Source organism: Methylomonas lenta (genome assembly GCF_001644015.1).
In the GTDB taxonomy this organism is placed as follows: Bacteria; Pseudomonadota; Gammaproteobacteria; order Methylococcales; family Methylomonadaceae; genus Methylomonas; species Methylomonas lenta.
The window spans coordinates 1-57,671 of the sequence record NZ_LUUI01000105.1 but is presented as its reverse complement, the minus strand read 5'-3'; the positions used below and the strand labels follow the sequence as shown (position 1 = coordinate 57,671).

Here is a 57,671-nt window from a genome sequence, read left to right as displayed (position 1 = left end):
ACGGCACCTCAGGTGGAGATGATACTTTTGATTTACAACTGGATGCCATCAGCGGAGCGTTAGCGTATTTGTATGGAGGTCAAAGCCTGGCCTCATTAGTCATAAGCGAGGTCAGCTCAGCCTACAACACGCCCTTTAACAACAGCTTCAACAACAATTGGCAAGGTCAAGCCAAAGGCGTCATTGGCTTTTTAGTATCAACAGTGGCAGTACCGATTCCAGCCGCATTTTGGTTATGGATCGGTGCATTGGCGACGACGCTTTCCTTTGTAAGACGCGTTAAGAATCTTCAATAAGCGCAGAATACAAGTGTCTCCATGGGCTACTAACAAAATCACAGGGTTACCCTATTAGGCGTGTTTTTTTTTCGGGAGCTCAGAATGATGAAAAGTAATTTTTATTCACCAAAGAACACAACAAATAAATAACTCAGCAATGGCATCCTGCATGAAGCAATAGAATCTATCTATACGTTTTGTTCAGCCTGCCACTAAAGTGAACTCCATTTGCGGTTTGGCTTTGCAGCAAACTGCCGATTTCCAGATGAGTCGAACCTGCCCTGCTCAGTTAGCGTGGCTGTCCAAACCGTCTCTTAGGGCTAAATCACAATAGAGCTATACAGATTTGCATGCAGTAAAAATAAAAACCAGTTTTCAGGCTTATTTTAATTAGGCGGCTAAAAACTGAACGTGATTTTTTCTATGCATTTGAATGGCAGAACTTGGCTTGTCAGGTACCGGAAATAACCAGGACCCCAGCCCAAAAAGCTTCGGACATAAAAAAACCGACACATTGGTCGGCTTTTGAAAAAACTTGTGGTGCCCAGGGACAGAATCGAACTGTCGACACGAGGATTTTCAGTCCTCTGCTCTACCGACTGAGCTACCTGGGCTCGTCAAGAGCCGCGCATTAAACAGGGTTATTCGACTTTAGTCAAGTATAAAATAATTAAAGTAGTCATCCACGGCTGGACAGTGAAGTTTGATTATGCAATTCTCTGTTAAACGTTTATAAAACATGCTCAGCTTTCACCCAATCTAATTTGAATATCAATATGCAAGATTTTAATAATATTCGCGGCCTGATCATCGATATGGACGGCGTGCTCTGGCATGGCGATCAGCCGCAAGCAGGATTAGCTCTTTTTTTTCAGACTTTACGTACATTAAAAATACCTTTTGTTCTAGCAACTAATAACGCGAGCCTGACCGCTGAACAATATGTGGCTAAACTGACAAAGTTACATGTCAGTATTGATATAAAGGAAGTGTTAACTTCGGGTATGGCTACCGCACTGTTTCTGGCTGAGCGTTATGAGCCTAACACCACTAATGTCTATGTAATTGGTGCCGTGGGTGCTTGGCAACCATTATTGGATAAAGGTTTTAGGGTTACCAACCTGGAAAATGATAGTTCAGACTTGCCCGCACAGCTTGTGGTATGCGGCTTGGATAAGAAACTAAGCTGGGACAAATTGTGTGCTGCAGCAATCGCAATTCAAGCGGGTGCTGATTTTTATGCAACCAATGGCGATGTGACATTGCCAACCGAACGTGGTTTTCTGCCGGGTAATGGCGCAACACTGGCAGCTTTGACGGCGGCAACCGGGGTTAAACCACTCGTTATTGGCAAGCCTGAGCCTATTATTTATCAACAAGCTTTGGCTTTATTGGCTGTTGAGCCTGATGGAGTAATAGCCATTGGTGACAGGTTGAATACCGACATACTTGGAGCGGTGAATACCGGGATTCGCAGTGTATTACTACTTTCCGGTATTTCAAGCGCTAGCGAGATTGCTGATCTTGATTATGCCCCGACCTGGGTTATGCAGGATATTCAAGAACTGACTCAGGCTTTGTTGCATTAATTTTTGGAGTTCACTATGAAAAAGTTTATCGATAGTCCCGCCAGCTTGCTAGATACCAGTCTGCAAGGCTTTGCCAAAGCACATGCTGATATTGTGCAATTGAACACCCAGCCAAATTTTATTTATCGTAAACAGAGCAGACAAGGCAAAGTAGCACTGATTTCGGGCGGCGGCTCGGGGCATGAACCTTTGCATAGCGGGTTTGTGGGTGTCGGTATGCTGGATGCTGCCTGCCCTGGCCAAATTTTCACATCGCCGACGCCGGATCAAATGTTAATGGCGGCGCAAGCGGTTGATGGTGGGTCGGGTGTGCTATTTATCGTCAAAAATTACGCTGGCGACGTGATGAATTTTGAAATGGCTGCCGAAATGCTGGAAGGCCCAAATGCCACTGTACTTGTTAATGATGATGTATCGTTACCCAAAGATCATCCTATTGGTCGCCGAGGCGTGGCAGGTACCACGCTGGTGGAAAAAATCGTTGGAGCAGCTGCAGAAGCTGGCTACGATTTAGCGGCTTGCAAAACCCTTGGTGATAAGGTGGTTCAGGCCACGGCTTCCATGGGGGTAGCCTTAACAAGCTGTACGGTTCCGGCTCTAGGGCATCCAACATTCACCCTTGCTGATGATGAAATTGAAATGGGTGTCGGAATTCATGGTGAACGCGGCCGAGAAACCACCAAACTAGTGTCTGCTAGCGAGATCGTCGAACAATTGGCCACTCATATTCAAGATGAGCTGAATCCGCAATCCGGCCAAAAGGTGTTATTGCACGTCAACGGGTTTGGTGGCACTCCACTAGTGGAATTGCATTTGATTTACGAACTGGCTTGGCAATATTGGCAAAAACGCGGTTTGTTGATTGAACGCTGTTTGGTGGGTAATTTTACAACCTCATTGGATATGGCGGGTTGCTCGTTAACCCTAACCTTGTTGGATGAAGAAATGCTGCGCTTGTGGGACGCCCCAGTCAATACGGCAGCCTTGCGCTGGGGGATATGAGGCGATCAAGTTTTAAGGTCATTTTGATGCATCTTTAATCACGCTGGTAATTGCGGCAATCATCAATTGCGCTGTTTGTGCGCCGGCATCGATATGACCTTTGCTGCGCTCGCCCAAAAAGGATGCTCTGCCTTTAGTGGCCAACATATCTCGGGTTGCTTCGACACCGGCATCGGCAACCGTACAAACATGCTGCAAAATATCAGCCAAATGTTTACCTGCTTCAACGTCTTGCTTAAAGGCAATGGCTACCGGCACCCAGACGTCCAACATGGTTTTCTCGCCAACATCGGCTTTGCCGCGTTGTTTAACCGCCTCGACAGCCAGTACAAACGCTTCTGCAAAGCTTTCCAAGTTTTCAGGCTTATCTTTTGTCTGTTTGCTTAAGCTAATAAATAGTGTGGCGTATAAAGAACCCGATGCGCCACCAATGGCTGCCATGACCGTCATGCCAATTTTCTGCCAGGCTGCTGACCAATCCAGTTCTGCAATCTCGCTGCTGTGAGCCTGTAAGGCTTCTATTCCACGCTGCAAATTAAACACATGATCACCATCTCCAATCGCCTGGTCCAGCTCGGTAATGGCATCTGCGTGTTGATTAATTGTGCTGGAAATGGCTTTGATCAAGTCCGGGATTATTCTAGGCGTAATTGACATTTTAAGGCTCCATGAAAATAGTGATAATTTTTAGAGCATAGCGCCTGCTGCTTTATGTGTCCAGATAGCACTGTAATGTAATAATTTTTAAAGAGTGCTTGGTAAATATTCAGTTACTGCGGCAACTTGCCGCATCTAATCCTGTGGGTATATGAAAAATACGCGAATCTCCGATTAGCTAAATACGTTAAAATTAACGACTAGATAAAATCACCCCGGATTTAATCCACTAATTCAAAGCAAATGGAATCGAGATTTACATGACCAGTAAAAAAACAATTCTGAGAAATCTAGGTATAGCCATAGTAAGCGCCAGTTTGGTTGCTTGCGGTGGCGCAGAAGAACGTAAAGCTAAATACATGGAGGAAGGCAGTCAGTTATTTCAGGCCGGTGATTATGAAAAAGCTGAGCTTGCTTTTAAAAACGTATTACAGATAGATCCAAAAAACTGGGAAGGCCGTTATCAAATGGCTGAAACCTTGAGCAAGCAAGGCAAAATTGAGAAAGCCTTTAAAGAATACAATACCATTGTGCAGAATGATGAAAATCATGTCATGGCACGGGTCCGAGTCGGGCAATTGTTATTATTGAATCGCGCTGCAGATGATGCTGAAAAAATGGCACAAGAAGCATTAGCCAAGGAAGCGGACAATGTGGAAGCCCTGGTCTTGATGGCCGGGATTAATATGTCCAAAAACAATTCCGATGCTGCGATTGCTTCAGTTGAGAAAGCCTTACAAAAAAGCCCGGATGATGTATCGGCCAAGTTGATGATGTCATCTATCCTGGTTAAAAACAACAAAACGGAAGATGCCATTTCACTGTTGAAGCAGGCTGTAGATAAAAATTCTGACAGCGTGCCTTTGCGCACTATGTTGGTGGGTATTTATGCCAGAAACAAGCAACTTCCGGAAGCCGAAGCGCTTTTAGCATCCATCATCCAAATACAGCCACAAGAAGCGCAACACTACAAAAATCTGGCGTTGTTTCAAGTAGGTACCGATCAACTGGACAAAGCCGAAGCCACTTTACGTGAAGCCGTGCAAAAAATGCCTGATAGCGATGTGGCGAAGAGTAATCTGATTGATTTCTTAGTGGAAAAGCGCAGTTTGGAAGTCGCTATTGCCGAATTATTACCGATTATCGAACAGCAACCTGATGCCTATGCACTGAAATTTAAATTGGCCTCTTTGCAATTCGCCAATAAACAAGCGGACAAGGCTGAGGAAACTATCAAGCAAATAGTCGCAGAAGATAAATTAGGCCCAAACGGTATCTCTGCTCGTAATAAATTGGCTTCTTACTATGCAGCCAATAAACGCGGTGACGAAGCCAAGGTACTGATCACAGAGGTGCTGAAAGAAAATCCTCGAGACGGCGAGGCGCTGACCTTACGTGGTCAATTTGCTTTGGCTGAAAACAAAATACCCGATGCAATTGGTGACTTTCGTTCGGTTTTAGTCGATCAACCTAACAATACCAACGTATTAAAGCTGTTGGCTGCAACGCATTTACGCAACAATGAACCGGAACTTGCTAAAGAAAATATGGAAAAAGTAGTGGCGCTAGCTCCTACTGATGAAACAGCGCGACTGGATTTAGCCAGTTTGTTATTAAAAGCAGGCAAGGAAGATCAGGCCAGACAACAAATTGCTGAATTGATAAAAGCCAATCCAAAAAGCCAAAAAGGTCTTGAGAGCTTGTTCAAGCTGGAAGTTGCAAAGAAACAATGGGATAAAGCACAGCAGGTGGCCAAGCAAGTTCAGGATACCTTCCCAGAAGATGCAGCCGGTTTTTATATGTCAGCCTTGGGCTATCAAGCAGAAGGCAACTTAACTGCTGCTGCAGACGCCTTTAAGCAAGCACTGGCTAAAAAGCCCGATGCAATCGAGCCACTGACTGAGTTGGTCAAGACTTACATGGCGCAAAAACAGCCTGATAAAGCCATTGCAGAGTTACAGGAGGTACTAAAACGTCATCCTGATCATTTTATTGCTGACAATCTGTTGGGTGGCGTCTATCTAAGCCAGCAAAAATATGCTGAGGCTAACAAGGCCTTTAATAAAGCGTTGGACATCAAGCCGGATTGGTTTAGCCCTTATCGTAATTTGGCGCTGGCCGAGTTGGTACAAAAAAACAAAGCGGCAGCCATCAAAATCTACATCAAAGGTATTGAAAAAACCAACGGCGCGATGGAGTTAGTGGAAGATCTGGCTCGGCTTTACCACAGCGCAGGCGAGCATGATAAAGTCTTGGCTTTATATGAAGATTCTTACAAACGGTATCCAAAATCTGCCATCGCTGTAAATAATCTGGCCAGCTATTTGTCTGATTATGCTGATACCCCGGAAAATTTGGCACGTGCGGCGACCATAGCAGAGCCGCTGGAAAAATCCAAAAATACCAGTTTCCTGGATACTGTTGGATGGATAGCCTATAAACAAGATAAGCTAGAACTAGCCAACACAATGCTGACTAAAGCATTGGAAATTGATACTAATTCTCCTATCACCAACTACCACATTGGCATGCTTTATTTTAAACAGAAAGATTTTGCAAAAGCCGAGTTGCATTTGCAAAAGGCTTTGGATTCCAAAGTTAACTTTGATGGTATGCAACAGGCTAAAGAAACTCTGGAAAAAGCTAAACAGGGCGGCTAAATTTTTAACCAAGCATCGCCCAAATGTAAAAGGTTTCTCGCATTAGCGGGAAACCTTTTTAAGCATTAAAAATAGACAGCTTTGCGGAAACAATCAAACGATTAATTCGAGCTCCTCGCATCCATATTTACTTGCCATCAGAAGGCTCTATTTACTTTCTATACAGTTAGATGTTTAAACGAGGCCCAAAGGTTTGCAAATAAAAAAGCCGGCGTTAGCCGGCTTTTTTATTTGCTTCCAATAGATTTTACATATTATCCAAAATTGCTTTTTTAACTGCATCCAGTGTCGCATCGATTGTTACCGGATGAGCATCCTTACATTGGCTGATAGCAATATCCGGATCTTTAATGCCGTTACCGGTCAAGGTGCAAACAATACGACTCCCCTCAGGAATTTTACCGGCCCCAATATCCTGCAAAGCACCGGCCAATGATGCGGCTGAGGCTGGCTCACAGAAAATACCTTCGTACTGCGATAACATTTTTTGTGCAGCCAAAATTTGTTCATCGGTTTTCGAATCGAACCAACCGCCTGATTCTTTTTGCGCATTCCAGGCTAAATCCCACGATTGCGGGTGGCCGATACGAATGGCTGTAGCCACTGTTTCCGGGTGATCGATCATCTTGCCGGCCACGAACGGTGCAGCACCTGCAGCCTGATAGCCGCACATGATTGGGCGTTTACTGGCCACGGCTTTTAGGCCAGGCAGGTCTTGTGCATATTCGGTGTATCCCATCCAATAGGCTGAAATATTGCCGGCATTGCCGACCGGCAAACAATGATAATCCGGAGCGTCGCCCAATTCATCAACGATTTCGAACGCAGCAGTTTTCTGCCCTTGTAATCTGAACGGATTGATGGAGTTGACGATAGTCACCGGCGCATGGTCAGAAATTTGTTTGACAATATTCATGCCGGCATCAAAGTTACCGTTGATTTGGATGATTTGTGCGCCATACATCAGGGTTTGGGCTAATTTACCCAAGGCAATTTTGCCTTCTGGAATCAAAACAAAAGCTTTAATGCCGGCCCGAACGGCGTAAGCCGCCGCCGATGCAGAGGTATTACCGGTTGATGCGCAGATGATAGCTTGACTGCCCTCTTCCACCGCCTTGGTCACCGCCATGGTCATACCGCGATCTTTAAAAGAGCCGGTCGGGTTCAAACCTTCGAATTTAACGTAAATATCCACGTTTTTACCAATTAAACGTGGGATATTGAGTAATTGAATTAGCGGCGTTTTACCTTCTCCCAAACTAATCAGACGAGTGGTGCCCGAAACCGGCAGACGGTCGCGATATTGTTCAATTAAACCTGTGTAACGTTGTTGTATTGCCATTGTTTATCCTAAAGTTTCCAGACGAATGCGACTAACCTTTCCGCTTACGGTTGCCAAGGCTTCGATTTCAACAATCGCCGCATTCATTTCTTTTTCCAGCGTCAACTGCGTTAGCATGATGATAGGCACTGAAGATTCACCAACCATCGGTTCTTTTTGAATCAGCGCTTCGATACTAATCTGATGTGATGCCAGTATTCGAGAAACGTCCGCCAATACACCCGGCTTATCTTCGGCTGTCAGACGCAGATAATAGGCCGTATGTATGTTGTCTGCAGCTAAAACCGGGGTATCTATAAGGGCATCGGCTTGAAATGCCAGATGCGGCACGCGGTTTTCAGGGTCGCTAGTCATGGCACGCACCACGTCTACTAAGTCGGCAACCACGGCTGAAGCAGTCGGCTCAGCGCCTGCGCCGGCACCATAATACAGCGTCGGACCAACAGCGTCTCCACTGACCAGCACCGCATTCATGACACCATCGACATTGGCAATCAAGCGGCGTTTTGGAATCAAGGTAGGATGCACGCGTAATTCTATGCCTTGCTCGGTTTTACGTGCTATACCCAAATGTTTGATGCGATAGCCTAGTTCTTCGGCATAGCCGACATCGGCACGGGTAATTTGGCTAATACCCTCGGTGAACACTTTATCGAATTGCAAAGGAATACCAAAAGCAATCGAAGCCAGAATAGTCAACTTATGTGCAGCATCAATACCTTCGACATCGAAGGTTGGATCTGCTTCTGCGTATCCCAAAGCTTGCGCTTCGCTTAGCACATCGGAAAAATCGCGACCTTTATCGCGCATTTCAGTAAGAATGAAGTTGCCGGTGCCATTGATGATACCAGCCAGCCAATTGATGCGGTTGCCACTAAGACCCTCGCGAATTGCCTTGATGATAGGAATACCACCGGCGACGGCCGCTTCGAACATCACCATCACGCCTTTTTTGCTGGCTTCGGCAAAGATTTCGTTACCATGCAGAGCAATCAAGGCTTTATTGGCGGTTACTACGTGTTTACCATTGGCAATAGCGGTTAACACCAATTGCTTGGCCATATCGTAACCGCCGATCAGCTCCACGACTATATCGATCTCAGGATCGTTAACCACCTCAAAAGGATCGACTGTCAGAGCAATGCCCTGAGTATCGCAGATACGCTTTTGCGTCAGACTGCGTGCCGAGGCCCGGCTGACAACGATTTCCCGTCCAGCCCGACGAGCAATTTCTGCAGCATTTCTTTTTAGTACGTTGACCGTGCCGCCACCAACAGTCCCCAAACCCAAAACACCTACTTTTACCGGTATCAAACCTGACTCCTAGGGTTAAACCAAAAATGGCAGCATTATACTACGTTGTCTTTTTTCAGCATATTACGGATGCTGCGTAAGGCTTGACGGGTTCTATGCTCGTTTTCTATCAAGCTGAAACGAATATGATCGTCGCCGTACTGACCAAAACCAACGCCAGGTGAAACGGCCACCCTGGCATCGATGATCAATTTTTTGCAAAACTCGATGGAGCCCATCGCTTTGTAAGCTTCTGGAATCGGTACCCAGACAAACATGGTGGCCTTAGGCTTTTCCACATGCCAACCCATGGCATTCAAACCATCACAAAGTACGTCGCGACGCACACGATACATTTCGCAAATTTCTTTGACGCAGTCTTGTGGCCCCTCCAGCGCAGTAATCGCTGCCACTTGGATCGGGGTAAAGGTACCGTAATCCATATACGATTTAATCCGCGTCAAGGCTGCCACTAAAGTTGGGTTGCCGCACATAAAGCCGACCCGCCAACCCGGCATATTGTAGCTTTTTGACAGCGAGAAAAATTCGACGGCAATATCTTTGGCGCCGGCAACTTGCAAAATGGAAGGCGCCACATAGCCATCAAACACAATGTCGGCATAGGCAATATCATGCACGATCCAGATGTTATGTTGCTTGCAAATCGCCACCACTTTCTCAAAGAAATCCAGTTCCACACATTCGCTGGTTGGATTGCCCGGAAAGTTTAAAATCAGCATTTTTGGCTTGGGCCAGGATTCGGCAATTGCCTTGTTCAGTTCTTCAAAGAAATCGGTACCCGGCGTCAAAGGCACGTGTCGGATATCTGCACCGGCAATGACTACGCCATAAGGATGAATCGGGTAAGCAGGATTCGGCACTAATACGACATCACCCGGACCTAAGGTAGCCAAGGCCAAATGCGACAAACCTTCCTTAGAACCTATAGTGACAATAGCCTCGGTATTAAAATCCAGATCAACATCAAAGCGATTTTTATACCAGCCACAAATGGCTTTACGTAAGCGAGGAATACCTTTGGAAACCGAATATCGATGCGTATCATCACGGCTCGCCACTTCTATCATTTTTTTAACAATATGAGGCGGCGTCGGCTGATCGGGATTTCCCATGCCAAAATCGATAATATCTTCACCTTCGGCTCGCGCCTTGGCTTTTAGCTCATTAACGATGTTAAAAACATAAGGCGGTAAGCGACTGATGCGATGAAATTCTTCCATTAATGACTCTTGAGATTCAGGTTTGAAGTTGACGTGTGAGAAAAACTTGCTAAGGTACTGTTGTTACAGATAAATGTCAATTATGGCAAGAGCTATAGAGACGCATTGGATTACGCCTCTTGTATCAGCCAAATCTCAAGCAAACGGACTTTCCAGAATAATGGTTTCGTTCCGGTCCGGTCCGGTGGATAAAATACTGACTTTAACACCTACTAATGCTTCTATGCGCGCAATATAAGCCTTCGCGTTTTCTGGTAACCGATCAAAATCAGTTATCCCTGCAGTCACACCCTCCCAACCTGGCATTTCTTCGATAATCGCCTCGCAAGCCGAGTATTGATCAGCACCCAATGGGGCAATTTCGGTGATCTTGCCGTTGATTTTATAAGCGGTACAAATTCCGATTTTATCCAAACCATCCAATACATCCAGCTTGGTCAGACAAATCCCGCTGAGACTATTGAGTTGAGCGGATTTACGCATGGATACCGCATCGAACCATCCGCAGCGTCGTTTACGCCCGGTGGTAGCTCCAAACTCATGACCTTTTACGCCTAAATGTTCGCCATAACTATCGTCTAATTCAGTCGGGAAAGGCCCGTTGCCAACGCGAGTAGAATAGGCTTTTGTGATGCCAAGCACATAATCAATAGCCAATGGCCCGATACCCGTACCCGTGGCTGCGCCGCCTGCCGTGGTATTGGAAGAAGTGACGTAGGGATAGGTGCCGTGATCAATATCAAGCAATGCGCCTTGCGCACCCTCGAACATGATATTGCTGCCTTGTAGCTGGAGGGCTTGTAATTCTTCACCCACATCGGTCAGCATAGGCTTGATCTGCTCAGCCAATGCCAAAGTATTTTTCAAAATCTCGTCATAATCGACGGCTTCGACCTGGTAATAATTCACCAGCATGAAATTATGGTATTCAACCAAATCTTTCAGGCGTTTAGCAAATTCTTCGCTATTTAATAAGTCACCGGCACGCAAACCACGTCTGGCCACTTTATCTTCATAAGCTGGACCTATCCCGCGACCCGTCGTACCAATTGCTTTGGCGCCACGGGCTATTTCCCTCGCCTGATCAATAGCAACATGAACCGGTAAAATTAATGCGCAGGCTTCGCTAATTTTTAAACGATTTCTGACCGGCACACCAGAGGCTTCCAGAATATTAATTTCTTTCAGCAAGGCTTCAGGACACAACACCACACCATTACCGATCAGACATTGCACATTCTCATGCAACACACCTGATGGAATCAGGTGTAATACAGTTTTTTTACCGTCGATCACCAATGTGTGACCAGCGTTATGGCCACCTTGAAAACGAACTACCGCAGCCGCTTGCTCGGTCAATAAATCGACCAGCTTGCCTTTACCTTCGTCGCCCCATTGTGTGCCAATCACAACAACATTTTTTCCCATGACTTTTCTAACCCTGAATGAATACTTTATTGATTACCCAATGGTCTGACGACCCACTGCTGATCTTGTTTTTCTAATACGGCATTACAACCCATTTGTTCAGCAGTACCCTGCTGACCGGGTAATTGACTGATGATCTGGGTACCGGATGCGCGTAAGTCTCTAATTGTTTGCGACAAGCCTTCATCATCAAATGCTGGGGCAAAAACACATTGTGCTTGCGGCTGATTTTCGCCATCAAGCAAGGCAGCCAGTACTTTTAAATCCGCACTAAATCCGGTTGCAGGCCTTGCACGACCGAATACAGCACCAATATTGTCATAACGTCCGCCGCGGGCGATTTCCTTACCCACTGAGGGCACGAAAGCGGCAAACACCATGCCGGTATGATAGTGGTAGCCACGCAATTCAGCCAAATCAAAACTGACAGTCAAGGCCGGGTAATCGCGCTGTAGTTTAGTTGCAATGACTTGTAAATCTTGCAATGCAGTTGTAATAGCATCATTACCGATATTGAGTAAAGCAGCTGCTCTAGCCAATATTTCAACGCCACCATTCAATTTTGGCAAGGCATTAAAAATATTAATGTATTGGTCAGCGATACCAAATTGATCGACCAGTTCGGCCAACTCTGTCCGGGCTTTACGCTGCAAAACATCGAACAACTCAGCTTCTTGTTGCTGATTCAAGCCAGCCGCTTCCACCAAAGCACGATAGATGCCAACATGTCCCATATCCAGATGAACGTTTTGCAAGCCTGTGATGGCTAACATTTCCAACATCAGCTGGATGACTTCATAATCGCTTTCGATACCGGCGTGGCCATAAAGCTCAGCGCCAATTTGCATCGGGCTACGGGATTTTTCTAGCGCATCACCCAAGGTTTGCAAGGTAGTACCGACATAACAAAGACGTGTCGGCCATTCATGTTTCAGATTATGTGCATCGATACGCGCTACTTGCGGCGTCATATCGGCACGTACGCCCAGCATTTCACCGCTCAATTGATCGGTTAGCTTGAACGTTTGCAAATCCAGATCATGACCGGAACCTGTCAACAAGGAATCCAGATAATCTACAAAAGGTGGAATAACCAGTTGGTATCCCCAACAAGCAAAAGTTTTAAGCAAGTCAGTACGCAGGCTTTCCAAATGCGCTGCCTGTTCCGGCAACAACTCGGAAATACCTTCTGGCAATAACCAGGAGTCTTTTTTTGGCATTTTCTTTGTCCCAATCGCAGAAAACGCCCCACACTGCGGAGCGTTTTCTGCTGTGTATCGAATGATATGGCTTATTTTTGGTGTTTGAAGTATTTGAAGTAATCCGAATCCGGCTCAAGAACCATAATGTTGCCGGCTTTACCCAAACTTTGTTTGTAAGCAATCATGCTACGGTAAAATCCATAGAATTCTATATCTTCACTATAAGTTTTGGCAAAAATTTCCGCCGCTTTAGCATCGCCTTCACCACGTAAAATCTCAGAATCCCGATAGGCATTGGCTAAAATAATCTCGCGCTGTTTATCGGCATCGGCACGAATACGTTCTGCCGCCTCAGAGCCTTGCGAACGAAACTCACGCGCAACCCTGGCACGTTCGGCTTCCATCCGCTGATAAACCGAACTACTGACTTCGTTCGGCAAATCAATTCGTTTGACTTGCACATCAACAATATTAATACCTAATTTCTGCGCATGCGGTGAAACATTGGTAATTAATGCCTCTCGAATAATGCTACGGTCGGTGGAAACCAACTGTTTAATATCCCGTTTACTAAATTCGCTACGGAATGAATCTTTGATAATCTGATCCAGCCGAATATTAGCCTGATTCGCATCGCCGCCTACAGAGGTATAAAACGTTTTGACATCCCCTATCCGCCATTTAACAAACGAATCCACGATGACATTTTTCTTTTCTGCCGTTAAAAATCGCTCAGGCGTCGAATCCATTGTTAAAATTCGGGCATCAAATTTTTTGACGTTATTAATAAACGGCAATTTTAAATGTAAGCCCGGTTTAAAATCATATTCAACAATTTCACCCAACTGAAATTTAATGGCGCGCTCAGTTTCGGAAACAGTAAACACTGACATAGACAACACAACCAGCAGCGCACCAATGGCAACTACAATTTTATTTCCCATCTTAACGTCCTCTCACATCGCGTTCACGGCTTGAAGCCCGACTATCGCTACTATATTGTTTGGCGACCGGAGTTGCCACAGGCGCCTGCTCATGATGGTCAGGGGTGGAAATAACTTCATCACTGGCTTTGTTGGTTAATTTATCCAAAGGCAGATACATAATGTTGTTACCGCCTTTAACATCAACCAAAATATTATTAGATCGTTCTAACACCGTTTCCATAGACTCGATGTACATACGTTCTTTAGTGACCGCAGGGGCTTTTTTATACTCGACCAATAACTGTCCGAAACGACTGACATCACCATTGGCTTCGGCAATCACTTTCACTTTATAACCTTCTGATTCCTGCACAATACGAGAAGCACCACCGCGTGCTTTAGGTACAACATCATTGGAATAAGCTTCTGCTTCGTTGATCAGGCGTTGTTTGTCTTCTCGAGCTCTAATCGCGTCTTCGAATGCACCCTGAACCTGCTCAGGTGGCTGGGCATCCTGCAAGTTAACACTGGTTACCAGAATACCGGCTTTATAGGAGTCCATCACCGTTTGAATTTCAGACTTGATCGCCATGACGATTTCGCTACGACCTTCGGTCAGCACAAAATCCATATTGCTGGCACCAATCACGCCCCGCTCGACACTCTCGGTCACTTGTTTCAAGGTGGAATTGGGATCCAGAACATTAAAAGCGTAATCTTTAGCATCCTTGACCTGGTATTGCACTGCGAGTCGTACGTCGACAATGTTTTCATCTTTGGTCAGCATCATGGCTTCTTTCGGTACTGAGCCAACAGCCGTAGTGCTGCCTGAACGATAGCCTACTTCTATGAAGCGTTGTTGTTCAACATTAATGACTTCGGCACTTTCGATCGGACCTGGAATATGCCAGTTAAGACCGGGAGTGGTCGTATCAACATAAGCACCAAAGCGAGTAACAACGCCGCGGGTACCCTCATCAACAATGTAAAATCCGCTCAAACTCCAAAGAACTAAAGCACCTGCTGCCAGATAACCTATGCTTTTAAAGCCAGGACCTTCGGAACTACCACCAGCGGAGCCACCACCGAAAATACCACCTAGTTTATCCTGCAAGGAACGAATAACTTCGTCCAGATCAGGTGGGCTATTTTTATCATTACGGCCACTCCAGGGGTCTTTTTTATCGCCACCGGGTTCATTCCAAGACATACTAAACACTCCAATTGGATTGTAAACTTTTAACCTTTATTTTCCGACTTAAAGCAACCTTGCTTTTAAGTCACACAAAGACCGAGCATTCTATCGTAATTTCCCATTTCCATGGCAAGTAACTGGCTAGCTCGATACCGAATTATCAGCATCACGCGACCTCTTCAACTCTAATACCCTTCAACAATCCGAGGTTCTTCTTGTCGATTTCTATCGTCAACTCGCAATCACCTTGATCATTAATCGTTTCATCAACAAATCTAACCAAACCAAACCATTTAGCTTTCAAACCCACCTGTTCGGCGGTCAGGAAACACTTTTTAAACACCTTGGTCGCTGCAAAGCATTCAGTCAACGCCTGTTGCAATAATTCGCAGCCTTCTCCAGTTTGAGCACATAACCAGACATTAACCGGCTTACCATCAGAATCGTAATCAATATGTGGGCTTACGCCGTCTAACAAATCGATTTTATTAAACACACTCAATTGTTGTATCTTGCCTGCATCGATATCGTCTAATACCCGATTGACTTCAAGTATCGTATCGTCTCTATCTGCAGCATTGGCATCAATTACATGCAACAACAAATCAGCTTCGCTGGCTTCTTGCAATGTTGAACGAAAGGCTGCCACCAACTCATGCGGCAAATGTCGGATAAAGCCTACCGTATCAGCCAGCACGACCTCCCCACTGTTACCCAGTGCCAAATGCCTTAATGTAGGATCCAAAGTTGCAAACAATTGATCAGCAACATAAATATCGGCGCCAGTTAAAGTATTAAATAAAGTGGATTTACCCGCATTGGTATAGCCTACCAGGGACACCGTTGGAATTTCGGCTTTCTTGCGTTTGGTGCGACCTTGATGCCGCTGTTTTTCAACCTTAGCCAAGCGCTGCTGAATTTGTTTGATACGCACAGCCAGCAATCGGCGGTCTGTTTCTAATTGAGTTTCACCCGGCCCACGTAAACCAATGCCGCCTTTTTGCCGCTCCAAATGCGTCCAACCGCGAATCAACCGGGTCGACAAATGCTTAAGCTGAGCCAGTTCAACTTGCAGCTTGCCTTCGAATGTTTGCGCTCGCTGGGCAAAGATATCCAGAATAAGACCGTTACGATCCACCACCCGCGCTTCCAATGCTTTTTCTAAGTTACGTTCCTGACTGGGCGATAAAGGATGATTGACAATCACAATATCAGCCTCATATTCAGCAAGAGCCGCTTTTAGCTCCTCAAGCTTGCCTTTGCCGACAAAATATTTGGGATCAGGCCGCTGCCTGCTTCCAGTAACCACGTGAATAGGTTGGGCACCAGCCGACTTGGTAAGCTCTTTTAGCTCATCTAGATCTTCTTGGCCGACTTGCAAATTCAGGTGAACGAGAATTGCTCGTTCACCTGCGTCAGGACGCTCAAACAAATAATTACCTCTTAGCTCGCATCGGTAGGTTCGGACTCACGGTGCATGGAAACGTTTTTACTGGGGACAATAGTCGATATGGCATGCTTGTAAACCATCTGATTAACAGTGTTTTTCAACATCACCACATATTGATCAAAGGAATCAACCCGACCTTGCAATTTAATGCCGTTAACCAAAAAAATCGACACAGGGGTATGCTCTTTTCTAAGCGCATTCAAAAAATTATCCTGCAAGTTTTGGGTCTTTGACATCCTCTTTCTCCTTATTATTGTTCAGGCTGCGGTAATACCTTACCTGCTAAACCTACTAATTTCAACATACGTCAATCAGGGTTTCCCCTAAAAAACATAAATAAACTTGGGGCGGACAAAACCATTTTCAAGTTTATATAGGTTTTACGTAAAAATAATTTTCTAGCACTGCCTGACAAGTAAATTGCCTTAAACGATTTTCTTGTACTTGATACGATGTGGATTATCGGCATCAGTTCCCAGACGACGATGTCTATCTTCCTCGTAGTCGGCATAGTTACCTTCAAACCAAACCACCTCGCTATCACCTTCAAACGCTAAAATATGAGTGGCAATTCGATCCAGGAACCAGCGATCATGCGAAATAACCACGGCACAACCCGGAAATGCCAGTAAAGCCTCTTCCAATGCCCGCAAGGTTTCCACATCCAAATCATTGGTCGGTTCGTCAAGCAACAATACGTTGCCACCACTTTTTAATAACTTAGCTAAATGCACCCGATTGCGTTCACCACCGGATAACTCACCAATGCGTTTTTGTTGATCACCACCTTTGAAATTAAAACGTCCCAAATACGCCCGTGACGGAGTTTCATACTTACCCACAGTAATCATATCCAGACCATCGGAAACTTCTTCCCAAACAGTTTTATTGTCGCTCATGTCATCACGTAATTGATCGACATAAGACAATTGCACAGTCTGACCGATATTGATAGCACCGGAATCCGGTTTTTCAAAGCCTGCCATCATGCGAAACAAGGTGGTTTTACCTGCACCGTTCGGTCCAATAATCCCGACTATGCCACCAGGCGGCAACTTAAAACTCAGTTTATCAATTAACAAACGTTCAGCAAAACCTTTACTGATCGCTTCAGCATCAATCACCACATCGCCTAGACGCGGCCCAGGTGGAATATAAATTTCCTGGGTTTCGTTACGTTTTTGTACTTCTACTGAAGATAATTCTTCAAAGCGGGCCAAACGGGCTTTACCCTTGGCATGGCGACCTTTTTGGTTAGAGCGTACCCACTCCAGTTCAGCTTTCATGGCTTTTTGCCGGGAAGACTCTTGCTTATCTTCTAACTCCAGGCGCTGCTCTTTCTGTTCTAGCCAGGATGAATAATTACCTTCCCAGGGAATTCCCATCCCACGATCCAGCTCCAGAATCCAACCCGCCACATTATCCAGGAAATATCTATCATGCGTCACCGCCACCACAGTACCGGCATAATCATGCAGGAAGCGTTCCAGCCAGGCGACTGACTCCGCATCCAGATGGTTAGTCGGCTCGTCAAGCAGCAACATATCTGGCTTGGACAACAATAAACGACATAAGGCCACTCGACGTTTTTCGCCACCGGACAACTTAGTAATGTCAGCATCCCAATCCGGTATACGTAATGCATCGGCAGCAATTTCCAGCGTCCGGTCTAAATTATGCCCGTCGCAGGCATTGATAATATCTTCCAGCTTGGCTTGTTCCGCCGCCAGTTTATCAAAATCCGCCTCCGGCTCGGCGTAGGCAGCATAAACCGCATCTAATTGGGCCAAGGCATCTTTAATGGGCTGCACAGCCTCTTCGATATTGCCGCGAACAGTCTTGTTTGGGTCTAGCTGTGGTTCTTGAGGCAAATAACCGATATTGATGCCTTTTAGCGGAATGGCCTCGCCTTCGATTTCTTTATCAATCCCGGCCATGATGCGCAGCAGGGTCGATTTACCGGAACCATTCAGACCCAATACGCCAATTTTGGCACCAGGAAAAAAGGATAAGGAAATGTCTTTAAGAATGTATTTCTTGGGCGGCACGATCTTGCCAACCCGATTCATCGAAAATATGTATTGCGCCATTGTTTTTCTGTTGAAGAAACGAAACTGTCATTATACCGTGCAATGATTTGATTGATGCCATTTATACATACCTAACATATTAAACAAGGTTTTATCGTCACTGCCAGAAAGCTCTTAGGCATTAGATTTAATGGCACCCAAGCCAAGCTATTTCAACCGGTTAGGCAATAACGTTCATAGAGCATCAGCCATACCGAAACTCAAATTTGCTTTGTTGGATGATACCAACATGCTCAGCGATGTCTAATTGTTGAATAACGAGACTGTAGCAAGCCAATCTGCCCGAGCATTTTTGGGTGTACCAGTGATCCCCACCAGCAATCAACCTGTCAACTGCCTTTGGCGCTCAATCACTACCAGAATAATCAGCTAAAAACTTGACCCAGATCAATATTTTGATACAAGAACCCCAAAATTCGATTAGAAAATTAGGCAAAACTAACATTTTGGTATAAGTTGAGCTTGAAATCGCTAGTTTCAGGAGACTATCCATGAAAACAGATACACGCCGCTCAGGCAAAATTTCTGGTTACTTTTTAATCAATTATATCAATGACTTAGTATTGTCTCTGCGATGTCTTTGCCTTTGCACACGTCCATCTCATGCCACAATCAGAGGCATCGATCCTGCACAGCTTAAATACCTTATCAATTCATCATTGATACTACTGTTTGGCTTGCTACATACTGCCGACGGCATCGTCACCTATTTTGGCCTTAAATTTAATTATGCGACTGAAGTCAACCCGGTACTGTTGTTTTTTGCCGGTACCATGGGCTTGGGACTGGCGATTTTTGCCCTCAAACTGCTTTGCGTTGAATTTATCGCTCTGCTGTATGTTACCCGTCGAAATATTGGTAGCTGCTGGGGTACAGCCACTTTATTCAGTGCCGACGCTTTTTACAGCTGGGTCGTCAGCAACAACATCTTTTTAGTGCTTGGCGTTTGATTGCATGCTGCATTAGCCATGCTGATAGTTACGATTATTTCACGCTAGTGAAATTGGCTTTTTGGCTTAACTGCGGCAGGAAACCCAACTATTTTTGTCATACCAAACCCTGATTGACATACATTGCCATCAATATAGCCAGGTTGGCCATATGCAAATTCTTAGTCGGGATGCGCATGAACTTTCCAACAAGGCTGATGGCATCTTGCCTAAGCCCCAGGCTTCAAAGCATCAAACCGAAGCTGATTTACTGCTTTCTGCTGGCTATTTCAGCTTGGGCATTCATCCCTGGTTTATCGAACTGCAGAATACCGATACCGCTTTCCAAACGATAGCATCCTTTATGCATCACCCCCGGCTACTCGCTATCGGCGAATGCGGCCTGGATAAGTGCATAGACACCGCGCTGGACAAACAAATCGATATATTTACCCAGCAAATTAAATTGGCGCAACAGTTTGGCAAGCCCATGATTGTGCATTGCGTACGGGCATTTTCTGAACTATTGCAGCTAAAAAAACACCTCGCCCCAAGCCAGGCCTGGATTATTCATGGCTTTACCGGCAAACCCCCACTGGCTGAACAATTACTCAAACATGGCTGTTATTTGTCCTTTGGCAAGGCTTTATTGCAATCCGGTAGCCAGGCAAGTATGGCCTTACTGACCACACCTAACGATAGGCTGTTTTTGGAAACTGATGCAGCCGATGCTGCAATTGATACAATCTACACAGCAGCGGCTAAAATACGCGACGTTGACATCGCATGCTTGCAACAACAAATCCTGAACAATTTCAAAAGAGTATTTATGCATGACTGATACAAGCTGGCTTTCGCGCACCGAATTACTAATCGGCAAACCTAAAGTCGACAGATTACAAAACTCGCATGTGCTGGTAGTAGGCATGGGTGGCGTTGGGTCTTTTGCAGCCGAATTCATCTGTCGGGCGGGTGTAGGCGCAATGACCATAGTCGATGGTGACACTATCGACCCCAGCAACCGCAATCGTCAATTACCCGCTTTGGCAACCACCCACGGACTTTCGAAAGCCGATGTAATGGGCGAACGTTTACTGGCGATAAATCCTGATCTAAAGTTAACCATCAAACACGAATTTATTACCCCCGACACCGCTGCCGAATTGTTAGCCGACCATTACGATTATGTGGTGGACGCCATCGACAGCCTGACCCCAAAAATCCATCTGATTCGTGCCGCCAAAACCAATAAGATGAAAATTATCAGCTCCATGGGCGCCGGGGGCAAACTGGACCCCACTCACTTAAAAGTGGTGGATATTTCCAAAACCTATAACTGCCCATTTGCGCAATTTATTCGCATACGCTTACGCAAACACGGCATCAGTCGTGGACTGAAAGTAGTTTTTTCACCGGAAGTCGTCAACAAAGATTCGCTGATGTTGACTGACGGCAGCAATTACAAAAAATCTGCCTATGGCACTATCTCCTATTTACCGGCAGCCTTCGGCGGCGTTTGCGCCTCTGTGGTGATCCGCAACCTCATTCACGAAGCCGCTCACGCAGAATCCAAACATGACTGATTTTAAACCGACAGAAACCAGCTCGACCTTATTGGCCAATGGCAAAAGCAGTCGTTTACGGGAGATGCGTAATAAAAATTTAAATCTTTCGGCTCCCGCTATCACAAACGACCAAAAAACTGCCCCAGCAAATCTTAAAGACCAAATTCAGCCTGAATTACTGCTGGCTCAACAATTGATTAATCAACAGTTAGCGGAAATTTTGGCTGGTTTACCCGTAGGTAAACAGCAAAGCTTGTTCAAAATTCGCTATGGGATGGATTTGGACGCCCTGAAGCAACAGCCTATACATCACATCGTTAAGCTGCTAAAAATCAGACATCCGCAGCTGTTATCGCCAGGCGGTGCCATGAAGAATATCCTGAAACTGACTTATAATGGTCAGCAAACCTTGTAAAAACCTCCTATTTCTGCCCACCCAACCCAGACTATCGATGTACACCTTAGAACCTAATCAAGATTACCGCGACCAAAATCAGGGTCATACCAGCGAGCTAACCGGTGATGCACTAAAAGCCGACGCCACCAAACATTATGACGAATGTTATCGCGATTATCTGTTCGCCTGGTGCAACAGCGACAACCTAGCCCTGCATTATGGCTATTGGGATGAAAGTACACCTTATAAACAACATCAGGCGCTGCTGAATAAAAACCAGATACTATATGAAAAAGCCGGCATTCAGCCTGGCTATAAAGTACTGGATGCCGGCTGCGGCATTGGCGGCAGTAGCATCTGGATGGCCAAACAACAGGGAAATTCTGTTACAGGCATCACCATCAGCGCCAAACAAGCTGACTATGCTCGCCAACATGCACGCCGACATGCTGTAGCAGAATTAGTCGACTTTCAAGTTGCCGATTTTTGCCAGATGCCCTTCGCAGCAGCCACATTTGATGTAGTCTGGGCACTGGAAAGTTCTTGCCATGCCTTAAATAAAGCCGACTTTTTAGCGGAAGCCTGGCGAGTCTTAAAACCTGGCGGCCGAGTGGTCGTATGTGACGGATTTTTGCTGCAACGTCAATTTAATGAACAACAATGGCAAGCTGTAGTAACCTGTTTGAACGGCTGGGCGGTGCCTAACCTGTGCGCACGGGATGAATTCGAGCAACTTATGCAGCAACAAGGCTTTGAAACCCTTCAATGCCATGACATCACTGCTCAAACGATAGCCTCCGCCGATTATATGTACAAAGTCGCCAAGCGCCTACAACCTGTGCAAAAGATTAGCCAATGGCTGGGCTTGCGCACTCAAGCCCAAACCGCAAACTACTTAGTCGGCCTGGCGCAACATCAGTTATTCACCGAAAAACTAACCGAATATTTGATTTTTACCGCGCGAAAGCCACTGTAAGCAACAACAAACACGCCCAACTCTGATAATAAGATGTCAATTTGTTATGAGTTGCCTGATAGACTCATAAACTACATAACTAGGGCATTGCTCTGGCTTAACATCAGAAGGTATTACCCATGCGTAAAAGACTTATCAACCAGGACATAACAGAAACTGCATCGATTGATACAGATTGGTTAAATCTTGAATTACTGGCAGAAGTAGAGATTAGTTCTGAGGACGCTTCATATCCGATAGAATCAGCGCTACTTCCAGGCTTGACCTGCGGATGGCGCGCAGCTGAAGCGGGAAAACAAACTATTCGCCTACGCTTTAACAACCCACAACAAATTCGGTTGATCAAGCTGAAATTTGAAGAAAACCAAACCGAACGCACACAAATTTACGACTTACGCTGGTCGGCAGATAACGGAGTAACTTTTCACGAAATCGTCAGACAACAATGGAACTTCAGCCCCACTGGCGCAACCTCCGAAATTGAAGAGCATCAGGTTGATCTACCGGCAATCAACCTGCTTGAATTGAATATTATTCCTGATATCACCGGCGCACCGGTGATAGCTTCTTTGACACAACTGCGGCTTGCTTAAGCTATCGACAAAAGCAACTTCCCTTACTGTATTCGGCACGCGAACTCCTGCTGGCCTTAAAGGAAAACTACTGTCCTAAGCAGTCTGCTCAAGGAATAACGATTTACCTGATTCTGCTTCATGAACTTGATGCTTGTATTGATTCTGTTTATCGCCTAAAAATGTCGGCAAACGCAGCTTTAGTAGTGCGTTATTCTAAACTGCATACAGGTGGAAAAAATGGTCAACGTAAACCGCTTGTGCGACCTACGCAATCATATTAACCAGGCATTTATCCAACCTGAACCTGAGCTTCTGATCCATCTGGAACAAAGCCTGGGAAATATTGATCAGCAATGGATTGCTGAGTTTTCCAGCCAATTGATCTCGGCCATACGCACTCAACGCCCGGCAAACAGACCCTTTGCAGCATTTTTGCAGGAATATAGCCTTAACAGTGATGAAGGTATTCTGCTGATGGGTATCGCCGAAGCACTATTAAGAATACCGGATAGCCAGACCCAAAACCGGTTTTTGCAGGACAAATTGCTTGCCGGCAAATGGCAGAGTCATTGGCTTCATAGCGATTCATTGCTGGTCAATATGGCTAGTAGCGCCTTGCTGTTGGGTGCCAAAATTGAAGATAGCATTCGTCATGCCCAACGCAATGGACAAAGCATTCTGGACGGTTTATTGCTTCGGTTAGGCCAACCGCTACTATGTACAGTTATAACCCAGGCGATTCAACAACTGGCGCATCACTTTGTGATGGCGGAGAACTTAGACACTGCCCTGACTCAAGCAGCTCGGCACTCCGCTTATCGTTATTCCTTCGATATGCTGGGAGAGTCGGCGCTAACGGAAGACGACGCTGATCGCTATTACCAAGCTTATTTTGAAGCCATTGACATCCTGGCCCAAGCCGCAGGGAGTGATTTGTTTGCCAATCCCGGCATTTCCATTAAATTGTCTGCCTTATACCCGCGATATGAAGTTCTACAGCATCGCGATGCGATAGACTCGCTGAGCAAGAAACTGTTGGCGTTGGCCAAACACGCCCGCGCTGCCAATATCAGCGTCACCATCGATGCTGAGGAAGTTGAGCGGCTGGATATGTCACTGGATATTTTTAGCAAGATATCTAGCGATCCGGCCTTGATGGGCTGGCAAGGTTTAGGTTTAGCGGTACAAGCCTATCAAAAGCGGGCTATGCCGGTTATCCAATGGCTGGTTGCTTTAGCTGAACAGCAAAATCGATTAATTCCTCTACGTTTGGTCAAAGGAGCCTATTGGGACAGTGAGATCAAACGCGCACAGGAAAACGGCTGGGACGATTATCCGGTTTTTACCCGCAAAGCTGCCACCGACCTATCCTACCTGGCTTGTGCACGTTTAATCATGTCACATCCGAATCAGATCTATCCGCAATTTGCCACCCATAATGCTCATAGCATTGCAGCCATTTGTTGGTTAGGACAGCAGCATCCCGGCTTTGAATTTCAGCGACTGCACGGCATGGGCGTAGCCTTGTATGACGAATTGCTAGCACGTCATCCACAGACACTGAGCTGCAGAGTGTACGCGCCGGTTGGCCGCTATCGGGACTTATTACCCTATCTGGTTCGACGCCTAATGGAAAATGGCGCCAATACTTCGTTCATTCATCAAATCGAAAATCCGCGTATCAGTCTTGAAACTTTGAGCCGAGATCCAATCAGCGAATTACACTCCCCTTGCCTGCAGACCATCCCTCGCCCACCTGACTTGTTTGGCCAGCAGCGCAAGAATTCTCAAGGGCTAAATTTAAATGATTTGGCAATGCTGGAGAAATTGCAACAGGATTTGGATCAAATGGCCGAACGTACCTGGCAGGCTTATCCCTTAGTCGCGGGTCAAACCAATACTGGCGAATCACGCCCATTATTCAGTCCATATGATCGGGATTGCTTGGTCGGCCATCTGACTATCAGCAACTCGGAAACCATTGAACGAGCGTTGCAGCAAGCGTCTGCGGCCTTTGCCAATTGGCGTTTATGTCCGGTTGAAACTCGAGCCGCTTATTGTTGTAATGCTGCCGACTTGTTGGAACAACATAGATCTGAACTTTTGTCGCTGATTGTCCGCGAGGGTGGTCGCACAGTATCCGATGCGCTGGCGGAAATACGCGAAGCGGTTGATCTGTGCCGCTATTATGCCGCCAGCGCGCTTGAGTTATGCGGCCAGCCACAACTATTGCCGGGCCCCACCGGCGAGAACAATCAGTTATTACATTACGGTCGTGGGGTCTTCGTCTGTATTAGCCCGTGGAACTTCCCGGTTGCGATTTACCTGGGCCAAATAATCGCCGCATTAGTCACAGGCAATACCGTGATTGCCAAACCGGCACTACAGACATCACTGACGGCCATGTTGTGCATGCAATTACTTCATCAAGCCGGCATTCCACATGAGGTGTTGCATTTTTTACCGGGCGAAGGTGTTGACATTGGTCGCCAATTGCTCGGCGATACCAGGGTTGCCGGTGTTGCATTTACTGGCTCCAGCACAACTGCACAGCTGATTAACCGGCAACTGGCTAATCGTTCGGGTGCTATCGCGGCGTTGATTGCCGAAACTGGCGGACAAAATGTGATGATTGCCGATAGCTCGGCGCATGAAGAACAATTGGTCTCAGATGCATTGCATTCGGCATTCAACAGTGCCGGACAGCGCTGTTCTGCACTGAGGGTGTTATTTCTGCCTGAAGAAATCGCGGATAAAATCATTGCTCGTATAATCGGAGCCATGCAACTGTTGCGGGTCGGCTCACCTGCAAACATCAGTAACGATATCGGCCCCGTCATCGATCAACATGCTGTAGCAGCCTTATCTGCACACATCGAAAAACTACAACCTTATGCCAAGCTAATCTATCAACTACCTTTAGCCGCTGAGTTGAATAAAGGGCATTTCTTTCCACCCACATTGCTGGAAATCCCCAACTTATCTTTGCTGGAACAAGAAATTTTCGGCCCTATCCTGCATGTCGTCCGCTATGCCTCGAATGACTTGGCGAATGTAGTTACAGCAGTGAATGCAACCGGTTACGGTTTAACCTTGGGCGTGCATAGCCGCATCAAAGCAACCATGCAATATGTGCAACAACATGCGCAAGTCGGCAATATCTATATTAATCGCAATATGATCGGGGCGGTGGTTGGCGTACAGCCATTCGGCGGCATGAAATTATCCGGTACCGGGCCTAAAGCAGGTGGTCCAAATTATTTACATCGATTCGTCACAGAACAAACTGTGACCAACAACATTGCTGCAATTGGCGGAAATCCTTGGTTATTGAGCGAAAGCACGCCCCTGCCAAGCACTGATATCAGTCATGAATGAACCATCACCCAACCCGGCGATTATGCAGGGTCGGTTTCGATTTCGTGCAGTTGAACATTTTTGAAGAAATGTTAGTTAAAAACGAGCTTGAACCATTGCTTCCATGAGTATTCACTTGGTCAAAATTGATCTGTTTGCCATTTTCAGTTAAGGCGGTACACCATTAGCTTGATTAAAACAATTAGTAACACTACGAATTGAAATATAACTGCAATCTTGTTGAAATCACTGTTTGTTTTTTGAAGTATTGAAACTGCTACTCAAACGAAGCAGTACCCAGGGTAATCTTGGTTCACAACACCCTATGCCAGACAATTAACCACCGAGCAATCATGAAAAATCCGGATCGCATGTTGAAGGATATTGAGAATGAGGTCGAACTGAGCCGGCAATACACCGGCATAGATTCGTTGGATGCTCGGGTTATTCAGGTTTTGAAACAAGTACCCCGGCATGAATTTTTGCCAGATGACTTACGCTACCTTGCCTACGAAAATGGCCCAGCGCCCATAGGTTCAGGACAAACTATTTCTCAGCCCTATATCGTGGCGCTGATGACTGACTTGTTAAATACTGAGTCCGGCGATGTGATTTTGGAAATTGGTACTGGCTCGGATTATCAAGCCGCTGTGCTATCCAAGCTGGTCAAACTGGTTTATTCGATGGAAATTATTGAAAAATTGGCCAAATCGGCTCGAAACCGGCTAAATGATCTTGGTTATCACAATGTAGTGGTTCGCCAGGCTAATGGTTATCACGGCTGGCCTGAATATGCGCCTTTTGACGGCATTATTGTTACCGCAGCCGTTCCACATATTCCGCCAGCCTTAATTGATCAACTCGCAATCGGTGCCAGTTTGGTGATACCTGTCGGTTTAGCCTATTGCTATCAAGAGCTGATGGTGTTGAAAAAAAATGCTGACAATCAAGTCGATAGCTGCGTTGTATTGGGTGTGAACTTTGTGCCGCTGACCGGCATCCACAACAAAGACGATAATTAAATGAGCCCCTTATGATGACGACCGATCACGATATCAAAGATATTACCTTAGCGGACGCCGGACGTGAACGTATAGATTGGGCCTTTTCCGAAATGCCGGTGTTGCGAGCCATTTATAAACGATTTACTCGTGAGCAACCCTTGGCCGGCGCACGTATTAGCGGCTGCTTGCATATCACCACCGAAACGGCCAATCTGGCCCGCACCCTACGCATGGGTGGCGCAGAGTTGGTGCTATGCGCCAGTAATCCACTCAGTACTCAGGATGATGTGGCGGCGGCACTTGTGCGACATGAACAAATCCCCACGTTTGCCATTCGCGGCGAAGATACCACTACGTATTACCATCACATCAGTAAAGCGCTGGATCACAGGCCACAATTGACCATGGATGATGGCGCCGACCTCATTAGCGAATTACATCAGCATCGGACCGAATTATTAGCCACTATACGGGGAGGTAGCGAAGAAACCACTACTGGCGTACTTCGCTTACGTGCCATGGCCGAAGAGGGTGCGCTCAAATATCCGGTGATTGCGGTGAACGACGCCATGACCAAGCATCTATTCGATAACCGATATGGCACCGGACAAAGTGCTTTGGATGGAATTATCCGCGCTACTAATATTCTGCTGGCTGGTAAAATATTCACGGTCGCAGGCTATGGTTGGTGTGGGCGTGGTATCGCCATGCGCGCCAAGGGCCATGGTGCGCAAGTGATCGTTACCGAAGTTGAACCGCTAAAGGCTCTGGAAGCGGCAATGGATGGTTTTCGGGTAATGCCGATGTTTGAAGCCGCCGCCTGTTCCGACTTTATTGTCACGGCTACCGGCGACAAACATGTATTGGATACAGCACATTTTGAAATCATGAAAGACGGCTGTGTGATCGCCAATGCCGGACATTTCAATGTTGAGATCAACATTCCAGCGCTGGAAGCCTTGGCCGTTGTAAAACAGCGCCCACGGACGCATGTTCAATCTTATCGATTAAAAGGTGGTCGATGCATTCGATTGTTGACTGAAGGTCGATTAGTCAATCTAGCCGCTGCCGAAGGTCATCCAGCGGCTGTCATGGACATGAGTTTTGCTAATCAGGCCTTGAGTATGGCATATTTGTGGCGAAACGGCACTAAGCTGACACACAGCGTTCATCAGGTCCCTGTTAATATCGATCGGCAGGTTGCGCAAATGAAGTTGGCAGTAATGGGCTTACGTATTGATGCCTTAAGCCCAGAGCAACGGCATTATCTAGTCTCTTGGCGCGACGGTACTTAATGAATAAGTCTGTCGTTTAAAAAATTGAATTAGAGGATATGGACATGAGGAGAATTTATTTTTTAACGCCGAACATTGAAACAACACATAAAATTGTCGATCAATTACACATCGTAGGCATAGAAGATCGGCATATTCATGTGTTGGCAAATCGCGACACACCGTTAGAGGATATGCCTGAAGCATCAATTTTTCAGAAAACCGATTTTATACCCGCGGTGGAACGCGCTACGGCTTTGGGTGCTGCCACCGGTTTACTGGCAGGACTGGTGGCTTTACGTTTAGCGGGATTTGCCATTGCCGGCGGCCCGGTACTGGGTATTTTGTTATATGGCGCCACTATCGCCGCCATGATGAACGGCTTGTTCGGCCTTCAAGTGGGTAATTCCAGAGTCAACGAATACGCGGATGCCATTGAACGCGGGGAATTATTAGTCTTGATTGATGTGCCCAAAGAACGTATTGAGGCCATCCGTCAATTGGTGACTAAACATCATCCTAGTGTTGAATTCGAAGGTATTGAGCCGCAGTTGCCGCCCAATTATCTCTAAATTGATCGGATCAAGCTCTACTACGAGAATGTCATGAAAATTGCTGTCGCCAGTCAAAATCGTAAACAGATCACCGGTGACATGGGGACCGGATTAATCAGGCGTTTACCTCAGAAAAACATCCGGCCTTTGATCACCAAAGAAACCGATCCGAACCAAACCGTCCAGGCATTTTTAAATAGCACTTTAAAAATCAAACCTTTTGATCGGCATCAACATGGACAGTTTCATCTTTAAACTTAACCAGCGAAGCCTGAATTCGGTTTTTTTGGTTTACTGCCAGTGCGGAAACAACGACTAAATCCGCTCATATGTTCAATTTCCGATACGGCAGTTTTGCGAAGTTTGCATCAGCTGTTCATGGTTAAGTTGCGGACAAAGTGGGTGTTGGAAAACGAGCATACGGATCGGCTATTCTAAGCCGCATTCTGGCGCTTACAGAATATTTGTATCGATTACAAGAATGATCAACATCGGCAAACGCCTTTGATTTAGAAAGCACACGCCAGGTCACGTTGCCACACTAGTGGTTACGTGACGCCTACTTCGCATTCCCATAAGGGCAAAAAAACCCCGCAAAAGCGGGGCTAAAAAGCGCACAAGGTAGGTGTGCAAAACTATTCTTAGTAATCATCCGTGGCCGTTAACGGTATAGCAGGTTTGTCCGGTTTGGACAATTCAGCAAGCATAACTTCAGAGCTCAGTATCAAGCAGCCGATGGCACCTAGATTGGGTCCAGAATGTCTATGACGGTCATGTCACCGTATTCGCCATGCATTGAAGGTATCTATGGACTACGTTGATGATTTTCAAGACTAAACCCCTGCCGCTTTGACATTTTTAGAGCATGCTTTCTATATGCTCAATCGATTGATTTAAATGCTCGGTAACCAAATCTTTATGCCCAGCCGTATTGTGTTTTTCAGCTTCTTTTAGATGCTTAAGCGCTTCAGTTATATGTTTGTGTGCATCTGCATGCGCTTTTTCAGAATTTTCAGCCTGGGTTAACGCGACTTGGGTATAAACGCCCGACATCGTATGCTGCATATCTTTTTGTTTGGTTGTTTCCTGTAGATGCTTAACGGCTTCGGTGACATGCGTATGCGCAGTGGCATGGGCTTTTTCACTTTCAGTAGCATGTTTAATAGCCTGGTCAATATGATTTTTAACATCATTTGTGTGGCCTAATTTATTGTGCGCCTCTGCCGTCACAGCGTGCTCGAGCGCTGTGACGGAATGCGGAGCATCCGCATAACAAACGCTGCTCATAAGTAACCCCATGATGCCTGAAAATATAAATGTTTTAATGGATTTTGTTATGTTCATGTTATTAACCCCTGTAGAATAAAAAACAAATAATCCTTTTATTTTTTATAGTCAATATTGTTGAATACTAATTTTCGCCATCAATGTCCAGTCATTTGGCTTTTTAATTAGAGCGCAAAATGATCTTAAATAATATACGTATAAATACTTATCCATCGGATATAAAATTACAGCATAGTCCTATATTCTTATATTGCTTTTAAAAATACGTCACCTTGCGTAAGGCATATATTAAACTGTTGATTTTTTTAAGTTATTTGGCCGCACCAGATAAAAAACAATACACTGGGTAACTATTCAGTGTGTCTAAATATATCTTTCCCCTGCGGGAGAGGCGGTCATAAATGCATTCCCACCTCTGGATGCAATAAAATATACGCCGCAATGCGTAGCAAAGAATTTGTGCCTGCCAAATTGACCACAAGACCCGGCACAACATTCTGTAGCAACCGACAATATTCTCTATTCGATGAAATCGTGACGGAGGGCGCACTCAATACTATCGCCGAACCCATATTCTGCAGGGTCTGAGCAGTTTATAGGATATGGAAAGATTGGCCCGAGGCAATCTGGACTTCTGATGACTGAGTGGCGGTATCATGCCGAATCATTCAGTCATCTGTCGTTTTGTGTATCAGCATGCAACGGTATTGACTACGAATTTTTTCGGTCGTTCTCCGGAACGACGATGTTTTGCATGTCGGTTCCAATTCGTGAAGTTATGCCAAACTAAATCCTAAACCAGGTTTAATTAACCAATAATTTGGTTGTGGCCGGCTGCAAATGGATATATTGCTTGGTGTGTATTGTCGTCTGCTGGCTGATGCCGATGAATACGCTGAGGCGTAACATGACGACCGGTTAGAGCGCACCCAGCCGGATTCGTCGCGCAGTCCGACACAAGGCTTATCTTGTCTGCAAAGGGTGGGCATAGGTTGCAAAATAGTTCAGAATTTAAATAGATGACATCTTGCATGCCCAGAAAAAATTCCCTTTATGCGATAATCCACGCCTTTTTTAATTAATGGGTAAAACCGGAGATTTTGCATGAATGCACTGATAGGCATCATCATGGGTTCTACGTCCGACTGGGAAACCATGCAACATGCTGCGCAAACGTTAAAACAGCTTGATATTCCGCACGATGTGGAAGTGGTATCGGCGCACCGAACCCCCGATAAGCTGTTTCACTATGCCGAAACCGCAGAAAGCAAAGGTCTGGAAGTCATTATTGCCGGTGCTGGCGGTGCTGCGCATTTGCCTGGCATGACTGCGGCGAAAACCGCCATTCCAGTATTGGGTGTCCCCGTACAATCCAAAACTTTAAATGGCATGGATTCTTTGTTGTCCATCGTGCAAATGCCCGCCGGAATTCCGGTTGGTACGCTGGCAATCGGCAAAGCGGGTGCGATTAACGCGGCTTTACTGGCGGCTGCCATCGTCAGCAACAAACACCCACAATACCGCCCTGCCCTGGACGCTTATCGGCAGCAACAAACCGATAATGTTAATGCCAACTCCGATCCTCGTCAGGTGCAATCATGAAAGTCGGTATTTTGGGTGGCGGCCAACTCGCCAGAATGATTGCTTTGGCGGGTTACCCGTTGGGATTACAGTTTGTCGTATTAGACCCTGATGAACATGCCGGTGCTGGTGGTTTAAGCGAACATTTGCATGGTGCTTACGATGACCCTGATTTGCTGGCCCAATTGGCTGAAAAAGCCGATGTGGTGACCTATGAATTTGAAAACGTGCCGGCGCATGTAGCCGAGTTTTTATCCAGTCATACCACGGTTTACCCGCCGGCCAATGCATTAGCCGTCGCGCAGGACCGTTTAGTGGAAAAAAACTTTTTCAACGATTTGGGTATAGGCACTGCACCGTATGCGGCAGTGGATAATCTGCATGATTTACAAGACGCTATGCCGAACATCGGCTTTCCAGCGATCTTAAAAAGTCGGCGTATGGGTTACGATGGCAAGGGGCAAATGGTTTTAAAATCGACTGATGATTTGGCTGCGGCCTGGCAGGCCATGCAAGGTGCACCGTCTATCGTGGAAGGTTTTGTGTCGTTTCAACGTGAGGTCTCCATCATCGCTGCCCGCCGACCATCTGGCGATATTGTGTTTTATCCTTTGTCTGAAAACCAGCATAGTGGCGGTATTTTAAGGCTGGCTACAGCCTGCACCAACGATGCTGAACAAGCTATGGCGGAAGATTATGTTCGTCGTTTGCTGGAAAAACTGGACTATGTCGGCGTCATAGCGCTGGAACTGTTTGATGTGGATGGACAGTTACTCGCCAATGAATTTGCTCCTCGCGTACACAATTCCGGACACTGGACTATCGAAGGCTCTGAAACCAGTCAATTCGAAAATCATTTACGGGCTATTTTAGATTTGCCGTTGGGTTCCACACAAACGCGCGGCTTTGCAGCCATGATTAATTTCATCGGCGGACTACCCCAAACGCAAGAACTGCTAAACTTAAGCCATGTGCATTGTCATTTATATGACAAAGCACCACGCAAAGGTCGCAAAGTTGCCCACGCCACCCTGAGAACGGACGATGCCGAGGTATTTACTCAAACATTGGCAAAAGTATCGGCTTTGGCTCAGCGTGTAGATCAATCGTGAGGTGGCTTTAATTTTTCTTTTATCAGTGACAAGTTAGAATGCTCTAATAAACTTAGAGGTTCAACGGAGTGCAGCATGATCGAACACATGGTTAGACATGGCAAAATTTTGTCTATAGTCGGTAATATCATCACGGTAAATGTTGGCACTGCGTCCATTCATCAGGACATCACCACGCGTTTTGGCGACTTGGCGCAAGTCGAAGATCCCAATGGCAGTGAGTCATTGGCTCAAGTGATAAAAATCGACGGCAGCAAGGTGTCGTTGCAAGTTTTTTCCGGCACCCGCGGCATTTCCACTGCCGCTTCGGTGCGGTTTTTGGGCCATGCCCTACAAGTAACCTATTCCAACAATATCCTCGGACGTATTTTTAACGGGATCGGCGAACCTATGGATGGTGGTTCTGATTTAGAACCTGATCCTAAAGTCACTATCACCGGCGCCTCCGTTAACCCGATGAAACGGGTGCTAGCCTCTAAAATGATCCGCACCGATGTACCAATGATTGATTTATTCAATTGTCTGGTGGAAAGTCAGAAAATCCCGATTTTCTCTATTGCCGGCGAGCCATTTAACGCCTTTTTGGCACGAGTGGGCATACAGGCCGATGCCGATATTGTAGTGTTTGGTGGCTTAGGCTTAATCTTTGACGACTTTCATTATTTTCGCTCGCAGTTCGAATTGGCCGGCGTTTTCGCCAGAACCGTGATGTATTGCAACCTGGCTTCCGACCCCATTGTGGAACGACTTTTGGTCCCCGATATGGCGCTGGCCGTTGCCGAGCGTTTTGCAGTAGAAGAAGGCAAACGGGTTTTGGTTTTGATGACAGACATGACAGCTTATGCAGATGCCATGAAAGAAGTCGGCATTTCGATGGAGCACGTACCCTCCAATCGCGGCTATATGGGAGATTTATATTCCCAATTAGCCAAACGTTACGAAAAAGCCTGCGACTACAAGGGCGCAGGCTCAGTAACTATCTTGACGGTCACCACCATGCCCGGCAACGACATTACTCATCCGGTACCGGACAACACCGGCTACATTACAGAGGGCCAGTTTTATTTGCATGACGGCATGCTGGATCCTTTTGGCTCTTTATCTCGATTAAAGCAGCATGTGATAGGTAAAGTGACCCGTGAAGATCATTCTCAAATCATGAACACCATGATTCGTTTTTTCGCCGCTGCTAATGATGCCGAGCAAAAACAGGCTATGGCGTTTGATCTATCTGATTATGACCAAAAACTACTGAAGTTCGGCAAATTATTTCGCAAGCGTTTTATGGACATTAATGTATCCATCTCACTGGAACAAGCGCTGGATTTGAGCTGGCAAACCTTGGCAGAATGTTTTTCCGAAAGCGAATTGTTAATGAAGCAAAATCTGATCGATAAATACTTTCCCAAGGTAGATCATGGCCAGGCTATCGCTTAACAAAGCTGCATTACATAAAGAAACTGGCAAGCTAAAACGTTACCAGCATTTTTTGCCTTCATTGGAACTGAAGCGGCAAAAATTGGTGGTCGAGCGTGCTAAAGGCTGGAACCAGATTGAAAAAACCAAGCAACGGATTGCCGAGTGTCAGCATGCAGTGACTGAGAATTTACCGATGATGTCTCATCGAGATATTAATCTCAGTAATTTGGTGAGTGTGAAAGGGGTAGAGCTGGATAAGGAAAATATCGTCGGCATAAATCTACCCGTATTAAAAAATGTCGAGCTCCACTGCAAAGCCTATTCACCCTACTTAACGCCGCACTGGATTGATGGCGTAGTGGTGCAATTACGCATCATGCTGGAATTGCAATGTCAGCATCGTGTGGAAGAACAGCGCTTACAGTTGTTGAATTTGGCTGTCAGAAAGGTTACCCAAAAAGTCAATTTGTTCGATAAAGTTCTGATTCCTAAAACACAGCAAAATATTCGGAAAATTCGAATTTTTCTGTCCGATGCAGAGCGAGCCGGCGTGGTGCGCGCCAAAATGACTAAACAGCTCCGCGTCAAAACGGAGGATTAAATGGCTATCGTCAGACTGAAAAAAATAACTTTTTGTGGGCTATTGGCAGACAAAAAAAGCATCCTGGAACAATTGCATGCTCTGGGTGAATTGCATTTGATCCCGTTGACATCGCTTGCACTGACGCAAGAAAGTGGCGACATGCAGCAAGCTGAACATGTGATTGAGGCATTGCGATATCTCAACCGTTGCCCCCGCAAGCGGCATCAAGTTAAAACCGACAAAAATTTCAATATTACTCATATCGTTGAGCAGGTTTTAAAGCTAAAAAATAAAACCCGTGAACTGCATGATCGCTATGACAGCTTACAAAAACGTATTAAAGAATTAGAACCCTGGGGCGACTTCAATTTGCCCGAAACCGGTCTGCTATTATCACAATCGCTGTGGTTTTACATCATACCCAAGCGCATGATGAATAAACTTAAGGACTGCGACTGTGACTTTGTCTGGCAAACTGTCTATCAGAATAATCTGTTTAGTTATGTGGTTGTGATTGCGGAAACCGAGCCCGCAGAAAATGCGCTGCCGGTTCCTCGCACGCATACAGGCTCTTTACCTTTATCGGAATTGCAAGCCCAATCCAGCGAATTGGAAATGGCCATAGAGGACTTGCAGGCTCAGCATGAATCCTATACGCGCTGGATTACCCTGATGACGTTGCGATTCCAAGAAACCCAAAATAGTGACGATCTAAAACAAGCCCAAACCATCACCCACGATGAAGCGGGGGTATTTGCTTTACAGGCTTGGTTGCCGGAAAAGAAAGTCGAACAATATCGGCATTTTGCCGACGAACAAGGTTTGGCATTATTGATTGAAGACCCGGCAGTCGACGACAATCCACCAACACTATTAGAAAATCCTGCCCCCTTTGCTGGCGGAGAAGATTTGGTCGGTTTCTACCAAACCCCCGGTTATCAGGGCTGGGACCCTTCACTAATGGTGTTTTTTTCCTTCTCGCTGTTCTTCGCAATTATCTTGTCGGATGCCGGATATGCAGCCGTTTTTGCTGTGTTTTTAGCCTGGAAATGGCGGGCTTTAAGCAGTAGCATCCAAGGCCGACGTATTCGTATGTTGGCAGCCAGCACCATCAGCATGTCGCTGATATGGGGTGTGCTGTGCGGCAGTTATTTTGGTTATGGCCCTGAAGCGGAAAGTCCATTCAGAACACTAAAGCTGTTCGATCTAAATGACTTTGACGGCATGATGCAATTGACTATTGCTATTGGGGTAGTTCACATTGCCATGGCAAACCTTATCAAAGCCTGGCAATTACGACGCAGCAGCCAGGCCTTGGCACCTATTGGCTGGATTGGCATGGTCTCCGGCGGCTTTTGCCTTTGGTTGTCACAAAGTGACCACTCCATAATGTTATTAAGCTTTGGAAAATGGCTGTTAATTTTAGGTGCTGTGCTATTAATTTTATTCTCTAGTCGTCGACGTATTCGTCGCTGGAGTGACTGGTTCTGGCGCTTACTGGATGGCTTTAAAAGCCTGATTGGTATTACGCAACTATTCGGCGATGTTTTAAGTTACATGCGTCTGTTTGCGCTAGGCTTGGCCAGCGCATCGCTTGCTTTGACCTTCAATCAACTGGCGGAACAGGTATTACATAATCTGCCTGGCCCTGGTTTGTTGTTTAGTATTTTGATTTTATTATTAGGTCATACGCTTAATTTAATGCTGTGTATTTTGAGTGGTCTGGTGCATGGCCTACGTTTAAATTTTATTGAATTTTATAATTGGAGCGTTTCAGATGAAGGTTACCCGTTTAAAGCATTTTCCAAAAAAGGAGTCCGTTAATGAATGAATTACTGGTTGTATTAGGCTGGATAGGTTTGTATGCGCCAATGGCGCTGGGTGCTGTGGGTAGTATCATGGGCTGTTCTGTGGCGGGGCAAGCAGCGATTGGTGCCATGTTGGATACCGAAACGGGCCATGGTCGTTATATCGGCGTATCGGCCATGCCTTCTTCTCAAGTTATTTTCGGCATCGTGGTGATGTTTACCCTCAATCGGCCGGTGAATATCGACAATGCTGCCGGGCTATTTGCAGTGGGTGTTTTGGCCGGGTTGGCGTTAATGTTTAGCGGTGTTTACCAGGGCCAATGCTGTGCAGCTGCCATTCACGCCTCTAAAGCCAAGCCGGAAATCTTTGGCTTGTCTATTGTGCCGGCTGCCATTGTGGAAGGCTTTGCTGTATTTACCTTTATTTTCGCGCTGGTCATTAGCGGCGGCATTCCTAAACTCTAAGGGTTGAACCATGAAAGAGGAAAAAGTAGATTTCGCATCCTCGGGTGTTGAGCAGCTCATCGAGCGGTTACGGGAACAAGCTGTCAATGCAGGCCAGGCTAAAGCGGAAGACATCGTCACTGACGCGCAAAAGCGGGTCGCCTGGCTGATTGATGAAGCCGAACAGGAAGCCAAAAATATCCTGAATAAAGCTCAGACTGAAGCCGATGCCATCAAAAATGCAGGTACCGACGCCCTTAATCTGGCTGCCAGAGATGCCTTGCTGCGGCTCAGAGATACTTTGCTGGGGAGCTTTAGCCAGGAAGTTCAGCGCGTAGTCGGTGAACAAATGGCCGATCAAGCCTTTATGGAGCAGTTGATTTTGGCGTTGGCAGGTCAAGTGCGCGCTAAAACCGGACTGGATGAGCAAGCCAACATCACTTTGTTATTGCCGGAAAGCATTATTGGTGTCGAAGAATTACGCAAAAATCCGGAAGAACTCAAACAAGGTGTACTGTCGCAGGTATCAGCAGCAATAGCCGGCGATTTACTGCGTAAAGGGGTAAAGTTTGAGGTATGCGACGACATCAAAGCCGGCCTGATGATCCGTCTGGAAGATAACGCCATGATGATAGAATTTACTGATAAAGCCGTAGCTATCTTACTATTAAAGCACTTACAACCGCGTTTTCGCGCTTTGTTGCAGGGCATCGTCAAGTGATCAATCAGCGGTTTAAATACACGCTGCTACTCAGTAGTTTGCCGGTGCAACCGGCCGAATTGTTTACTTCTAAGTTACCGGTTATTTCCAGAATTCAATTGGACAAACGTTTGGCTATACTGGATGCTGAAGACACCGCCGATTTAGATCGGATTGAAGGCTTGTTGCATTGGTCGAAGATGCATGAATGGGACGATGCGACCATCATTAATAGAGGTCAAAGCGAACTGAACTTGATTCGCAGTAGTTTTTTACGCGATATCGTCAGTTGGCGACTGGAATTAAGGACTTTGTTAACGGCTCTCAGACGTCGACATGCCGGCGAAAACATCACGCCCAGTGATATTTTTTATGGCTTTGGCGACCATCTGCAATTTATCCGGCGAAACTGGCAAAAACCGGACTTTGGCCTGGGTAATACCCTGCCCTGGCTTAAACAAGCCAATCAGCTAATCACAGAAAACAAGCCTCAAACCTTAGATAAGCTGATGCTGGAACTCAACTGGAAACATTACGCCCGCCTGAGTCTCGGTCATTATTTTGATTTTCCGGCTGTAGCCCTGTACGTCTTACGCTGGGATTTAATTAATCGCTGGGTTAGTTATGATAAAGATAGAGCTTTGTTACGCTTTAATGAATTAATCAGCGCCGGAATGGCCGATGTATCGCTAGAGTTTGAAGGAAAACCATGAACGAACAACTTTTAACAACCGCCACCGCGCGCATCATTGCGGTACAGGATGACATCGTTTCCATAGAATCTCTGGCTGATACGCCTCTGACCAAAAACGAAGTGATCTACATTCTGCCCAGTCGCAGCGAAGCCAAACACCAAGAGCGGCTTAAAGCTGAAGTACTACGTATCTACGGTAATCGAGCTGATGCTCAAGTATACGAAAGTACACAAGGTGTAGGCGTCGGTGATCTGGTAATACAAAGCGACGAAATGTTATCTGTTGAACTGGGGCCGGGTTTATTGGGCCAGGTCTATGATGGTTTGCAAAATCCATTGGATTTGTTGGCGACCGAATTCGGCTTTTTTCTGCCGCGCGGCGTGGATTTTCCACCACTGGATAGAAACTGCAAGTGGGCGTTTAACCCTTGTGTACAGCTGGGCGCAAAATTATTTGCCGGCATGTCTTTGGGTAGCGTACAAGAACGTCGCTTTAAACACAAAATCATGGTGCCATTTGATATCAAGGGCGAGGTTGAAGTCACCTGGATACAGGCAGGCAATGTGACGGTTGATGAAGCCATCGCTAAAATCCGTCTAACGAATGGCAAAGAACAGACCATCACTTTGAAACAGCGCTGGCCGGTGCGTAAACCACTGCCGCAACAGCTATTGCGTAATAACTTGTCACAACGCCAATACCCCAGCGAACCGTTAATCACACACTTACGGCTGGTCGATACCTTTTTTCCGATTGCCCTTGGAGGCACCGGCTGCATTCCAGGCCCGTTTGGTGCCGGTAAAACGGTGTTGCAAAGTTTGATAGCGCGTAACTCGGAAGTCGACGTTGTCATCGTAGTCGCTTGCGGCGAACGGGCTGGCGAGGTGGTGGAAACCATCAGCGAATTTCCATTGATGACCGACCCCAGAACCGGCGGCTCGTTGATGGATAGAACCATCATCATTTGTAACACGTCATCCATGCCGGTCGCCGCTCGCGAGGCTTCGATTTATACCGGCATTACTCTGGGCGAGTATTATCGGCAAATGGGTTTGAATGTACTGTTGCTGGCGGATTCGACTTCACGCTGGGCACAAGCCATGCGGGAAACCTCCGGTCGTCTGGAGGAAATTCCGGGCGAAGAAGCCTTCCCGGCTTATCTGGATTCCTCGATTAAAAATATTTATGAGCGCGCAGGGGTTATTAGTGATTTGCAAGGCAACAACGGCAGCTTGACCATGATAGGTACCGTCTCCCCTGCTGGCGGCAATTTTGAAGAACCCGTCACCCAATCCACTCTCAGCACGGTTAAAGCCTTTTTAGGTTTAAGTGCAGATCGCGCCTATAAGCGCTTTTACCCAGCGGTAGATCCGTTATTATCCTGGTCGCGTTACCTGGATCAACTCAACCCCTGGTATCAACGTGAACTAGCACCCAATTGGACCGAACAAGTGCGGGAGGTTTTGGAGTTGCTGGCACACGGCAACAGCGTTTACGAAATGATACAGGTAGCCGGTGAAGAAGGGGTAACCCTGGAAGATTACATCACTTATCATCAATCGCTGTTTGTAGATATGGTGTATTTGCAACAGGATGCATTTGATAGTGTTGATGTGACCGTGCCATTGGAACGGCAAAAAGCAACCTTTTTGTTAATCATGAAACTCCTGTCTACTGAATACCATTTCAGCGATCAGAGCCAGATAAGGGATTACTTTACCCGTCTGACCGGTTTATTTAAAAACATGAATTATGCGGTATGGCAATCCAGCGAATACAAACAACTACTGGATAAAATAGCCAATTTAAAAGCCTAGCCTTTTAACGACTAGAAATAATACTGCTGTAGCGTGCAACGGCTTACTAAGGAAAGGGCTAACTCTGTTATGATTGCCCGCATCCCTTTGATATTAGAGCCTTTGTGAATACAGTTGAATTTTCTTCATTACCCTTAAAAACCGCCCTGCTTGAAAACATCGAGTCACTGGGTTACACCCATTTAACCCCGATACAAGCTGAAAGTCTGCCGCATATCCTTGAAGGCCGCGACGTGATTGCGCAGGCCAAAACCGGCAGTGGTAAAACCGCAGCCTTTGGTATTGGCTTGTTATCCAGATTGGATTTGAGTAGTTTTAAAGTGCAAGCCATGGTGGTATGCCCTACCCGCGAATTGGCCGATCAAGTCTGCAAAGAAATTCGGCAACTTGCCCGCTTTACCCAAAATATCAAAGTATTGGCTTTGTGTGGCGGTACGCCTTTTGCTCCACAACGAGACTCATTGCAATATGGTGCGCATGTGGTGGTTGGCACGCCGGGGCGTTTGCAAGAGCATCTGCAAAAACAGAGTTTACGTCCGGATCATTTAAAAGTCCTGGTGCTGGATGAAGCCGATCGCATGCTGGATATGGGTTTTGCAGACATCATTAGCGATATTATTTCCTATACGCCCAACCACCGTCAGACTCTGATGTTCTCGGCCACCTACGCCGATCCGATTCGGGACATGAGTCAAAAATTTCAATTTAAGCCTATCTCGGTCAGTGTCGAAACCAGTCATCACGACAATCCGATTGAACAACACTTCCATCAGGTAGAAAAATCAAAGAGACTGAACGCCCTAGGCTATTTGCTGGCTTATCATCGACCCGAATCTACCGTGGTGTTTTGTAATACCAAACGTGAATGTCAGGATGTAGCGAGCACTTTAACGACTTGCGGTTTTTCCGTGCAAGCTCTGCATGGCGATCTGGAACAAAAAGAGCGCGATCAGGTGTTGGTCAGATTTGCCAATAAAAGTTGTTCTATCCTGGTAGCCACTGATGTGGCAGCCCGCGGACTGGATATCAAAGACATGCAAGCCGTGATTAACTATGAATTGCCCTGGGACCCGGAAGTTTACGTACACCGTATTGGTCGCACCGGCCGGGCCGGTCAAAAAGGCTTGGCACTCAGTTTATGTAGCGAAGCCGAAATGAATCGGGTTAAAGCGCTTGAAGATTATCTATCGATGTCGGCGCATTGGGATGACATCGCCCCGTTTAAAATTGCTTATGAACAACGTTTTGAGCCACCCATGATCACATTATGGATAGACGGTGGTCGCAAACAAAAAGTGCGACCCGGCGATATTTTAGGTGCTTTAACCGGCACAGCGGGCATTGCCGGTAGTGATGTGGGTAAAATCGACGTATTTGATAATCAAGCTTATGTCGCCATAAAACGCCAAAGTAGTAACAAGGCCTTAGCGTGTTTAAAGAACGGCAAGATCAAAGGCCGTAGCTTTAATGTGCATAAATCCCAATGGAAGTAACCGTAAAGCTGGGTCAGCGTTAGTAAACAGCCCTGGATTTACAAAGTAGTTTAGGCACGAAAATCGTGTCTATCCTGCCTTGTTACTAAGAATTACGATTCCGGCTTATACAACGGTGGATTGAACTTAAATCCAAAATGCTGGGGATCCTCCCCTATCACAGCGGCAGAAAAAATAAAAAATACATAATCGCGTGTTTCCGTCGGCAGCTCGTAGCTCTGTAAAAACTTCCAAAAATTTCTATCGCGTGGGTTATCCGGCATCTGTTTAATCATGCTTTTCACCCGGTTATCGCCATAATTGTAACTAGCCATGACTAATAAGCCGGATGCCTGCGCCTCCGTACTGTAAATCTTTTTGAGATACTTGGTCGCTGCCCGGGTTGCTTGCGCAAAATCAAATCGTCCGTCTTGTTCATCATATTCGCGCACATCCGCTAGTGGCCCTGGGGTCACGCCAAAATCCTGCCCAGTACCTGCCAATAATTGCCAGGCGCCCTTGGCAATACCATAACGGGTTTCCGGTCCTATCGCATTGATATCGTAATTACTTTCTTGCAAAGGCAGATAGATAAAATATAACGGTAAACCCTGTTGTTCCAATGCGGACGTCACCAAGGGTAATAAATTATTTTGTTCCATATTATTGATGGCCGTGTTTAATCGTGAGGTACTTTGCCAATATTGAATATATTTTCTAACCTCAGCCACAAAATCTTCCGGCAACTCTAATTCGCTCTCACCTAATTCACGCGCCACCTTTGCAATCAATTCAGATTCATATTGTTTGTCGGTGGGAAACCTTAATCGTAGGCTATTCGCCTGTTCAACATATTTTCGGTATTTGGCCTTCATATTGGCTAAACGCACTCTCTCCTGCCGCATGCGCAATTTTTCGGCTGCAATTTTTTCCTGCTGTAATTTCAAATCCTCTTGTGAAATACGCAATTTTTCGCTGTTGATGGCCTGTAGAGTTTTATCCAGCAGCTCAGCATTTTCATCCAGCTTAAGGTCGGCTTGCGATAAACTCACTTCCAGGGTTTTAATGTCATAGAACATATCCAGCGCTAACTGTTGCGTGTTTTGTAAGGCTATATGTTGATAAGTCACTAAGCCAACGGCAACTCCACACAAGCCTAGCAACCAGCCAATCACCTTCTTATAGCTTTTTGCACGCTTCACGCGGTCTTTATGTATCACCCGACGTGCCATTAGGGTGTAATCACCCATATCATCAGTATCTTCCGCTGCTAAAAGTCTAGCCTCGATAGCGGATTGAGATACATCGCGATGTATCGAAGACGCGCTGGTTGGATTTACAGCAAGCGTAGAATCTGACGACTGAGCTGAAGGCAACACAGTATTCATGCTGTCAGACGTTTTGATTTGAATTCGTAGATAAACACCCGTTACGCCTAAAGCAATCAAAACCGGAAAATGCAGTTCTTCGGTATTTTGTATTAAGCGGCCATCAATATAGATACCATTGGTACTTTTTAGATTCACTAAATACCAGCGGCCAGCTTCCGGCTTGATTTCCAAATGATTTCGACTCACAGCATCGTGAGCAACCACAATATTGTTATTCTCCGCCCGACCCACGGTAAAACGTTCAGAGAAACTGAACTGATTGAGAATCTGACCCTGAGTATTAAGCAAATCAACCACCAACTGTGGGTGTGCGATTTTCGCCAATACTGTACGGTCATCATCTAAAGGAACATTGACGACCTGTTTGGGTTTGATAATGGTTTTGTCGTCATCCATAAATTTAGCGGCTGATCAAACAACCAAGGTCGAGAAGAAAGGAAACGCCATGTGCTAAACCTGATCCCTCAAAATAATGAAAGCAGGACAGCGTTTTTCAATTGTGACTTAATTTTGCTCAAACCGGCAAATTAAATACTAAGAAGCTGTTTTAAGGGTTGGACTGAGTGGGTGTTCGGAGATGGACTTAGGGAAAAATCACCTTCTCCACAACTGGCAAAGCCTGGCGCATATGTTCAAAACTGTGCGAACCTGCTTCAAAGACTATGACTTGTGCGATCGATTGATACTTCAAACTTGTTTTTTCCACATCCAGTAATTCATCGGCCCTATCTAAAAGTATGGTTCTGTCGATAGACTGCGAGTGATTTGCAAGCTCTTGTTCATAAGCGTGATATTGCTGACAATAAAGCTGATTCCACTCATAAGGCTGTCCGGTTTCGAGATTTTCGCTGACGCCTATAAACTGCGGTAACAACTCAGTAGGACTAATCACCGGGTTAATCATAATAGCCTTGCTGCCGGTTTTCATGGCCAGGTATTCGCTGGCAAAGCCACCCATGGATGAGCCCATAAAAATAACCTCATAACCCTGATCCAAAAATTGATTCCATTCATACAGCATGTCCTCAACCAGATTTTGAAAATCGCGGTAATCGATATTCGGGGTAAAAAACAGCACATCATGGTCGGCGCAAAATGTTTGCAAGACCAACAACTTTTCTTTTTTGGTCAGCAAATTGCCGTCTAAATCAATTGATGCCGAATTAAAACCATGCAGGTAAATAATTGCTTTCTTCATAAGCTAATAGCGCTGTTTCATAAACATTAGCGCCTTTTGTGCCAGATCATCCGAATCATGCCAAAGATTGCGCCATACACATAGCGTATTGGACAGTTTGGGATCCACCACTTCGGCAGAAAACGATTCAAATGTAATCGGGCCTTGGTAGTTGATTTTTTTCAGTGCATTAAAAAACGCATCGAAGTTGACATTGCCGGTCCCTAAATAACCCCGATGGCTTTCACCGATGTGTACATAACCCAATCGGTCTCGGGCAGCGAGCACCGATTTTTCCATGCCATCTTCCTCGATATTCATGTGATAGGTATCCAGGTGCAAATAAGCGTTGGAGCGATTGACCTCATCCAGAAAGGCCAGTCCTTCAATACCCGTATTCATGATATTGGTTTCATAGCGATTGACAACTTCCAGGTCAATATTAATACCTTTATCGGCCGCATAGTCAGCCAGACGCTGCATGGCGGCAACCGAATTGGCTCGGTTTTCTTTTGATGCCGGCCCTGCATATTTACCCAACGCGCAATAAATCACCCCACACAGTTCTGTACCACCAAGGGCATAAAGCACATCGGTCGCTTTGCGGAGCAATTCGTCGCCTTTGGCTACGATAGACGGGTTGGTGCTGGTGACATCGGTAGTAGCGGATAAACCCAGCGAAGCATGTGCCCGCAGATTAAATTCTTGTAGCAGATCTTTGGTTAACGCAACATCGACTTGCCACGGGTCTAACAGGGCGATTTCGATATAATCATAGCCAGCCCGCGCCGCGCCGCTGATAGCTTTTCGCGCCCCGTCGGGCGTCCAATCGCCGGACCAAACCAGGGCATGGCCGCCGTATTCCAAGGATTTGGGAAATGACATAACTGGATACCTATATTTAGAGTCAATAGGGTGTGTGAATTTGAAATACTGGTCGTGTAACTAAGGAACGCTCATAAAATAACTTTAGGAATGTGCATGAAATATCCTATGCAAAAATCCGGTGTAGGTGTGGATTTATCCGCACAGTGCGAATGAATTCGCACCTACAGATGGCGAACTTGTTTCATGCGCATTCCTAAATTTGGCTGCGAATCAGCTCCAGCTGATTGCCGTCAGGATCAAGGCTAGACACTCTCGCTGGGCTGCACTTCTGGTTTGGACTTTTTTTGCCGTCTTTTTTTCAACAGTTCTGCCTGCTCAGCATCTACTTTGGTTACTTGCCCCACCGTATCGCCATTCAAGTCGACCCTGGCGGCATTTTCCAGCATACATTCCCAGTAACGATTACCCCAACACCAGGTTTTAATCGCCGCGCGTATGTCTTTTTTATCGATACCCAATTGTTCAGCTTGCTCAAGAATGTCTTTATGAATACCTATTTTAAGCGGAACTTTGGCGGCAGGTTTTTTCGGGAATGCTAGAGGGAATTTTTTCTGCAGCATTCCGATCACCAGCACTAGCGGATCAACTTTGCTGGACTTCGGTGCTGATGTTCCATTACTGGCCTGCTTTTGTTTTTTTAATGCTTTCTCAGTGGCCGCTTGTTTTGCAAGCTCATCTCTGAGGGATGAAAGTTGTTCAAATGCCATAAATTAGTCGTAGTTATAAAAAGTGCAAATTCGAATTGTACATCGGGAGTCATCGGTGCAGTAGTGTAATTGACTTCTGAACGTCCTTAGACGCCTGCTCCAATTATTCTCTAACGCAATAAAACCCGTTGCAATAAAGCATCATTTGTTCCGAAATCCTGCGTATCAGCTTGGGTTTTATTGATTATTTCCAGTAACTCTTGCTGACAATTCAGTTTCCCCTGCTCAACATTTAGTAATGACTGTTCTATTTCAGCACGTATATTGATCATGACTTGAGTTAAACCTTTATTTAGGCCTGAAAAAGCTGCCTTTTCTAAAGAGGGTTGCATTTTTTTATGCAGGAAAAAAGGGATTAACCAGCTTAATGCAATCAATAGCACACTATGAACGGCAAAATCCACGCCTAGATAGGCCATGGATTCAAAGGCACTCTGGTAATATCTGGAAAAAACTTGATAGCCCACGATGAACATGGCCAGCAGTGGTAGCAGGGTTTCACAAATTGCTGTCAATCGCAGCAAAAAACGCTGCAAAGTGCTACCCGGGTTTAACAAAGCTTGCCGACCTGACAAGACAATTTGTTGCGCAGCATTTTTTGCGCTGCTTTTTTTTATGTTATCCAGCTCCGGCTTTAAAGCCCTGATTAAAATATTGGACTGATGGGCTATCTGCAAAGTGTCTTCCAATACATCATTCAATCGTGTTTGCGCCCAATCATCCCATACTTTGATTTCGGATTTATTATCCTGCCTGCCGGCTAAAGTCTCGGCATGCGATTTTAGAATCCATGCTAAGCCTTGATGAAAAGTTGTTTCTGTTTGCTGCCAGTGATCATCGATTTGTTGGCGCACAAAGGCAAAGTCTTGCTGATTAAGCTGCTGCAAAAACGACTGCAAGATATTGCTTAAACTCTGCAGACGCAAGCGTTTATTATGCTGCGTCATTTGTAGCATCGTTTGCTGGGTCGACAAAGCATTGAGCTGTGCGAGTAACTCTGAAAAATTATCGTTATCGGGTTCGGTGCAACTAGTAAACAGCACAATCGGATCAGTAAATCCTGCTTTACTCAGCTGCTGTTTAAAGTCATCCAGTTGACTGGGCACCGCTCTGTCCCATTGATTCATGACAAACAGCCAGGCATGTTTGCAACCCTCGGCTTGCAGTAATTGCCAGGCTTTGTTATCGCGGTAACGTTCAGGACTGACCACATACAGCAACACATCAATATGGGGTAACCACTGCAATACTAACGCCTTGTTGCCCAGTTCTACACTATCAAAATCAGGCATATCAATCCAAACGATATGACTGTTCTGCGAGTTTTCATGCTGGCTGACTCTGGTTTTATCCAATGGCAAATTAGCCGGCAATTGGTTGAGATGTAAAGCTTGATGATGGTAAAGCGTCACTTCCCGCGAGGTAGGTCTTTCTATACCCGCTTTAGCTATGGCCTGCCCTGCCAGTCGATTTAATAACGAGCTTTTGCCAACGCCGGTGCCGCCAATAAATGCCACGATCAAAGGTCTGGCTTGGTTATCAGCGGTTGCGAACAATTGTTCAGGACTACGGAGATCAAGCTCAAACAGTTCGCTGGCACTGGTTTGTTTAAGAAATCCCCGATCTATGGCTGTATGTGCCCAGTTTTGCGCCTGGGCTAAAAGTTCAGAGTAATCGTAAGCCATGTTTTTTCTCTTTTAACGCTAGTTCGACCTGCTGGCATTGTTGCTCGCTAATATTAAAACGACGGGTGGAATGACTTTGCTGCGGCAACTGATAAAGCTGATCGCGTAAATTTTCCTGAAACAACTGGTATTTAACCGTCTGCAGCTGATGTTGTTTTAATTCGGCTTCCACGCGCTGCATGTAACTGCCAATGGCACTTTCTGCCAATAATGAGGTGACGCTTAGCATCAAGGGTGTAATAAATAAGTCATGTACCCCGATGCCACCGGCATGAATCGCTAAAATCATCGCGCCAGCATCAGTAGATAATCGCGTTGCACGCAAGCTGTTTAACACCATCGGCTGCTCTTCTAATTTGTAATACAAGCGATGTGCAGCAGCCTCGACATCTAATTGAAACCCGCTATGATAAGTCACGACAGCTTGTTGAAAACCTTGCAATAAACCTGTTCTTTTTTGACGCATTACAATAGCGGTATCTCGCCACCAGCTTACATTTTCAGCTTCCGATTCTGTTTTCTCCAATAGCTTGTCAGCCAACTGAATCATGACGTGCTCACCAATCTGATTCAATGTAGTGATTTCCAGATCAGGGCTGGCATGAAATCCCCCTCTCCCCAACCTCATCAGCTTACGCATTGGCCACGTCATAACCCGTCGGGTTTTACTGAGTATATTGGCAAGGCCGGGAATTTCCAGCAGATCCAACAGATTCAGCAATGCGACCTGAAAGGTATGATAGTGATGCGGATGATCGAGAAAATCACGTCGATAAGCGGCTATTGCCTGCTCCAGACACTGATCAACCAGCATTTGCCAATTTCGCTGAGATTGATGCTCGCTAAATACAGGCTCTAACCATTGCAGCCAAAAACTTTGAATAAACTGCTGTTGATGCTGAGCGTGTTTTTTATGTTGTACCTGTCTGGCTAACGCAAACAATTGCTGCTGTTCTGCGGCCGGCCAATCCGGTAATGCGGAGGGCTTTTGAAACAACATCGGTATTACGGGGGGCATCGCATCGCTGCGGCATTGCTGCCATTTTTGCCTTAGTGATTGCAAAACCAAGTCTTCACTGCCTTCGACTAATTTATTCAGACAAATCAAGGTAGGCTGAGCAAAGTCTGCCAGGGTTTGCATCACCTCCCAGACCGATTGATCGGCGTACTTTTCCTTGCTGACAACCAGCACAATCACATCAGCCAAAGCTAGGGTGCGGATGACACCTTCGCGATAATCTGCGGCATCAATAGAATCAAAATCCGGTGTATCCCATATCACGCAAGACGGTAACAAATTTGATTGCGTAGGACTGGCACTAATGGCATAACAATCATAGCGATTGCGTGATAGTTCAGCCGTGGTTAAGCCCTGAAAACGGCCAAAATAATGTTGCATGCCGTCACAGTCATCTAAATTAAGCTGATGACAGAAACCCTGTGCATGCACAGTGTAACCAGCCAAGGGGCTAACGCCGGCTAGATCGGCATTTAATAGCAAATTGACGATGGAACTTTTGCCGGCTTGAGTCGGCCCTATCACTGCTATTTGTAGCGGAAAATTAGGCTTATCTTCAATTAGCCGACCTTTTCGAATAAAAGCCTCGGCATAGAGCAATTGTTCTATGCGTTGCAAATATTCAAAAAAATGCGGGCTTTTTTTATCCAGTTGCGCTTGCACAGTCTGGTAACGCTGCTTGAGAAGTTGGATAAATTCCAGCATGATAAATGGGCTTGGGTTTATAATTACCGAGTAAATTAGTTTGTTTAATGACCCGGACTACCCGCATTATAAGTATAAATAACCGGGCGTGTTTATTTAGGCCACTGGGAGGCTTTATCTATGAAGAAAGTAACAACAATTCTTGTTTTTCTCGTCTGTTCCTTGCTGATTGGCTGTAATAAAAGCCACCAGATTAATGGCAGCAGTCTAAAAACAGTCAGTCGATCAGTCAATTCCATCAAAGAAAGATTGCCATTAGACCAGCGTATTGAGTTTGAAGTGTCTTACTGGACTTTAAGGGACGAAATCAGAAATAACAAAGACTTTTTAAACGAAATCGACGGCAACACACCGGATGTACTCATAAACAAAGGCAAGGAATTGTTTTTAAAACGCAAAGCCAGTGGTTTTAAAGACTATGATAAATTTACCAATTGGGACCAAATGATCGCACAATATACCCAAGAGCGTATTGATCAAAACCGCAAAAAAACCCCCGATATCCGCGATAAAACCAACCCTCATCGGGTCGATTACAAAATGCAAGCCATGTAATTAGCGTCTCAAAACCGGGGCCGGCAGTTGTTTTTGTTCTACCAGAACAGACACAAACTGACTGGCTTCGGCAATGGTTTTTTCCATCACTTCTATCAATCTAGAAATATCCACCCCCATCTCAATAAACTCGTGCCGTAAAGCCGCAATAGCATGCGCATTGAGATTATGTTTTAAAAACAACACCTGATCCTGAAACGCCGCCAAAACCGGATGCATACGCGATTCGGCTATCTGTAATGCCTTTAACAAACGCCCATATTGTTGACGGGATTTTTTCAGTTGCTGCTGACTGCGCGCTTTTAGGGATCGACTGCTATACAACGCCAACTCGCCTTCCCACTCGGCAAACAATGCGTTGCTAACGTCTTCAATGGCTTGAATACGCTGTCCGACCTGGTCGGCTTTATTGCGACAAATATCGTAACGTTTTTTTAATTGTTGATAACGTAGTTCTAACGGACTGTCGTCATGCCTGGCAACGCTTTTGAATTTTTCCAGCGCATCGATAAATTGATCGCGACTATCTTTTAAACTTTCACAGGCCTGATCGACCTGAATCACCACAATGTCGCGTTTATGATGACCCAGCAAAGACTCTCGGCTTTGGTAATAAGCATTGCGCAAGGGTTTGTTAAGTATAGCTTTGATGAATTTGATCATGCCAGAGTTAAAAATCGGTCTTTATTCATAAGGGTTATTTTAAAGCATGCAGATTCAGTAATCTTTAAAAAACCGGCATCCAGAATATTTAGCTGCTGTAAATCATGCAAAGAACTATCTTCGTCAAGCGGACAGGATTTAACCAACAACAGCTCATTGGCAGCCACCTGCCCTGCTAACCAAGCCGCTAAACTATCGGAGGTAATCTCCCAATTAGCAGCGATACCGGCATTATCCAGCTCTTGAATATCGGGCGACCAAATAGCTGGTTTGGTGATTTGACAAGGTTTTGATGCTCGATCAAATATGGCAAAATCAGGTTTCAGGCTGTTAAACAACAGCGCCATTTGCTGCATTGCCAAAATAGCCATCCGATGAGCAGCTATATCATCAAACCCCCAGTCTTTTTGCGCATGCCGCACCTGATCGGCAAACACACCACCACCAGGTACGATCAACACTTTACCGGGATAATGCGCAATCCTGTCAAGGCATCTCGGTAGCACGCCTGCGGAAAGCAAACTACCACCCAGTTTAATCACGGTAATCACTGCTGAAATTGTTCCAGCAATTGTAATAATGCAGCGGCTTTATCATAGCATTCCTGGTATTCAGCCGCCTCATCGGAATCATTGACTATACCGCCCCCCACCCAAAAGCGAATGCTGCCATGATTATGTATCAAAGTGCGAATGGCAATATTGGTATCCATATTGCCATCAAAACCGATATAACCCATGGCGCCACAATAAACCCCGCGTCTATCAGGCTCTAATTCTTCAATGACTTCCATGGCACGAATTTTAGGCGCGCCGGTAATCGAGCCACCGGGAAAGCAACTTCTAAGCAAATCCAAAGCATGCTGATCATCTGCCAGCTCACCTGTCACGGTGCTGACTAAATGGTGCACCGTTGCGTAACTTTCCACCGCAAATAATGTAGGCACCCTAACCGAGCCTTCTTTACAACTTTTGCTGATGTCGTTACGCAGCAGATCAACTATCATCACATTTTCTGCTCTATCTTTAGTGCTGGCGGATAAGGCCATGATTTGTTTTTGATCTTCAATGGCCAACGCTTTTCTAGCACGGGTGCCTTTAATCGGCTTGGTTTCCACCTTGCCATGTGTGACCTTCAAGAAGCGCTCCGGAGAGGAGCTCAACACTTGCACATCCGGCAAATTCATATAGCTACTAAAGGGGGCGGCATTAATCTTGCGCAATACCTGATAAGCAAACCAGGGATTACCTTGGCAAGGACTGACAAATCGTTGAGTAAGATTGACCTGATAACAGTCGCCTTCTTTTAAATAATGCTTAATTTTTTTTAAAGCCTGGCCGTAGCTTTGCCGCGTCATATTGGATTGCGGAGCAGATTGGACGCTAAAGTTATTGATGGCTTGTTTATCGGGCAAAGCACTAAATTGCTTAAATAAACTAGTTTTAAGTCCTTCAGGGATATCGTAACCCACCAGAAAACTTTGCTGTTTTTTGTGATCCACCACCACCGCCCAGCGATAAATACCCACAGCCATATCGGGCAGATTTTCAGTATCTTTGGCGATTACCGGTATTTTTTCAATACGGCGCGCTAAGTCATAGGCAAAATATCCCATGGCACCGCCATTAAACGGCAAATCGTCAATAGTGGGTAAAGTGGGCCCCAGATACTGTTTGAGCAACAAAAAGGGATCAAGCCTACTTGTAGTTTGACCTTGTGCATTATTGATGACAGTAATATCACCCCGGGTTTCCAAGGTACACACCGGCCCATAAGCCATAATGTCAAACCGCCCCTGCTGACTTGCCGGAAAGGCGCTATCCAGAAAAATCGCCCACGGCTGACTGGCACAAGCCGCAAATAATACGGCGCTATCCTCGAAATATGGCAATACTTGTTGAGTTACTTTGATAGGCATTAAATGATGTGATCAGGCAACATTGAGCCTGCCTGAAGGAAAGTTGGCTATGCGCACATTATACCAGCGGAAGAAACCACAAAGGCGGAGTAATCTAAAGTGTTTATGACCCAAGCAGTCTCGTCAGCGTGCACTATCGATGCCAGCTGATTAAAAAATCCTGGGCAATTTCCCAAAAAAATACCTGCGTTGCGCGTTTTTTATAACGCACATCATGTTTTGACTACGGACGCCAGTTGCGCCATGTTCTTTTATGTTATTGAATATATACGACATTACTGCCTGAATATTCAACTGCCTAGTTTGAGAGTTTAATCTTTAAAGCACCGCAAAGCACTGCGCGATGGACAAAGTATATGCGATCAAATCCTTAGCGCACGTCAACCAACGGGTCTTCAATGATTTCCACGGTTTTTACAAAAAACACTGCGTTCAAAAATGTTTCCGTACCATTATCCCAGCGCACGGTGACGTAAAAGTCTCGACTATTAAACCCGACAGTCTTTAGCATGATGATTTGACCTATCGAAAGCCTGGTTACATCAGGCAGTACATCATCGCAAATAGGCCTGACCAGGCTTCCTAATTTGATTTTCGAGCCGAACATAGTTATCTCCTAAGAGGGTTATCTGGCAGCGTAAACCTATATAGCGGTCAACTTACAAAGGTCCGCCAAAGCACTAATGATCAGCAAGGCCTTAGATTGACTTTATCAGATGAATTGTCAACTTAGCTTTACAAGCCACTAAATTAATTAACAAATATCAGGTTTTTGCTAGGATTATTTACCTAAGCTTTAAGCGGCCTAAAATCCAGGTCATGTGCATGATGCATAACTAAGGAAGCGCTGAACCGCTCACAGTCACATCTTCTGCAAGAAGAACGAATCGGTTTAACCAGCACTTCCTCAACATACAAGCATCAGGTTAGTATGTTGGTTTAAGCGCGTTTGCGTAAACGGAAGCCAATACCGGCAATCGCTGAACCAAATAACCAAACAGAGGCAGGTAATGGCACGCTTGATATAGTCAGACTTGATAACTCACCTGCAGCGCGAAAATCCTCAATACCGTTAGTGACTTTTTGTAACTGAAACCCTAGAAAAATAGGATTAGCCGAAAAAATATCCGCATAGTTAAGCGGCGTGTTTGGATCAATGACGAAAGTGTCTTTATCAAAAAGGGCTATCATCGAAAACTCGGTGCCTTGCGTTAACTCATCTGTCACTGAATCAAACTGAACGTCAGCAGAGCTACCGCTCAAAGCGACAAAATCATAAATATCAGCAGTAACCAACCCAGTAAAACCGTTTCTATCGATTTCTGCCTCGGTAACCCCTAGATGATTGTCCCAAAAATTAAGTTCATCATGGGTAGATTCTGCGTGTTGATTACTAGCATCAACGGACGCTTGTGCGTTTTGCCAATAATCTAACTTTAGTACCCTGTTGGGATATGTCCCTTCTAATATAGAGCCATTCGGTTGCATCAAATTAAAAGTAAAACGGCTGGTAAAAGCTGCGCCAGATGAAATACTGCCGGCGACATTACTGAAATTTCCCGACAAATCCATCTGAACGGTTCCCGGATTCGTCTGAGACAACTGCGATAAATCTACAGTAGTTGCTGCATTAGCGCCCACGGTTGTCATACAAAGCGCTAACAATCCTATGGTTTTTTTCATGGTTTTTCCTTTTTGTAGTAATTAAAATTTTAGACTCAACGTATCAGCGTCAATTTGATGTTTTGTGTCTTGGTTATTTCTAATTGTGCGACTACTAACTCTCATCCTGCATATTCAAAGCCAAAATCACTAAACTGCACGGCGACACCCCAATGCTGCGTTAAGTCTTCAGTGCGGACAATTTGGCCTTCACAGCGCAAACGGCTGACCAAAGCGCCTATTTTCTCCAGCACAATGCAAAAACATAACGACTATCCGGTTTCGATAGCAGCCTGAGTGGTGAAATAAATGCCGGTGGTACTCAGGTTAACGGTTAAACCGGTGTCTTGAGCAAGCTCCACGCTGAAAACTGAAGCAAAGCGTTGGGCTGTAGGTTGGTCTTGAGTTTTGCTCACCTAGTACCCATCTTAAGTTTATGTTAAATAGAATAAAGTAATTTTCATCGCCGGGTAAGTTGTCGAAAGTAAATGATTTTTGTTAACTAAAGTTAATAGCGCGCGATCTTATTAGCTAATTTTAAGTTAGCCCGCGCTGTTGTAACGCAAGCGTTAATTCAACACGGTTAGCCACTTTCAGTTTGCTGTAAATCCGGTTGAGATAAACCTTTACAGTACCTTCGCTCAAACACAATTGTTCGCCTGCATCCTTGTTGTTTAAACCTTTAGCTATCAACGCCGCCAATTCAAGTTCACGCGTAGTCAGCATCTGCGCCATCAATGAGGCTGCAGATTGTTGACGCAGTATTTTTTCCAGCGCCAGATTAACGGATTTCCTTTCCAGCCAGTCGCCGCCAGCTTGAACTTTATGCAGGCATTGCAAAATCAAATGTGGCCCCATGCTTTTCAACAGAACACCGCGTACACCTAAGCGGATGGCTTCGCACAGTTGGTCTTCGTCAATACTGATGGCAAATAAAATCACTCTAACGGATAAGTTGTTTTGGGAAATTTCTTTGATGATACTTAAGGTGTCTTTGCCGGGTAAATCAATGTCTACCAACAATATCTGCGGCTGATGCTCTTTAACTGCCCTCAGGGTGTCGTGTCCGTTGTCGCAAGCTTCTAAAACACAAAAAGCGGTTTCTGCAGCCAGAATGGATTCAATGCCTATAAGTGTGACGGGGTGGCCGTCGGCAATGACGATGCCGAAGAGGTCTTTGCTGGTTTTCATTTTTTAATTCAAATCCATTCAGGGCACTACCAAAGCGCGATTAAACAACAAAACTTTTGCAGAAGATGAGGCAACCTTACCAGAGCATTTGTCAACTTAGCTTTACAGTTTGATAATTTTTTCCTATTGTATGTATGGCTGTTGCTATTCAGCCATGCGCCAATCCTTTAAATTCTTATCTGTTCTTTAATGCCTCAATTCAAATTTGCCGATTATGTCCGTAAGCGTGCGGAAGCGCTAGACATGAGTATGTCAGAGCTAGCGCGCCAATCGGGTATTTCGCGACAGGCTTTGTATGGGGTATTGGATGGTTCGACCGGACAAGCGAAAATTTCCACGTTGATTTCGCTGGCGCGGGCTTTACAGGTACATCCTGTGGTGTTGTTTCGGCATATGCTACATCAATTTGAGTTACCAAAATTCTCTACCACTGGCGCAAAATATCAGTTTGATGCCAGTGGTTTTGTCACCGAAACTATGCCGGATAATACCACCGTGTTAATTGGCCAATCTTTTTGTAAAACCTGGGAGATTCAAAATATTGGCCATCGGGTTTGGCAAAATCGCCAGTTGGTTTGTGTTGATGAACCGATAGAATCGATAGCTATCACGCAAGGGATAGCCTTGCCGATGGCTTGCCGGCAGCTTATACCCGATCAAAAATGCATCGATATTCCAGAAACCTTACCAGGCGATACTGTATTGCTGTCTGTACAATTTACCGCGCCCAATTATCCTTGCAGTGTAATCTCCTATTGGAAAATGACAGACGAAACTGGCGACATTTGTTTTCCGGAGACGGAAGGATTGTCGTGTCTAGTGCGTGTCGTTTCTCTGTAAGCGGCTTCAATTTATGCGATACGGCTATCTGGCTTTTGCTTGTTTGATTAAATCGGCAATAGCTGGTGACGTAGTAGATGACAGACTGGAACCCGTGGTTGTCAGCGAACAAGTGTCGGCTGCCTATTTCAGCGATGAATCTAATAGCGCTACCCGTATGTTTGTACCTTTACTAGACACGCCCTATTCGGTCGGTATCGTCGATCAGGCATTGTTGCAGGATAGTTTGAGTTACCGATTGGAAGATATTGCCCAGTTCGTCAGCGGCGTGCAAGCCAGTTCAGCGGACTCCGGCTTTAATACCGATTTACGCATACGCGGCTTTACCACTGCCGGCAGCGCTTATCTGGATGGCGTGTTGGATAATCAGCGGTTTCAGGTGCGAGATATTGCGTTGATTGAGCAAGTGGATATTTTAAAAGGTCATTCCTCTGTACTGTATGGCTCCGGCTCACCCGGTGGTACGGTTAATTATGTCAGCAAAAAGCCGCAAGCTGTTGCTACCCATCAGTTTACTTACGCCACCGGCAGTTATGATTTCAATCGTTTGGTGGCCGATAGCACTGGCCCCCTAAATGCCGATAAAACCTTGCTGTATCGAGTAATAGCCACTGGACAACTCAGTAATAGTCAAATGGAAAATGTCAGTAACGACAGAGCGACGATTGCGCCGTCTTTAACCTGGCTGTATGCCGACGGCGGCACGTTGAATCTAGGATTTGAATACGGCTATCAAGATCAACCCTATCGGTTTGACAATCTCTACACACAAAATCAGGTGGTATTTGATCAATCCTATGTTGATCCCAGGGCAAGATCAGATAGGCATTATTGGCGCTTTAGCACCGCACTTGATCAGCAACTTTCCAAAATCTGGTCGTTGCACTTTGCCAGTCATTATTTTCATGTCGAGCGCGACGATGTGTTGTTGGGGTTTTATACCTTCGCCACCCCTGGCACGGTCAGCGGCTATTACCGCGACATTCATGACCATTATGATCAATACAGCCTGCGCGGCGAAGTACATGGGGAATTTCAGGCGCTGGGCATGCATCATTGGATCAGTGGCGTGGAACGTAATAATGCGGATGATAGCTTACACAGCCAGCGGCGAATTGGCGGCTTTAGCTTGAATGTGTTTAAGCCAAACTTTGATCATTCCTTGCCTAGCACCACTCGACTGGATACCGGCTTTCGACAAACCGAGTACGGCTTTTATAGCAATGACGCCATCGATTTGAATCGCTATTGGCATATTTCGGCTGGTTTGCGTTATAGCCTGTTTGATCGTGACAGCAGTCAAAACGATGTTTTGAATAGCCTCAATCAACAAGGCGCTATGACATATAGTGTAAGCGCCCTTAAATCC

At 45.7% G+C, this 57,671-nt stretch carries 54 protein-coding genes and 1 tRNA gene (1 of these 55 running past the window's edge); 28 read left to right on the top strand and 27 right to left on the bottom strand.

Going from position 1 to position 57,671, the window contains the following annotated elements; translation table 11 throughout:
* Positions 1–296 carry the 3' end of a hypothetical protein gene (locus tag A1359_RS11650; RefSeq protein ID WP_066982765.1) on the top strand. It extends 412 nt beyond the left edge of the window, so 296 of the gene's 708 nt are visible here — the last part of the coding sequence; its start codon lies beyond the left edge, outside the window; it ends in the stop codon at positions 294–296.
* A gap of 520 nt (positions 297–816) precedes the next feature.
* On the opposite strand, the gene A1359_RS11645 is transcribed toward A1359_RS11650, so the two are convergent.
* A tRNA-Phe gene (locus tag A1359_RS11645) sits at positions 817–892 on the bottom strand.
* A 162-nt stretch (positions 893–1,054) separates the two neighbouring features.
* Between A1359_RS11645 and A1359_RS11640 the strand changes: the two genes are divergently transcribed.
* Entirely contained in the window at positions 1,055–1,867 is an 813-nt protein-coding gene (locus A1359_RS11640) for an HAD-IIA family hydrolase (protein WP_066982762.1), read from the top strand.
* A 15-nt stretch (positions 1,868–1,882) separates the two neighbouring features.
* The gene (gene dhaK, locus A1359_RS11635) at positions 1,883–2,869 is read left to right on the top strand and encodes a dihydroxyacetone kinase subunit DhaK (protein ID WP_066982759.1); all 987 of its coding nucleotides are present in this window, start codon (positions 1,883–1,885) and stop codon (positions 2,867–2,869) included.
* Between the two features lie 18 nt (positions 2,870–2,887).
* On the opposite strand, the gene dhaL is transcribed toward dhaK, so the two are convergent.
* Positions 2,888–3,526, bottom strand: coding sequence for a dihydroxyacetone kinase subunit DhaL (gene dhaL, locus A1359_RS11630; protein WP_066982757.1), 639 nt, complete (start codon positions 3,524–3,526; stop codon positions 2,888–2,890).
* Positions 3,527–3,786: 260 nt separating this feature from the next.
* Between dhaL and A1359_RS11625 the strand changes: the two genes are divergently transcribed.
* On the top strand, positions 3,787–6,186 hold the full coding sequence (locus tag A1359_RS11625) for a tetratricopeptide repeat protein (protein ID WP_066982754.1): 2,400 nt from the start codon (positions 3,787–3,789) through the stop codon (positions 6,184–6,186).
* A gap of 247 nt (positions 6,187–6,433) precedes the next feature.
* Here the strand turns inward: A1359_RS11625 and thrC are convergent, their stop codons facing one another.
* From thrC to ettA, 10 genes are all read right to left on the bottom strand, one after another.
* A complete protein-coding gene (thrC, locus tag A1359_RS11620) occupies positions 6,434–7,528 on the bottom strand; it encodes a threonine synthase (protein ID WP_066982751.1) in 1,095 nt (364 codons plus the stop codon).
* A 3-nt stretch (positions 7,529–7,531) separates the two neighbouring features.
* Complete coding sequence (locus A1359_RS11615) at positions 7,532–8,842, bottom strand: homoserine dehydrogenase (protein WP_066982748.1); 1,311 nt, start codon at positions 8,840–8,842, stop codon at positions 7,532–7,534.
* Between the two features lie 35 nt (positions 8,843–8,877).
* On the bottom strand, positions 8,878–10,062 hold the full coding sequence (gene alaC / locus A1359_RS11610) for an alanine transaminase (protein ID WP_066982745.1): 1,185 nt from the start codon (positions 10,060–10,062) through the stop codon (positions 8,878–8,880).
* Positions 10,063–10,197: 135 nt separating this feature from the next.
* On the bottom strand, positions 10,198–11,490 hold the full coding sequence (locus tag A1359_RS11605; protein WP_066982741.1) for an adenylosuccinate synthase: 1,293 nt from the start codon (positions 11,488–11,490) through the stop codon (positions 10,198–10,200).
* Between the two features lie 26 nt (positions 11,491–11,516).
* Complete coding sequence (locus tag A1359_RS11600) at positions 11,517–12,710, bottom strand: ATP phosphoribosyltransferase regulatory subunit (protein WP_066982738.1); 1,194 nt, start codon at positions 12,708–12,710, stop codon at positions 11,517–11,519.
* Between the two features lie 71 nt (positions 12,711–12,781).
* Complete coding sequence (gene hflC, locus A1359_RS11595; RefSeq protein WP_066982735.1) at positions 12,782–13,636, bottom strand: protease modulator HflC; 855 nt, start codon at positions 13,634–13,636, stop codon at positions 12,782–12,784.
* A gap of 1 nt (position 13,637) precedes the next feature.
* Positions 13,638–14,828 (bottom strand): FtsH protease activity modulator HflK, encoded by a 1,191-nt coding sequence (gene hflK / locus A1359_RS11590; RefSeq protein WP_066982732.1) that lies wholly within the window; start codon positions 14,826–14,828, stop codon positions 13,638–13,640.
* A 151-nt stretch (positions 14,829–14,979) separates the two neighbouring features.
* The gene (gene hflX / locus A1359_RS11585; protein ID WP_066982728.1) at positions 14,980–16,245 is read right to left on the bottom strand and encodes a ribosome rescue GTPase HflX; all 1,266 of its coding nucleotides are present in this window, start codon (positions 16,243–16,245) and stop codon (positions 14,980–14,982) included.
* A gap of 11 nt (positions 16,246–16,256) precedes the next feature.
* Entirely contained in the window at positions 16,257–16,499 is a 243-nt protein-coding gene (gene hfq, locus A1359_RS11580; RefSeq protein WP_066982725.1) for an RNA chaperone Hfq, read from the bottom strand.
* Between the two features lie 189 nt (positions 16,500–16,688).
* Positions 16,689–18,353, bottom strand: a complete 1,665-nt coding sequence (ettA, locus tag A1359_RS11575; protein WP_066982722.1) for an energy-dependent translational throttle protein EttA — start codon at positions 18,351–18,353, stop codon at positions 16,689–16,691.
* Between the two features lie 491 nt (positions 18,354–18,844).
* Here ettA and A1359_RS11570 point away from each other — a divergent pair, with 491 nt between their 5' ends.
* The 11 genes from A1359_RS11570 to A1359_RS11520 all read left to right on the top strand — a co-directional run bounded on the left by A1359_RS11570 (position 18,845) and on the right by A1359_RS11520 (position 29,239).
* Positions 18,845–19,303 carry a DUF5658 family protein gene (locus tag A1359_RS11570; RefSeq protein ID WP_066982718.1) on the top strand — a complete coding sequence of 153 codons (459 nt, stop codon included), beginning with the start codon at positions 18,845–18,847 and terminating at the stop codon, positions 19,301–19,303.
* Between the two features lie 94 nt (positions 19,304–19,397).
* The gene (locus A1359_RS11565) at positions 19,398–20,123 is read left to right on the top strand and encodes a TatD family hydrolase (protein ID WP_269747911.1); all 726 of its coding nucleotides are present in this window, start codon (positions 19,398–19,400) and stop codon (positions 20,121–20,123) included.
* Positions 20,116–20,865, top strand: coding sequence for a tRNA threonylcarbamoyladenosine dehydratase (locus tag A1359_RS11560; protein ID WP_066982712.1), 750 nt, complete (start codon positions 20,116–20,118; stop codon positions 20,863–20,865). Before A1359_RS11565 ends, A1359_RS11560 begins: the two co-directional genes overlap by 8 nt.
* On the top strand, positions 20,858–21,262 hold the full coding sequence (locus A1359_RS11555; RefSeq protein ID WP_066982708.1) for a hypothetical protein: 405 nt from the start codon (positions 20,858–20,860) through the stop codon (positions 21,260–21,262). The genes A1359_RS11560 and A1359_RS11555 overlap by 8 nt, the downstream gene beginning before the upstream one ends.
* 37 nt (positions 21,263–21,299) lie before the next feature.
* The gene (locus A1359_RS11550; protein ID WP_066982821.1) at positions 21,300–22,220 is read left to right on the top strand and encodes an SAM-dependent methyltransferase; all 921 of its coding nucleotides are present in this window, start codon (positions 21,300–21,302) and stop codon (positions 22,218–22,220) included.
* Positions 22,221–22,339: 119 nt separating this feature from the next.
* On the top strand, positions 22,340–22,813 hold the full coding sequence (locus A1359_RS11545) for a carbohydrate-binding protein (protein WP_066982705.1): 474 nt from the start codon (positions 22,340–22,342) through the stop codon (positions 22,811–22,813).
* Positions 22,814–23,032: 219 nt separating this feature from the next.
* The gene (gene putA, locus A1359_RS11540) at positions 23,033–26,173 is read left to right on the top strand and encodes a bifunctional proline dehydrogenase/L-glutamate gamma-semialdehyde dehydrogenase PutA (RefSeq protein WP_066982702.1); all 3,141 of its coding nucleotides are present in this window, start codon (positions 23,033–23,035) and stop codon (positions 26,171–26,173) included.
* A gap of 332 nt (positions 26,174–26,505) precedes the next feature.
* On the top strand, positions 26,506–27,174 hold the full coding sequence (locus tag A1359_RS11535) for a protein-L-isoaspartate(D-aspartate) O-methyltransferase (protein WP_066982699.1): 669 nt from the start codon (positions 26,506–26,508) through the stop codon (positions 27,172–27,174).
* Positions 27,175–27,185: 11 nt separating this feature from the next.
* Positions 27,186–28,451, top strand: a complete 1,266-nt coding sequence (gene ahcY / locus A1359_RS11530) for an adenosylhomocysteinase (protein WP_198159332.1) — start codon at positions 27,186–27,188, stop codon at positions 28,449–28,451.
* 44 nt (positions 28,452–28,495) lie between these two features.
* Positions 28,496–29,002, top strand: coding sequence for a DUF1269 domain-containing protein (locus A1359_RS11525; RefSeq protein WP_066982696.1), 507 nt, complete (start codon positions 28,496–28,498; stop codon positions 29,000–29,002).
* 33 nt (positions 29,003–29,035) lie between these two features.
* Positions 29,036–29,239 (top strand): NifB/NifX family molybdenum-iron cluster-binding protein, encoded by a 204-nt coding sequence (locus tag A1359_RS11520; protein ID WP_066982693.1) that lies wholly within the window; start codon positions 29,036–29,038, stop codon positions 29,237–29,239.
* Positions 29,240–29,842: 603 nt separating this feature from the next.
* Here the strand turns inward: A1359_RS11520 and smbP are convergent.
* Positions 29,843–30,328: a small metal-binding protein SmbP gene (gene smbP / locus A1359_RS11515; RefSeq protein ID WP_066982690.1), complete on the bottom strand. Its 486-nt coding sequence runs from the start codon at positions 30,326–30,328 to the stop codon at positions 29,843–29,845.
* 1,047 nt (positions 30,329–31,375) lie between these two features.
* On the opposite strand from smbP, the gene purE reads away from it, so the two are divergent.
* The 10 genes from purE to dbpA all read left to right on the top strand — a co-directional run bounded on the left by purE (position 31,376) and on the right by dbpA (position 41,923).
* Positions 31,376–31,873, top strand: a complete 498-nt coding sequence (gene purE / locus A1359_RS11510) for a 5-(carboxyamino)imidazole ribonucleotide mutase (protein WP_066982687.1) — start codon at positions 31,376–31,378, stop codon at positions 31,871–31,873.
* Positions 31,870–32,964, top strand: coding sequence for a 5-(carboxyamino)imidazole ribonucleotide synthase (locus A1359_RS11505; protein WP_066982684.1), 1,095 nt, complete (start codon positions 31,870–31,872; stop codon positions 32,962–32,964). Before purE ends, A1359_RS11505 begins: the two co-directional genes overlap by 4 nt.
* Before the next feature lie 75 nt (positions 32,965–33,039).
* Positions 33,040–34,401, top strand: coding sequence for a V-type ATP synthase subunit B (locus A1359_RS11500; protein ID WP_066982681.1), 1,362 nt, complete (start codon positions 33,040–33,042; stop codon positions 34,399–34,401).
* Entirely contained in the window at positions 34,382–34,984 is a 603-nt protein-coding gene (locus A1359_RS11495; RefSeq protein ID WP_066982678.1) for a V-type ATP synthase subunit D, read from the top strand. The genes A1359_RS11500 and A1359_RS11495 overlap by 20 nt, the downstream gene beginning before the upstream one ends.
* Positions 34,985–36,790, top strand: a complete 1,806-nt coding sequence (locus A1359_RS11490) for a V-type ATP synthase subunit I (RefSeq protein WP_066982675.1) — start codon at positions 34,985–34,987, stop codon at positions 36,788–36,790.
* Entirely contained in the window at positions 36,790–37,239 is a 450-nt protein-coding gene (locus tag A1359_RS11485) for an ATP synthase subunit C (protein ID WP_066982672.1), read from the top strand. Before A1359_RS11490 ends, A1359_RS11485 begins: the two co-directional genes overlap by 1 nt.
* 10 nt (positions 37,240–37,249) lie before the next feature.
* Positions 37,250–37,939, top strand: a complete 690-nt coding sequence (locus A1359_RS11480; protein WP_066982669.1) for a hypothetical protein — start codon at positions 37,250–37,252, stop codon at positions 37,937–37,939.
* Positions 37,936–38,631 carry a DUF2764 family protein gene (locus A1359_RS11475; RefSeq protein ID WP_232322190.1) on the top strand — a complete coding sequence of 232 codons (696 nt, stop codon included), beginning with the start codon at positions 37,936–37,938 and terminating at the stop codon, positions 38,629–38,631. Before A1359_RS11480 ends, A1359_RS11475 begins: the two co-directional genes overlap by 4 nt.
* Positions 38,628–40,430, top strand: a complete 1,803-nt coding sequence (locus tag A1359_RS11470) for a V-type ATP synthase subunit A (protein ID WP_066982666.1) — start codon at positions 38,628–38,630, stop codon at positions 40,428–40,430. The genes A1359_RS11475 and A1359_RS11470 overlap by 4 nt, the downstream gene beginning before the upstream one ends.
* Positions 40,431–40,534: 104 nt before the next feature.
* Positions 40,535–41,923: an ATP-dependent RNA helicase DbpA gene (gene dbpA / locus A1359_RS11465; protein ID WP_066982664.1), complete on the top strand. Its 1,389-nt coding sequence runs from the start codon at positions 40,535–40,537 to the stop codon at positions 41,921–41,923.
* Positions 41,924–42,015: 92 nt separating this feature from the next.
* Here dbpA and A1359_RS11460 read toward each other — a convergent pair whose 3' ends face one another.
* The 6 genes from A1359_RS11460 to A1359_RS11435 all read right to left on the bottom strand — a co-directional run bounded on the left by A1359_RS11460 (position 42,016) and on the right by A1359_RS11435 (position 49,473).
* On the bottom strand, positions 42,016–43,689 hold the full coding sequence (locus A1359_RS11460) for an FHA domain-containing protein (protein ID WP_066982661.1): 1,674 nt from the start codon (positions 43,687–43,689) through the stop codon (positions 42,016–42,018).
* 187 nt (positions 43,690–43,876) lie between these two features.
* A complete protein-coding gene (locus tag A1359_RS11455; RefSeq protein ID WP_066982657.1) occupies positions 43,877–44,491 on the bottom strand; it encodes a YqiA/YcfP family alpha/beta fold hydrolase in 615 nt (204 codons plus the stop codon).
* Between the two features lie 3 nt (positions 44,492–44,494).
* Positions 44,495–45,355 (bottom strand): sugar phosphate isomerase/epimerase family protein, encoded by an 861-nt coding sequence (locus A1359_RS11450; protein WP_066982654.1) that lies wholly within the window; start codon positions 45,353–45,355, stop codon positions 44,495–44,497.
* 245 nt (positions 45,356–45,600) lie between these two features.
* The gene (locus tag A1359_RS11445; RefSeq protein ID WP_066982651.1) at positions 45,601–46,065 is read right to left on the bottom strand and encodes a ProQ/FinO family protein; all 465 of its coding nucleotides are present in this window, start codon (positions 46,063–46,065) and stop codon (positions 45,601–45,603) included.
* 110 nt (positions 46,066–46,175) lie between these two features.
* Positions 46,176–47,750 (bottom strand): GTPase, encoded by a 1,575-nt coding sequence (locus A1359_RS11440; protein ID WP_066982648.1) that lies wholly within the window; start codon positions 47,748–47,750, stop codon positions 46,176–46,178.
* A complete protein-coding gene (locus A1359_RS11435; protein WP_066982643.1) occupies positions 47,731–49,473 on the bottom strand; it encodes a GTPase in 1,743 nt (580 codons plus the stop codon). The genes A1359_RS11440 and A1359_RS11435 overlap by 20 nt, the downstream gene beginning before the upstream one ends.
* 120 nt (positions 49,474–49,593) lie before the next feature.
* Here A1359_RS11435 and A1359_RS11430 point away from each other — a divergent pair, with 120 nt between their 5' ends.
* Positions 49,594–50,028: a DUF6694 family lipoprotein gene (locus tag A1359_RS11430; RefSeq protein ID WP_066982640.1), complete on the top strand. Its 435-nt coding sequence runs from the start codon at positions 49,594–49,596 to the stop codon at positions 50,026–50,028.
* Here the strand turns inward: A1359_RS11430 and A1359_RS11425 are convergent, their stop codons facing one another.
* The 8 genes from A1359_RS11425 to A1359_RS11400 all read right to left on the bottom strand — a co-directional run bounded on the left by A1359_RS11425 (position 50,029) and on the right by A1359_RS11400 (position 55,462).
* The gene (locus A1359_RS11425) at positions 50,029–50,691 is read right to left on the bottom strand and encodes a DUF2959 domain-containing protein (RefSeq protein ID WP_066982635.1); all 663 of its coding nucleotides are present in this window, start codon (positions 50,689–50,691) and stop codon (positions 50,029–50,031) included.
* Positions 50,688–51,233 (bottom strand): amino acid kinase family protein, encoded by a 546-nt coding sequence (locus A1359_RS11420; protein WP_332310084.1) that lies wholly within the window; start codon positions 51,231–51,233, stop codon positions 50,688–50,690. Before A1359_RS11420 ends, A1359_RS11425 begins: the two co-directional genes overlap by 4 nt.
* Positions 51,234–51,238: 5 nt before the next feature.
* Positions 51,239–52,609 carry an aminodeoxychorismate synthase component I gene (gene pabB, locus A1359_RS11415; protein WP_066982632.1) on the bottom strand — a complete coding sequence of 457 codons (1,371 nt, stop codon included), beginning with the start codon at positions 52,607–52,609 and terminating at the stop codon, positions 51,239–51,241.
* Positions 52,610–52,979: 370 nt separating this feature from the next.
* The gene (locus A1359_RS11410; protein WP_066982629.1) at positions 52,980–53,216 is read right to left on the bottom strand and encodes a hypothetical protein; all 237 of its coding nucleotides are present in this window, start codon (positions 53,214–53,216) and stop codon (positions 52,980–52,982) included.
* A 332-nt stretch (positions 53,217–53,548) separates the two neighbouring features.
* Positions 53,549–54,292 (bottom strand): VPLPA-CTERM sorting domain-containing protein, encoded by a 744-nt coding sequence (locus tag A1359_RS11405; RefSeq protein ID WP_066982626.1) that lies wholly within the window; start codon positions 54,290–54,292, stop codon positions 53,549–53,551.
* 101 nt (positions 54,293–54,393) lie between these two features.
* Positions 54,394–54,525: a hypothetical protein gene (locus tag A1359_RS23465; protein ID WP_269747910.1), complete on the bottom strand. Its 132-nt coding sequence runs from the start codon at positions 54,523–54,525 to the stop codon at positions 54,394–54,396.
* Positions 54,526–54,543: 18 nt separating this feature from the next.
* Complete coding sequence (locus A1359_RS22465; RefSeq protein ID WP_157200539.1) at positions 54,544–54,687, bottom strand: hypothetical protein; 144 nt, start codon at positions 54,685–54,687, stop codon at positions 54,544–54,546.
* A 121-nt stretch (positions 54,688–54,808) separates the two neighbouring features.
* Positions 54,809–55,462, bottom strand: a complete 654-nt coding sequence (locus A1359_RS11400; RefSeq protein WP_066982623.1) for a response regulator — start codon at positions 55,460–55,462, stop codon at positions 54,809–54,811.
* A 189-nt stretch (positions 55,463–55,651) separates the two neighbouring features.
* On the opposite strand from A1359_RS11400, the gene A1359_RS11395 reads away from it, so the two are divergent.
* Positions 55,652–56,302, top strand: coding sequence for an NBR1-Ig-like domain-containing protein (locus tag A1359_RS11395; RefSeq protein WP_066982620.1), 651 nt, complete (start codon positions 55,652–55,654; stop codon positions 56,300–56,302).
* A gap of 13 nt (positions 56,303–56,315) precedes the next feature.
* Positions 56,316–57,671 (top strand): TonB-dependent siderophore receptor (locus A1359_RS11390; protein ID WP_157200538.1); only part of this gene is annotated, 1,356 nt, incomplete at its 3' end.

Excerpts from the sequence above, each read along its gene's own strand:
- A1359_RS11640 (WP_066982762.1), top strand. The coding sequence starts at position 1,055 with ATGCAAGATTTTAATAATATTCGCGGCCTGATCATCGATATGGACGGC.
- dhaK (WP_066982759.1), top strand. The coding sequence starts at position 1,883 with ATGAAAAAGTTTATCGATAGTCCCGCCAGCTTGCTAGATACCAGTCTG.
- dhaL (WP_066982757.1), bottom strand. The coding sequence starts at position 3,526 with ATGTCAATTACGCCTAGAATAATCCCGGACTTGATCAAAGCCATTTCC.
- A1359_RS11625 (WP_066982754.1), top strand. The coding sequence starts at position 3,787 with ATGACCAGTAAAAAAACAATTCTGAGAAATCTAGGTATAGCCATAGTA.
- thrC (WP_066982751.1), bottom strand. The coding sequence starts at position 7,528 with ATGGCAATACAACAACGTTACACAGGTTTAATTGAACAATATCGCGAC.
- alaC (WP_066982745.1), bottom strand. The coding sequence starts at position 10,062 with ATGGAAGAATTTCATCGCATCAGTCGCTTACCGCCTTATGTTTTTAAC.
- A1359_RS11605 (WP_066982741.1), bottom strand. The coding sequence starts at position 11,490 with ATGGGAAAAAATGTTGTTGTGATTGGCACACAATGGGGCGACGAAGGT.
- A1359_RS11600 (WP_066982738.1), bottom strand. The coding sequence starts at position 12,710 with ATGCCAAAAAAAGACTCCTGGTTATTGCCAGAAGGTATTTCCGAGTTG.
- hflC (WP_066982735.1), bottom strand. The coding sequence starts at position 13,636 with ATGGGAAATAAAATTGTAGTTGCCATTGGTGCGCTGCTGGTTGTGTTG.
- hflK (WP_066982732.1), bottom strand. The coding sequence starts at position 14,828 with ATGTCTTGGAATGAACCCGGTGGCGATAAAAAAGACCCCTGGAGTGGC.
- hfq (WP_066982725.1), bottom strand. The coding sequence starts at position 16,499 with ATGTCAAAGACCCAAAACTTGCAGGATAATTTTTTGAATGCGCTTAGA.
- ettA (WP_066982722.1), bottom strand. The coding sequence starts at position 18,353 with ATGGCGCAATACATATTTTCGATGAATCGGGTTGGCAAGATCGTGCCG.
- A1359_RS11570 (WP_066982718.1), top strand. The coding sequence starts at position 18,845 with ATGAAAACAGATACACGCCGCTCAGGCAAAATTTCTGGTTACTTTTTA.
- A1359_RS11560 (WP_066982712.1), top strand. The coding sequence starts at position 20,116 with ATGACTGATACAAGCTGGCTTTCGCGCACCGAATTACTAATCGGCAAA.
- A1359_RS11555 (WP_066982708.1), top strand. The coding sequence starts at position 20,858 with ATGACTGATTTTAAACCGACAGAAACCAGCTCGACCTTATTGGCCAAT.
- A1359_RS11550 (WP_066982821.1), top strand. The coding sequence starts at position 21,300 with ATGTACACCTTAGAACCTAATCAAGATTACCGCGACCAAAATCAGGGT.
- A1359_RS11545 (WP_066982705.1), top strand. The coding sequence starts at position 22,340 with ATGCGTAAAAGACTTATCAACCAGGACATAACAGAAACTGCATCGATT.
- putA (WP_066982702.1), top strand. The coding sequence starts at position 23,033 with ATGGTCAACGTAAACCGCTTGTGCGACCTACGCAATCATATTAACCAG.
- A1359_RS11535 (WP_066982699.1), top strand. The coding sequence starts at position 26,506 with ATGAAAAATCCGGATCGCATGTTGAAGGATATTGAGAATGAGGTCGAA.
- ahcY (WP_198159332.1), top strand. The coding sequence starts at position 27,186 with ATGATGACGACCGATCACGATATCAAAGATATTACCTTAGCGGACGCC.
- A1359_RS11525 (WP_066982696.1), top strand. The coding sequence starts at position 28,496 with ATGAGGAGAATTTATTTTTTAACGCCGAACATTGAAACAACACATAAA.
- A1359_RS11520 (WP_066982693.1), top strand. The coding sequence starts at position 29,036 with ATGAAAATTGCTGTCGCCAGTCAAAATCGTAAACAGATCACCGGTGAC.
- smbP (WP_066982690.1), bottom strand. The coding sequence starts at position 30,328 with ATGAACATAACAAAATCCATTAAAACATTTATATTTTCAGGCATCATG.
- purE (WP_066982687.1), top strand. The coding sequence starts at position 31,376 with ATGAATGCACTGATAGGCATCATCATGGGTTCTACGTCCGACTGGGAA.
- A1359_RS11505 (WP_066982684.1), top strand. The coding sequence starts at position 31,870 with ATGAAAGTCGGTATTTTGGGTGGCGGCCAACTCGCCAGAATGATTGCT.
- A1359_RS11500 (WP_066982681.1), top strand. The coding sequence starts at position 33,040 with ATGATCGAACACATGGTTAGACATGGCAAAATTTTGTCTATAGTCGGT.
- A1359_RS11495 (WP_066982678.1), top strand. The coding sequence starts at position 34,382 with ATGGCCAGGCTATCGCTTAACAAAGCTGCATTACATAAAGAAACTGGC.
- A1359_RS11490 (WP_066982675.1), top strand. The coding sequence starts at position 34,985 with ATGGCTATCGTCAGACTGAAAAAAATAACTTTTTGTGGGCTATTGGCA.
- A1359_RS11485 (WP_066982672.1), top strand. The coding sequence starts at position 36,790 with ATGAATGAATTACTGGTTGTATTAGGCTGGATAGGTTTGTATGCGCCA.
- A1359_RS11480 (WP_066982669.1), top strand. The coding sequence starts at position 37,250 with ATGAAAGAGGAAAAAGTAGATTTCGCATCCTCGGGTGTTGAGCAGCTC.
- A1359_RS11470 (WP_066982666.1), top strand. The coding sequence starts at position 38,628 with ATGAACGAACAACTTTTAACAACCGCCACCGCGCGCATCATTGCGGTA.
- A1359_RS11460 (WP_066982661.1), bottom strand. The coding sequence starts at position 43,689 with ATGGATGACGACAAAACCATTATCAAACCCAAACAGGTCGTCAATGTT.
- A1359_RS11455 (WP_066982657.1), bottom strand. The coding sequence starts at position 44,491 with ATGAAGAAAGCAATTATTTACCTGCATGGTTTTAATTCGGCATCAATT.
- A1359_RS11450 (WP_066982654.1), bottom strand. The coding sequence starts at position 45,355 with ATGTCATTTCCCAAATCCTTGGAATACGGCGGCCATGCCCTGGTTTGG.
- A1359_RS11445 (WP_066982651.1), bottom strand. The coding sequence starts at position 46,065 with ATGGCATTTGAACAACTTTCATCCCTCAGAGATGAGCTTGCAAAACAA.
- A1359_RS11440 (WP_066982648.1), bottom strand. The coding sequence starts at position 47,750 with ATGGCTTACGATTACTCTGAACTTTTAGCCCAGGCGCAAAACTGGGCA.
- A1359_RS11435 (WP_066982643.1), bottom strand. The coding sequence starts at position 49,473 with ATGCTGGAATTTATCCAACTTCTCAAGCAGCGTTACCAGACTGTGCAA.
- A1359_RS11430 (WP_066982640.1), top strand. The coding sequence starts at position 49,594 with ATGAAGAAAGTAACAACAATTCTTGTTTTTCTCGTCTGTTCCTTGCTG.
- A1359_RS11425 (WP_066982635.1), bottom strand. The coding sequence starts at position 50,691 with ATGATCAAATTCATCAAAGCTATACTTAACAAACCCTTGCGCAATGCT.
- pabB (WP_066982632.1), bottom strand. The coding sequence starts at position 52,609 with ATGCCTATCAAAGTAACTCAACAAGTATTGCCATATTTCGAGGATAGC.
- A1359_RS11410 (WP_066982629.1), bottom strand. The coding sequence starts at position 53,216 with ATGTTCGGCTCGAAAATCAAATTAGGAAGCCTGGTCAGGCCTATTTGC.
- A1359_RS11405 (WP_066982626.1), bottom strand. The coding sequence starts at position 54,292 with ATGAAAAAAACCATAGGATTGTTAGCGCTTTGTATGACAACCGTGGGC.
- A1359_RS11400 (WP_066982623.1), bottom strand. The coding sequence starts at position 55,462 with ATGAAAACCAGCAAAGACCTCTTCGGCATCGTCATTGCCGACGGCCAC.
- A1359_RS11395 (WP_066982620.1), top strand. The coding sequence starts at position 55,652 with ATGCCTCAATTCAAATTTGCCGATTATGTCCGTAAGCGTGCGGAAGCG.